The sequence below is a fragment of the Pseudomonas sp. TE3552 genome (assembly GCF_056278945.1).
This window is the reverse complement of sequence record NZ_JBWBQJ010000001.1, coordinates 6,090,430-6,145,850: the sequence shown is the minus strand read 5'-3', so window position 1 is coordinate 6,145,850 and position 55,421 is coordinate 6,090,430. Positions and strand designations below refer to the sequence as shown.

52 protein-coding genes and 1 pseudogene (2 of these 53 only partly in view) are annotated in these 55,421 nt (G+C 60.2%); 27 read left to right on the top strand and 26 right to left on the bottom strand.

All coding sequences use genetic code 11. From position 1 onward, the window contains the following. From ACZ9BB_RS27890 to ACZ9BB_RS27880, 3 genes are all read right to left on the bottom strand, one after another. Positions 1 to 814, bottom strand: partial view of a sugar phosphate isomerase/epimerase family protein gene (locus tag ACZ9BB_RS27890; RefSeq protein ID WP_476217954.1) — the 5' portion only. Its footprint begins 2 nt before the window's first position; only the first 814 of its 816 coding nucleotides appear in the window; the start codon lies at positions 812 to 814; its stop codon straddles the left edge of the window (only 1 of its three bases is visible, at position 1). 2 nt (positions 815 to 816) lie between these two features. Then, a complete protein-coding gene (locus tag ACZ9BB_RS27885) occupies positions 817 to 1,872 on the bottom strand; it encodes a Gfo/Idh/MocA family protein (RefSeq protein WP_476217952.1) in 1,056 nt (351 codons plus the stop codon). Positions 1,873 to 1,992: 120 nt separating this feature from the next. After that, the gene (locus ACZ9BB_RS27880) at positions 1,993 to 2,769 is read right to left on the bottom strand and encodes an IclR family transcriptional regulator (RefSeq protein ID WP_476217951.1); all 777 of its coding nucleotides are present in this window, start codon (positions 2,767 to 2,769) and stop codon (positions 1,993 to 1,995) included. A 171-nt stretch (positions 2,770 to 2,940) separates the two neighbouring features. Here ACZ9BB_RS27880 and ACZ9BB_RS27875 point away from each other — a divergent pair, with 171 nt between their 5' ends. From ACZ9BB_RS27875 to ACZ9BB_RS27865, 3 genes are all read left to right on the top strand, one after another. After that, positions 2,941 to 4,653 (top strand): FAD-dependent oxidoreductase, encoded by a 1,713-nt coding sequence (locus tag ACZ9BB_RS27875; RefSeq protein ID WP_476217949.1) that lies wholly within the window; start codon positions 2,941 to 2,943, stop codon positions 4,651 to 4,653. A 194-nt stretch (positions 4,654 to 4,847) separates the two neighbouring features. Beyond that, positions 4,848 to 5,741 carry a KPN_02809 family neutral zinc metallopeptidase gene (gene ypfJ, locus ACZ9BB_RS27870; RefSeq protein WP_476217947.1) on the top strand — a complete coding sequence of 298 codons (894 nt, stop codon included), beginning with the start codon at positions 4,848 to 4,850 and terminating at the stop codon, positions 5,739 to 5,741. Further along, the gene (locus tag ACZ9BB_RS27865) at positions 5,741 to 6,700 is read left to right on the top strand and encodes an alpha/beta hydrolase (protein ID WP_476217945.1); all 960 of its coding nucleotides are present in this window, start codon (positions 5,741 to 5,743) and stop codon (positions 6,698 to 6,700) included. The genes ypfJ and ACZ9BB_RS27865 overlap by 1 nt, the downstream gene beginning before the upstream one ends. A gap of 117 nt (positions 6,701 to 6,817) precedes the next feature. On the opposite strand, the gene ACZ9BB_RS27860 is transcribed toward ACZ9BB_RS27865, so the two are convergent. From ACZ9BB_RS27860 to ACZ9BB_RS27850, 3 genes are all read right to left on the bottom strand, one after another. Further along, positions 6,818 to 7,411 carry an HAD family hydrolase gene (locus ACZ9BB_RS27860; RefSeq protein WP_476217943.1) on the bottom strand — a complete coding sequence of 198 codons (594 nt, stop codon included), beginning with the start codon at positions 7,409 to 7,411 and terminating at the stop codon, positions 6,818 to 6,820. After that, the gene (gene tesB / locus ACZ9BB_RS27855; RefSeq protein ID WP_476217941.1) at positions 7,408 to 8,277 is read right to left on the bottom strand and encodes an acyl-CoA thioesterase II; all 870 of its coding nucleotides are present in this window, start codon (positions 8,275 to 8,277) and stop codon (positions 7,408 to 7,410) included. The genes ACZ9BB_RS27860 and tesB overlap by 4 nt, the downstream gene beginning before the upstream one ends. A gap of 106 nt (positions 8,278 to 8,383) precedes the next feature. Further along, positions 8,384 to 8,953, bottom strand: a complete 570-nt coding sequence (locus tag ACZ9BB_RS27850) for a GNAT family N-acetyltransferase (RefSeq protein ID WP_476217939.1) — start codon at positions 8,951 to 8,953, stop codon at positions 8,384 to 8,386. 89 nt (positions 8,954 to 9,042) lie between these two features. Here ACZ9BB_RS27850 and ACZ9BB_RS27845 point away from each other — a divergent pair, with 89 nt between their 5' ends. The 3 genes from ACZ9BB_RS27845 to ACZ9BB_RS27835 all read left to right on the top strand — a co-directional run bounded on the left by ACZ9BB_RS27845 (position 9,043) and on the right by ACZ9BB_RS27835 (position 12,647). After that, complete coding sequence (locus tag ACZ9BB_RS27845) at positions 9,043 to 9,963, top strand: histone deacetylase family protein (protein WP_476217937.1); 921 nt, start codon at positions 9,043 to 9,045, stop codon at positions 9,961 to 9,963. Between the two features lie 409 nt (positions 9,964 to 10,372). Beyond that, positions 10,373 to 11,320, top strand: a complete 948-nt coding sequence (locus ACZ9BB_RS27840) for an IS110 family transposase (protein WP_476212610.1) — start codon at positions 10,373 to 10,375, stop codon at positions 11,318 to 11,320. Positions 11,321 to 11,405: 85 nt separating this feature from the next. Beyond that, positions 11,406 to 12,647, top strand: coding sequence for a TIGR03862 family flavoprotein (locus ACZ9BB_RS27835; protein ID WP_476217936.1), 1,242 nt, complete (start codon positions 11,406 to 11,408; stop codon positions 12,645 to 12,647). 62 nt (positions 12,648 to 12,709) lie between these two features. On the opposite strand, the gene ACZ9BB_RS27830 is transcribed toward ACZ9BB_RS27835, so the two are convergent. Together ACZ9BB_RS27830 and yedA are read right to left on the bottom strand one after the other, a co-directional pair. Continuing rightward, entirely contained in the window at positions 12,710 to 14,047 is a 1,338-nt protein-coding gene (locus ACZ9BB_RS27830) for a DEAD/DEAH box helicase (protein ID WP_476217934.1), read from the bottom strand. 78 nt (positions 14,048 to 14,125) lie between these two features. Further along, positions 14,126 to 15,052 (bottom strand): drug/metabolite exporter YedA, encoded by a 927-nt coding sequence (gene yedA, locus ACZ9BB_RS27825; protein WP_476217932.1) that lies wholly within the window; start codon positions 15,050 to 15,052, stop codon positions 14,126 to 14,128. 164 nt (positions 15,053 to 15,216) lie between these two features. Between yedA and ACZ9BB_RS27820 the strand changes: the two genes are divergently transcribed. Beyond that, entirely contained in the window at positions 15,217 to 15,672 is a 456-nt protein-coding gene (locus tag ACZ9BB_RS27820) for an Lrp/AsnC family transcriptional regulator (RefSeq protein WP_476217930.1), read from the top strand. Positions 15,673 to 15,697: 25 nt separating this feature from the next. Here ACZ9BB_RS27820 and ACZ9BB_RS27815 read toward each other — a convergent pair whose 3' ends face one another. From ACZ9BB_RS27815 to ACZ9BB_RS27805, 3 genes are all read right to left on the bottom strand, one after another. Continuing rightward, entirely contained in the window at positions 15,698 to 16,309 is a 612-nt protein-coding gene (locus ACZ9BB_RS27815; protein WP_476217928.1) for a 3'-5' exonuclease, read from the bottom strand. A 22-nt stretch (positions 16,310 to 16,331) separates the two neighbouring features. Next, positions 16,332 to 16,811, bottom strand: coding sequence for a LabA-like NYN domain-containing protein (locus ACZ9BB_RS27810; RefSeq protein ID WP_007895393.1), 480 nt, complete (start codon positions 16,809 to 16,811; stop codon positions 16,332 to 16,334). Positions 16,812 to 17,025: 214 nt separating this feature from the next. Continuing rightward, a complete protein-coding gene (locus ACZ9BB_RS27805; protein WP_476217926.1) occupies positions 17,026 to 17,802 on the bottom strand; it encodes a DUF2076 domain-containing protein in 777 nt (258 codons plus the stop codon). 176 nt (positions 17,803 to 17,978) lie between these two features. On the opposite strand from ACZ9BB_RS27805, the gene ACZ9BB_RS27800 reads away from it, so the two are divergent. Both ACZ9BB_RS27800 and ACZ9BB_RS27795 read left to right on the top strand, forming a co-directional pair. Beyond that, positions 17,979 to 18,653, top strand: a complete 675-nt coding sequence (locus ACZ9BB_RS27800) for a YciC family protein (protein ID WP_476217924.1) — start codon at positions 17,979 to 17,981, stop codon at positions 18,651 to 18,653. 75 nt (positions 18,654 to 18,728) lie between these two features. Further along, positions 18,729 to 19,811 carry an endonuclease/exonuclease/phosphatase family protein gene (locus ACZ9BB_RS27795; RefSeq protein WP_476217922.1) on the top strand — a complete coding sequence of 361 codons (1,083 nt, stop codon included), beginning with the start codon at positions 18,729 to 18,731 and terminating at the stop codon, positions 19,809 to 19,811. Positions 19,812 to 19,999: 188 nt separating this feature from the next. Here the strand turns inward: ACZ9BB_RS27795 and hrpB are convergent, their stop codons facing one another. Next, positions 20,000 to 22,516, bottom strand: coding sequence for an ATP-dependent helicase HrpB (hrpB, locus tag ACZ9BB_RS27790; RefSeq protein WP_476217920.1), 2,517 nt, complete (start codon positions 22,514 to 22,516; stop codon positions 20,000 to 20,002). 97 nt (positions 22,517 to 22,613) lie between these two features. On the opposite strand from hrpB, the gene ACZ9BB_RS27785 reads away from it, so the two are divergent. Together ACZ9BB_RS27785 and ACZ9BB_RS27780 are read left to right on the top strand one after the other, a co-directional pair. Continuing rightward, positions 22,614 to 23,033 carry a polyribonucleotide nucleotidyltransferase gene (locus tag ACZ9BB_RS27785; RefSeq protein ID WP_476217918.1) on the top strand — a complete coding sequence of 140 codons (420 nt, stop codon included), beginning with the start codon at positions 22,614 to 22,616 and terminating at the stop codon, positions 23,031 to 23,033. A gap of 29 nt (positions 23,034 to 23,062) precedes the next feature. Next, on the top strand, positions 23,063 to 23,959 hold the full coding sequence (locus ACZ9BB_RS27780; protein ID WP_476217916.1) for a cation diffusion facilitator family transporter: 897 nt from the start codon (positions 23,063 to 23,065) through the stop codon (positions 23,957 to 23,959). Here ACZ9BB_RS27780 and ACZ9BB_RS27775 read toward each other — a convergent pair. Further along, positions 23,953 to 25,050: a DUF6515 family protein gene (locus tag ACZ9BB_RS27775; RefSeq protein ID WP_476217914.1), complete on the bottom strand. Its 1,098-nt coding sequence runs from the start codon at positions 25,048 to 25,050 to the stop codon at positions 23,953 to 23,955. The genes ACZ9BB_RS27780 and ACZ9BB_RS27775 overlap by 7 nt on opposite strands. A 434-nt stretch (positions 25,051 to 25,484) precedes the next feature. Between ACZ9BB_RS27775 and ACZ9BB_RS27770 the strand changes: the two are divergent. Continuing rightward, positions 25,485 to 25,965, top strand: a pseudogene (locus ACZ9BB_RS27770) (Lrp/AsnC family transcriptional regulator). 226 nt (positions 25,966 to 26,191) lie between these two features. Next, positions 26,192 to 26,401 (top strand): DUF2788 domain-containing protein, encoded by a 210-nt coding sequence (locus tag ACZ9BB_RS27765; protein ID WP_007937369.1) that lies wholly within the window; start codon positions 26,192 to 26,194, stop codon positions 26,399 to 26,401. Here ACZ9BB_RS27765 and ACZ9BB_RS27760 read toward each other — a convergent pair. From ACZ9BB_RS27760 to ACZ9BB_RS27745, 4 genes are all read right to left on the bottom strand, one after another. Beyond that, complete coding sequence (locus tag ACZ9BB_RS27760; RefSeq protein ID WP_476217912.1) at positions 26,396 to 27,031, bottom strand: pseudouridine synthase; 636 nt, start codon at positions 27,029 to 27,031, stop codon at positions 26,396 to 26,398. The two genes, ACZ9BB_RS27765 and ACZ9BB_RS27760, sit on opposite strands and share 6 nt — an antisense overlap. 69 nt (positions 27,032 to 27,100) lie before the next feature. Next, positions 27,101 to 28,600 carry an AMP nucleosidase gene (gene amn, locus ACZ9BB_RS27755; protein WP_476217910.1) on the bottom strand — a complete coding sequence of 500 codons (1,500 nt, stop codon included), beginning with the start codon at positions 28,598 to 28,600 and terminating at the stop codon, positions 27,101 to 27,103. Between the two features lie 109 nt (positions 28,601 to 28,709). Then, complete coding sequence (locus tag ACZ9BB_RS27750; RefSeq protein ID WP_476217908.1) at positions 28,710 to 30,359, bottom strand: acyl-CoA dehydrogenase family protein; 1,650 nt, start codon at positions 30,357 to 30,359, stop codon at positions 28,710 to 28,712. Between the two features lie 75 nt (positions 30,360 to 30,434). Further along, on the bottom strand, positions 30,435 to 32,813 hold the full coding sequence (locus ACZ9BB_RS27745; protein WP_476217906.1) for a hybrid sensor histidine kinase/response regulator: 2,379 nt from the start codon (positions 32,811 to 32,813) through the stop codon (positions 30,435 to 30,437). Between the two features lie 427 nt (positions 32,814 to 33,240). Between ACZ9BB_RS27745 and ACZ9BB_RS27740 the strand changes: the two genes are divergently transcribed. The 4 genes from ACZ9BB_RS27740 (at position 33,241) to ACZ9BB_RS27725 (ending at position 36,774) form a co-directional block, all read left to right on the top strand. After that, positions 33,241 to 34,038 carry a hydroxymethylpyrimidine/phosphomethylpyrimidine kinase gene (locus ACZ9BB_RS27740; protein ID WP_019581334.1) on the top strand — a complete coding sequence of 266 codons (798 nt, stop codon included), beginning with the start codon at positions 33,241 to 33,243 and terminating at the stop codon, positions 34,036 to 34,038. A 32-nt stretch (positions 34,039 to 34,070) separates the two neighbouring features. Then, positions 34,071 to 34,694, top strand: a complete 624-nt coding sequence (gene thiE, locus ACZ9BB_RS27735) for a thiamine phosphate synthase (RefSeq protein ID WP_476217903.1) — start codon at positions 34,071 to 34,073, stop codon at positions 34,692 to 34,694. Between the two features lie 17 nt (positions 34,695 to 34,711). Beyond that, the gene (hemL, locus tag ACZ9BB_RS27730) at positions 34,712 to 35,995 is read left to right on the top strand and encodes a glutamate-1-semialdehyde 2,1-aminomutase (RefSeq protein ID WP_476217901.1); all 1,284 of its coding nucleotides are present in this window, start codon (positions 34,712 to 34,714) and stop codon (positions 35,993 to 35,995) included. A 224-nt stretch (positions 35,996 to 36,219) separates the two neighbouring features. Then, positions 36,220 to 36,774, top strand: a complete 555-nt coding sequence (locus tag ACZ9BB_RS27725; RefSeq protein ID WP_205886558.1) for a tetratricopeptide repeat protein — start codon at positions 36,220 to 36,222, stop codon at positions 36,772 to 36,774. 181 nt (positions 36,775 to 36,955) lie between these two features. On the opposite strand, the gene ACZ9BB_RS27720 is transcribed toward ACZ9BB_RS27725, so the two are convergent. Further along, a complete protein-coding gene (locus tag ACZ9BB_RS27720) occupies positions 36,956 to 37,285 on the bottom strand; it encodes a DUF1820 family protein (RefSeq protein WP_007894425.1) in 330 nt (109 codons plus the stop codon). A gap of 134 nt (positions 37,286 to 37,419) precedes the next feature. Here ACZ9BB_RS27720 and miaB point away from each other — a divergent pair, with 134 nt between their 5' ends. From miaB to lnt, 5 genes are all read left to right on the top strand, one after another. Then, positions 37,420 to 38,745: a tRNA (N6-isopentenyl adenosine(37)-C2)-methylthiotransferase MiaB gene (miaB, locus tag ACZ9BB_RS27715; RefSeq protein ID WP_033035603.1), complete on the top strand. Its 1,326-nt coding sequence runs from the start codon at positions 37,420 to 37,422 to the stop codon at positions 38,743 to 38,745. A gap of 208 nt (positions 38,746 to 38,953) precedes the next feature. Beyond that, positions 38,954 to 39,958 (top strand): PhoH family protein, encoded by a 1,005-nt coding sequence (locus tag ACZ9BB_RS27710; protein ID WP_476217897.1) that lies wholly within the window; start codon positions 38,954 to 38,956, stop codon positions 39,956 to 39,958. Further along, positions 39,951 to 40,445 (top strand): rRNA maturation RNase YbeY, encoded by a 495-nt coding sequence (gene ybeY / locus ACZ9BB_RS27705; protein WP_476217895.1) that lies wholly within the window; start codon positions 39,951 to 39,953, stop codon positions 40,443 to 40,445. The genes ACZ9BB_RS27710 and ybeY overlap by 8 nt, the downstream gene beginning before the upstream one ends. Positions 40,446 to 40,450: 5 nt before the next feature. Next, a complete protein-coding gene (locus tag ACZ9BB_RS27700) occupies positions 40,451 to 41,290 on the top strand; it encodes an HlyC/CorC family transporter (protein ID WP_007909641.1) in 840 nt (279 codons plus the stop codon). Between the two features lie 14 nt (positions 41,291 to 41,304). After that, positions 41,305 to 42,828, top strand: coding sequence for an apolipoprotein N-acyltransferase (gene lnt / locus ACZ9BB_RS27695; RefSeq protein WP_476217893.1), 1,524 nt, complete (start codon positions 41,305 to 41,307; stop codon positions 42,826 to 42,828). A gap of 39 nt (positions 42,829 to 42,867) precedes the next feature. Here the strand turns inward: lnt and ACZ9BB_RS27690 are convergent, their stop codons facing one another. Next, positions 42,868 to 43,647 carry a YdcF family protein gene (locus tag ACZ9BB_RS27690; protein ID WP_476217891.1) on the bottom strand — a complete coding sequence of 260 codons (780 nt, stop codon included), beginning with the start codon at positions 43,645 to 43,647 and terminating at the stop codon, positions 42,868 to 42,870. 106 nt (positions 43,648 to 43,753) lie between these two features. Further along, positions 43,754 to 44,074 (bottom strand): hypothetical protein, encoded by a 321-nt coding sequence (locus ACZ9BB_RS27685; protein ID WP_476217889.1) that lies wholly within the window; start codon positions 44,072 to 44,074, stop codon positions 43,754 to 43,756. 280 nt (positions 44,075 to 44,354) lie between these two features. Between ACZ9BB_RS27685 and leuS the strand changes: the two genes are divergently transcribed. The 4 genes from leuS (at position 44,355) to arfA (ending at position 49,151) form a co-directional block, all read left to right on the top strand. Continuing rightward, the gene (gene leuS / locus ACZ9BB_RS27680) at positions 44,355 to 46,961 is read left to right on the top strand and encodes a leucine--tRNA ligase (RefSeq protein WP_476217888.1); all 2,607 of its coding nucleotides are present in this window, start codon (positions 44,355 to 44,357) and stop codon (positions 46,959 to 46,961) included. 88 nt (positions 46,962 to 47,049) lie between these two features. After that, entirely contained in the window at positions 47,050 to 47,655 is a 606-nt protein-coding gene (locus ACZ9BB_RS27675; protein ID WP_476217886.1) for an LPS-assembly lipoprotein LptE, read from the top strand. Positions 47,656 to 47,694: 39 nt separating this feature from the next. Continuing rightward, the gene (holA, locus tag ACZ9BB_RS27670) at positions 47,695 to 48,732 is read left to right on the top strand and encodes a DNA polymerase III subunit delta (RefSeq protein ID WP_019650891.1); all 1,038 of its coding nucleotides are present in this window, start codon (positions 47,695 to 47,697) and stop codon (positions 48,730 to 48,732) included. Positions 48,733 to 48,986: 254 nt separating this feature from the next. Then, positions 48,987 to 49,151 carry an alternative ribosome rescue factor ArfA gene (arfA, locus tag ACZ9BB_RS27665; RefSeq protein WP_046069682.1) on the top strand — a complete coding sequence of 55 codons (165 nt, stop codon included), beginning with the start codon at positions 48,987 to 48,989 and terminating at the stop codon, positions 49,149 to 49,151. Positions 49,152 to 49,342: 191 nt separating this feature from the next. On the opposite strand, the gene ACZ9BB_RS27660 is transcribed toward arfA, so the two are convergent. After that, positions 49,343 to 49,762: a hypothetical protein gene (locus ACZ9BB_RS27660; protein ID WP_476217882.1), complete on the bottom strand. Its 420-nt coding sequence runs from the start codon at positions 49,760 to 49,762 to the stop codon at positions 49,343 to 49,345. 567 nt (positions 49,763 to 50,329) lie between these two features. Here ACZ9BB_RS27660 and ACZ9BB_RS27655 point away from each other — a divergent pair. Further along, positions 50,330 to 51,652, top strand: a complete 1,323-nt coding sequence (locus ACZ9BB_RS27655) for a lytic murein transglycosylase (protein ID WP_476217880.1) — start codon at positions 50,330 to 50,332, stop codon at positions 51,650 to 51,652. A 117-nt stretch (positions 51,653 to 51,769) separates the two neighbouring features. On the opposite strand, the gene ACZ9BB_RS27650 is transcribed toward ACZ9BB_RS27655, so the two are convergent. The 5 genes from ACZ9BB_RS27650 to ACZ9BB_RS27630 all read right to left on the bottom strand — a co-directional run. Beyond that, the gene (locus ACZ9BB_RS27650) at positions 51,770 to 52,720 is read right to left on the bottom strand and encodes a S66 peptidase family protein (RefSeq protein ID WP_476217878.1); all 951 of its coding nucleotides are present in this window, start codon (positions 52,718 to 52,720) and stop codon (positions 51,770 to 51,772) included. Between the two features lie 177 nt (positions 52,721 to 52,897). Continuing rightward, positions 52,898 to 53,920, bottom strand: coding sequence for a lipoyl synthase (lipA, locus tag ACZ9BB_RS27645; protein ID WP_476217876.1), 1,023 nt, complete (start codon positions 53,918 to 53,920; stop codon positions 52,898 to 52,900). A 1-nt stretch (position 53,921) separates the two neighbouring features. After that, positions 53,922 to 54,569 carry a lipoyl(octanoyl) transferase LipB gene (gene lipB, locus ACZ9BB_RS27640; RefSeq protein WP_476217875.1) on the bottom strand — a complete coding sequence of 216 codons (648 nt, stop codon included), beginning with the start codon at positions 54,567 to 54,569 and terminating at the stop codon, positions 53,922 to 53,924. After that, positions 54,569 to 54,844, bottom strand: a complete 276-nt coding sequence (locus tag ACZ9BB_RS27635; protein ID WP_476217873.1) for a DUF493 domain-containing protein — start codon at positions 54,842 to 54,844, stop codon at positions 54,569 to 54,571. Before ACZ9BB_RS27635 ends, lipB begins: the two co-directional genes overlap by 1 nt. Positions 54,845 to 54,924: 80 nt before the next feature. Then, a protein-coding gene (locus ACZ9BB_RS27630; protein ID WP_018925757.1) for a D-alanyl-D-alanine carboxypeptidase family protein crosses the window boundary here: on the bottom strand, positions 54,925 to 55,421 show its final stretch. Its footprint extends 661 nt past the window's final position; 497 of the gene's 1,158 nt are visible here — the last part of the coding sequence; its start codon lies beyond the right edge, outside the window; its stop codon occupies positions 54,925 to 54,927.

Genomic DNA, 55,421 nt, shown 5'->3' with positions numbered 1-55,421 from the left:
AAAGGCGCGCCAACAATTCCCGGGTCTTATCCAACGCCATCTGCGCCCGCTGCAGCCCGCTCACGCCCTGCTCCAGCAACTTCACGGTGGGAATCTCCAGGCTTAACGGAATATCGGCCGGCAAACACTGCAACAACCCCGCCAGATCACAATCGCCTTCGCCCGGAAAACGCCGTTCGTTACGCGCCTGACGCAAAATCTCCGCCATGTCTGTTGGCCGTGGCCCCGCAACATCGCATAGCTGTGCATACCGTAACCGTGACGGGGCAACGTTGGCCAGATCTTCCAGCCGCGAACCCGATCGGTCGAAATGGAACGCGTCCACCAACACCGCACCGTTTTCACGGTCAGCGTTTTCGACGATACGCACCGCTTGTTCGAGATTGCGTGCATCGGTCCACGGCATGAACTCCAGGTGCGGATGCAGCCCGTAAGGTGCCGCCAGATCACACAGCCGGGCGAAGTTCTCAGTGAGTCGTTGTTCGTCAGAATCGTTACCGGCCACCAGCAACTCACTGGCACCAAACTCCGCTCCGACCGCCAGCATCTTCTCGAAGTCGGCGACGACGGTTTGCGGTTTAAGACGCAGGATTTCAACATCCAGCACACGAATGCCGGTATCGCGCAGCCGCGCCAGCGTCTCACGCCGTAAACCGACATCGGCTACCAGCGCAAAGTGATGTTCTTCGGCTGTCGCCGGTTCAAGGCGTAGTCCGACATGGCTGTATCCGGCCCGTGCTGCGACTTCGACCATCTCCGACGGAGACAACTCCAGCACAGTCAGGCTGGCCAGGGAAAAGATCCGCTCACTCATGCTCATTCCTCGATCAACATTGGGGTGCAGGCACGACCGGTTTCGGCGGCTTCGCGAATCGCCTCAACCAGCGCCAGGGTGCGCGCAGCATTGGCAGCGCTCACCAATGGTTCGACTTCCCGACGCGCCACGCGCACGAAATGCTGCAACTGCAAACGCAACGCTTCATCGGCGCTGAAGCTCTCCTGTTCCGCCAGCAACGGTTGATGCCATCCGCCATCGACGTCGGCGTAGTGCCAGCGCTTGAGCTGCGGAATGCTCAATGCACCGCCCGTCCCGGCCAGCAAGTAACAGGGCTGATCGGCCTGGCGCGGATAGACCGGGTTCTCCCCGGAATCCAGCTCCCAACTCCAGGGCGCCGCCACCGCATCGGAACCGGTCAGGCTGCCCAGTGCGCCGCTGTCGAATTGCAGCAGCACCGCCGCGCAATCTTCGTTGGCAAACCTGCGCACCGCATTGCTGGTGATCGCCTGCACCTGACGCACTTCGCCACACAGATGGCGCAGCAGATCGAGGTCATGAATCAGGTTGGTCAGCAACATTCCTGCACCAGGCTCGCGGCGCCACGGCGTTTCGAAATAGCTGTCGGGTTTGCGCAGCTGCCAGAGCGCCGTCACCGTCGTCAGTTGCCCCAAAGCGCCACCCTGCACCAGTTCATGGGCGCGGACGATCAACGGATTGTGCCGGCGATGATGCCCGACCAGCACGGGAACACCGGTGGCTTTCGATGCAGCCACCAGTTCGCGTGCTTCATCCAAATGCACACCGACCGGTTTTTCCAGCAGCACCGGCACGCCGGCGGCGAGGCAATCGAGCGCAGTGCTGACGTGGAGTGTGTTCGGGTTGGCGACGATGACCGCGTCTGGCTTCACCTGCTCCAGCATCTGACGGTGATCAGCGAAATACCCCACGCCCCATTCGCCCGCGAGGCCTGCCGCTTGTGGGCCGGGATCGGCCACCGCACACAACGTCGCTTGTGTCAGGTTTTGCAGATGCCGGTAATGCTGCTGGCCCATGTTGCCGGCACCGATCAGGGCGATGCGAAGGGGCGAAGTCATGGTCGGTCCTCTTGTGATTATTGTCGGGAGGATGAGTTCCGACAATTTAGAACCTGGTTCCAGATTCTTACACAGGCGAACCACAAAAGTGTGCGAACAGCGCACACGATCTTAGAAACATCAGCTGAATAGCTCAGAAGCCAGGCTTGCGGCAGACAGCTCTTCAGTAAACGTCAACAACAGTGGCGCCAACTCATGCAACCGTGCCCCCGGCATCCGCGCGCTGGGCCCGGCAATGCTCAGCACACCGATCACTCGACCATCGCCTGGGTGGCGCACCACTGCCGCAATCGCCGAGGTGCCCACGGCCGAGCTCTCTTCGACCCAGGCGTAGCCCTGCTCTCGCGCCAGACGCAGGCGTTCCAGTAACTCAATGTTGGAACGCGGCGCGTTTGGCCCCAGGTCTTTCGGCCGTTCGCTCCCCTGACGCTCCACCAGCGACAACGCTTCGGCATCGCTCATGCACGCCAGCCATGCGTGGCCCGAGGCGGTATAGAACAATGGCGCATCACGACCCATATCCGGGTCGTAACGCAGCCCTGAGCGGGCGCCTTGAGACTTGGCGATCCAGACCTGTCGCTCGCCTTCAATAACGCCAAGACGCACCAGTTCACCGGTTTCCTCGGCCAGGCGATCGAGCACCGGCTGCACGATATCCGCGCCGCTACTCGACAGGTAACGGAAACCCATAGCCACCAGTTTGGTCGACAGGTGATAGCGCAGGTTCTCCGGATTTTGTCGCACGTAACCCAATCGAATCAGCTCAGCGAGCAGCCGGTGAGTCGCGCTTTTGGGGATGTCCAGTTGCTCCGCCAGCGTCTGCATCGGCAAGCCGCGAGGGTCACTGGTGAGGCTTTCCAGCACGCTGAAAACACGTTCGATCTGACTGCCGGCCATGGGGGTTCCACTCGAAATTTTGCCGATTCTAGAAGACAAACCACGTAATACGAAATCTGGAACCCACTGTCCGATAACCGCCCTCTTTACACCTTGAGTGGTTGCCGAGGTCAATCAAGTCTTTATATTTTCCGGAATCAAATTCCAAAAATAATCCGGAGCTTTTAAACGATGCCTGCCGAATCTCACCCCCATGCGGACATCGAATGCGATGTGCTGATCGTCGGCTCCGGCGCAGCCGGATTGTCCGCAGCCGTCACCGCGGCCTGGCATGGCTTGAAAGTGATCGTGGTCGAGAAAGACCCGGTATTCGGTGGTGCCACGGCGTGGTCCGGCGGATGGGCCTGGGTGCCGTGCAATCCCCTGGCGCGTCGTGCCGGCATCGTCGAAGACGTTAAGCAACCGCGCACCTACCTGAAACACGAATTGGGTGAGCGTTACGATCCGGCGATGATCGACGCGTTCCTTGAGGCTGGCCCGCAAATGGTGGCGTTCTTCGAGCAGCACACTTCCCTGCAATTCGCCGACGGCAACGCCATCGCCGACATTCATGGCGACATACCAGGCGCCGGTACCGGCGGACGCTCGGTGATCGCTGCGCCTTATGACGGGCGAAAAGTCGGCAAGCTACTGAAGCGCCTTCGCAAAACCATGCGGGAAACTTCGTTCATGGGCATGCCGATCATGGCGGGGGCGGACCTGAGCGCGTTTCTCAATTTGACCCGCTCTTTGCCCGCAGCGTGGCACGTGACCCGACGCTTTACCCGGCACCTGCTCGACCTCGCCGTTCATGGTCGGGCGATGCAACTGGTCAACGGCGTGGCGCTGGTGGCTCGGCTGGCAAAGTCCGCCGAAGACCTGGGCGTATTGCTCTGGGAGTCGGCACCGGTGACCGGGTTGCTTCGCGAAGGCGATCAGGTGCGAGGCGCGGTAGTCAGCACCGCCAAAGGTAAAACCCGCATCCGTGCACGCAAGGCCGTGGTACTCGCGGCCGGTGGGTTTGCCAATGACATCGAGCGGCGCAAGGCGCTGTTCCCTCGCACACCGACCGGCAACGAACACCTGGCGCTGCCGCCTCTCGGCGTCGCCGGTGATGGTTTGCGATTGGGCGAAAGCGCCGGTGCGCGGGTCAACAGCGACATGGCATCGCCCGTGGCCTGGGCGCCGGTTTCGCAAGTGCCGCATAGTGACGGAAGCATCGGCCACTTCCCGCACATCATCGAACGCGGCAAACCGGGGATCATCGGCGTACTGAGCAACGGCCAGCGCTTCGTCAACGAAGCCGACGGCTACTACGACTACGTGACGGCCATGGTCGCCGCCGCACCGCAGGATGAAGAAGTCGCTTCCTGGCTGATCTGCACTCATGGTTTTCAACGGCGTTATGGGCTGGGCATCTCTCGTCCGTTTCCGGTGCCGCTGTCATCCTTTATCCGCAGTGGCTATCTGAAAACCGGCAACACTGTCGAGGAATTGGCACTGGCCTGCGGCATCGACCCAAACGGATTGCGCAGCACCGTGGATGAGTACAACCGGCATGCGCGCCACGGTGAAGATCCGTTGTTCGGTCGAGGCTCGACGCCCTACAACCGCAAACAGGGCGACGCGTTGCAGCAGCCCAACCCGTGCGTCGCGCCGATTGAACAAGGCCCGTTCTACGCGGTGAAGGTCCAGCCCGGCTGCTTCGGCACCTTTGCCGGGCTCAAGGTCAACGAACACGCACAAGTTCTCGATGAATCTGATCAGGCCATCGCCGGGTTGTATGCAGCGGGCGGCGACATGGCCAGCATCATGGGCGGGCACTATCCCGCCGGGGGCATCAATCTTGGCCCGGCGCTGACCTTCGGTTACATCGCTGCACGGCATATCGCCGATATGGAGTGAGTTTGATCAGTGATTCTCGAGACAAGCATTCGCCCACTCGGTAAAAACCTGTCGCCCTGAAGGAATTCGCTGGGCTATCTGTGTTCAATACAAGTCTGAAATATTCCGTGCGCAGTAAAAGACAGACGACCGGACTGGCGCCGCTCTCGCTCACCAGCAACACTCATCACCATGTCAAACAGAGGATTCCCCCCATGCTTTGGAAAAAAGGCCGACGCAGCGACAACGTGGTCGATGCCCGTGGCGATGATGTCGGCGGTGGGGGCGGCGGGATGCGCTTCGGTGGGGGCAAGGGCCTGAGCCTGACGGCGATCCTGTTGATCGTCGGGATCGGCTGGATCACCGGCCAGGACCCGTTGCAGATCCTCGGCCAATTGACCGGGCAGATGAGCGAACAGTCGGCCCCGGCCACCACACAAACCCGCAAGGCACCACCGGCCAATGATGAAGGCGCCGAATTCGTGCGCTCGATCCTCGGCGATACCGAAGATACCTGGGGCCAGATTTTCCAGCAGGCCGGTCGGCAATATAAAGACCCGACCCTGGTGCTGTTCAGCAATCAGGTGAACTCGGCGTGCGGCCTGGCGACGTCGGCGACCGGTCCGTTCTATTGCCCGGCAGACCAGAAGGTCTATCTGGACATGAGCTTCTTTCAGGAAATGTCGCAACGCTTTTCCGCGGCGGGCGACTTCGCCCAGGCCTACGTGATCGCTCACGAAGTCGGACACCACGTGCAGACCTTGCTCGGCGTTTCGGCGAAGATTCAGGCCGCTCGGCAGCAGGGCCGGCAAATGGAGGGCGACGGTGGATTGCTGGTACGTCAGGAACTGCAGGCCGATTGCCTGGCCGGGGTCTGGGCCAATAATGCGCAGCAGCGCCTGAACTGGCTGGAACCCGGTGACATCGAAGAAGCCTTGAACGCCGCCAACGCCATCGGCGACGATCGCTTGCAACAGCAAGGCCAGGGTCGTGTGGTGCCGGACTCCTTCACCCATGGCACTTCGGCCCAGCGGGTGCGCTGGTTCAAGGCCGGATTTGCACAGGGCCAGATCAGCCAGTGCGACACCTTTACCGCGAAGAATCTGTGATGCGTAAGTGGCTGCTGGCTCTGTTAATCACCTGCGCAAGCACTCAGGCGGCCGAGCAGGGGGCCAAGGAAATCAGTTCCGGGCGCCTGCTGTTGAGCGCCGGGGAAATCGCGGTGGGCATTGGCCCGACGCCGACGAAAATCGAACGCGTGCTGATCATCGTCCATGGTCGTTTGCGCAATGCTGATACCTACCGCCAGAGCGCCGAGCGCGCCGCCGAGCAGGCTGGACAAAACGCGACCACCTTGGTGCTCGCCCCGCAGTTCCTCAATGAAACCGACGTCGCGAGCCACCCGGTGCCTGACAGCGTATTGCGCTGGCAGGGCAATGACTGGATGGCGGGCGGCTTATCCACCGCTCCGTTTACCCTGAGTTCCTTTGCTGCGCTCGACGAAATCGTCACGCGCCTGGGCGATCGGCAACAGTTTCCGGACGTAAAACAAATCGTCATCGCCGGTCATTCCGGCGGCGCGCAGGTGGTTCAGCGTTATGCCTTGTTGAGTCACCCTCAGCCAGCCCTCGATACGGCGGGGGTGAAGGTGCGCTATGTGATCGCCAATCCTTCGTCATACGCCTACTTCAATGAGCAACGGCCGGTGGCATTCAGTCACGCAGGTTGCCCGAACTACAATCGCTGGAAGTATGGGCTGGCTGATTTGCCCGCTTATGCCGATGGACAAACCCCTGCTCAACTCGAAGAAAACTACGTCAAACGTGACATCGTTTATTTGCTCGGGCAGCAGGACGTCGACCCGAATCATCCGGCGCTGGATAAAGGCTGTGAGGCCAAGGCCCAGGGCGCTTCTCGATTAATTCGCGGGCGCAACTATTTCAATTATCTGCAACGGCGCCATCCTCAAGGATTGAGTCAGCAACTCATTGAAGTGCCCGGGGTCGGGCACAATGGGGACGGGATGTTTACCTCGCCTGAGGGGCAGAAGGCGTTGTTCGGGCAGTGAGTTTTTGTGGTGCCGGATCTGACGCTTTCGCGGGCAAGCCTCGCTCCTACAGGATCGCGGTGTGAGCAAAGAACGTCACGTCACGTGTAGGAGCGAGGCTTGCCCGCGAAGAGGCCCTCAAGCCGAAAGCATCTGCCGCAACGCCACGCAATCGGCAGCATGCCAATCGGTCAATTCCGGCCACGGATTATCCGGCAGATTTACCAGCACCGTCCGCGTCCCCGCTGCCCGACCACAATCCAGATCGAAGCGGTAATCACCGACCATCACCATTTCGCTCGCCGGCACCTTCCAGGCCTCGGCCAGTTTCAGTAAACCACCGGGGTGCGGTTTGGGCGGGGCTTCGTCGCGGCCCAGTACATCCTCCACCGCAAAGCAGTCAGCCAGGCCGATGGCCTCCAGCGTGACATGGGCCAACTCACGAGCATTACGCGTGAGAATGCCCAGGCGATAACCGCGCCCGGCCAAGTCACGCACCAGTTCCACCGCGCCCGGCGCCGGTTTCGAACCCAACGCCAGATCCCGCTCATGCTCCAGCAGCCACGCGTGCTTGGCCGCGGCTTCATCAGCCGGCAGCGCAGCCAGGTGGGTGAGGATGTCGTGTTCTGCAGGAATCGCCAACGCCACGCGGATGGCCGCGAAGTCATGCACCGCCACCGTCAGGGTGCCGTCCATGTCGAACACCCAGTGCCGCACCTCGGCCAGGCTCATGCCCAATCCTTGCGATGGCGAATCAGGCCTTCCTGAGTGACCGAGGCCACCAGTTGCCCGGCACGGTTGAACACGCTGCCCCGGGAGAATCCGCGTGAGTTGCCGGCCCACGGACTGTCCATGGCATACAGTAACCAGTCATCGGCGCGCAGGTCGGCGTGGAACCACAATGCGTGGTCGAGGCTGGCGACCTGCATGTCTTTCTGCCAGACCGATTTGCCGTGGGGCAACATCGAGGTGGTCAGCAGACCGAAGTCCGAAGCGTAGGCCAGCAGATATTTGTGCAGCGCTGGAGTATCGGCCAAGGCGCCGTCGGCGCGGAACCACACATACTTGACCGGATCGGCGGGCTGCGGGTTGTAGGGGTCTTTCTCGGTCACCGGTCGGACTTCGATCGGTTTCGGGCACAGCAGTTTTTCACGCATGTGCTCGGGGATCAGGTGCGCTTGGAGCTGGGTGAGTTCCAGCTCCGATGGCAGGTTTTCCGGGCCGACCACTTGCGGCATTTCGCTCTGGTGCTGGAAGCCTTCTTCGTCGTACTGGAACGAGGCGCTGCAGGTGAAGATCGGGTTGCCCTTCTGGATCGCCGTCACCCGGCGCGTGCTGAAACTGCCGCCATCGCGCACCCGATCGACCTGATACACCACCGGCAATTTGGCATCGCCCGGCCGCAGGAAATAACCGTGCATCGAATGCACATGGCGCGCCTCTTCGACTGTCTGACTGGCCGCCGACAGGGACTGGCCGAGGACCTGGCCGCCGAACAACTGACGAAAGCCCAGGTCCTGGCTGCGGCCACGGAACAGGTTTTCTTCAATCGGTTCCAGGGTCAGCAGGTCTACCAGATCTTCCAACACTTGGCTCATTCAGACTCTCCTCACACAAAGCAATGCCGCGCAGCCGTGGCTACGGCGGTCGATTCAGTTTATGGCCCGGCTCAACATGACGGCCATTGTAAACGTCCGTGCCTGCTTATCCATGCAAGGTTTGCAGCCATTGCTCACGGGTGATGCGGTACAACACATGCGGGCGCAGCGGATGATCGGCTGCAAGCCTGGGGTGTTCGAAATCATCGGCGGGGTCATGGTGCATGCCAATCGCTTGCATGACTTTTTGCGAGGGCATGTTGGTTTCGGTGGTGAACGCCACGACCTCTTGCAGCGCCAACCGGTCGAACCCGCAGCGCAGAGCGGTCCATGCCGCTTCGCTGGCATAACCCAGGCCCCAATGCTCGCGCGCCAGGCGCCAGCCGATTTCAGTGGCCGGCGTGAACGGCGCATCGAAGCCGACCACACCCAGCCCGGTAAAGCCGATGAACGCCCCGGTGTCCTTGCGCTCCAGTGCCCAGAAACCGAAACCATGTTCGGCAAAATGCCCGCGAACCCGCCCGATCAGCGCGGCACTTTCCAGTCGACTCAAGGGTGCCGGAAAATAACGCATCACCTGTGGATCGGCGCACATCGCCGCAAACGCCGGCAGATCTTCATCGCGCCACTGCCGCAACAACAGTCGCGCGCTTTCGAGTTCCAGTATCGGCTCCATCGTGCCTCTCCCCCGTTTCCATGCCGCAAGTCTACATCGCTGGTAGGATCGTTCACTCATTCCTACATGCCTTCCTGTATAAATCAGCCATGCCCCTGCCATTGATCTACCACGAAGACTACAGCCCCGAGTTCCCGGCGGATCACCGCTTCCCCATGGACAAGTTTCGCCTGCTGCGCGATCACTTGGTGGACAGTGGCCTGACTCGCGACATCGACCTGCTGCGCCCGGACCTCTGCCCGCCAGAGATCCTCGCTCTCGCCCATGACCCTGCGTATATCGAACGCTACATGGGCGGCGAATTGTCCCGCGAAGATCAGCGACGCCTCGGCTTGCCCTGGAGCGAAGCGCTGGCCCGGCGCACCGTGCGGGCGGTCGGCGGTTCACTGCTGGCGGCCGAACAGGCACTGGAGCATGGTTTGGCTTGTCACTTGGCCGGGGGCACCCACCACGCGCATTACGATCATCCCGCCGGGTTTTGCATCTTCAATGACCTGGCGGTGATCAGCCATTACCTGCTGGAAAGTGGCCGGGTGAATCGGGTGCTGATCTTCGACTGTGATGTGCATCAGGGCGACGGGACTGCACGGATTCTGCACAACACCCCAGAGGCCGTGACCGTTTCCCTGCACTGCGAAAAGAATTTTCCTGCACGCAAAGCCGAAAGTGACTGGGACATTCCATTGCCGATGGGCATGGGAGACGTCGATTACCTGAAGGTGGTCGACGATGCGCTCAACTATTTGCTGCCGCTCTACCAACCGGACCTGGTGCTGTACGACGCCGGTGTCGACGTACATAAGGACGACGCCCTGGGTTATCTGAAGCTGACAGACGAAGGCGTCGCCGCTCGCGATGAAAGCGTGATGCGCCATTGCCTGGGCCGGGATATTCCGGTGGTCGGCGTGATCGGCGGCGGTTACAGCAAAGACCGCAAGGCCCTGGCACGCCGTCATGGAATCCTCCATCACAGCGCCCAACGGGTGTGGCAGTCATCAGGTTGTCATTGAGGTGTGGGTCTTTACCCACAATGCCTGTGGAACCGCCTGTGGATAACCTGCGTGAAAGGGCCTGCAGGCCATGCGGGGTATAGGCTGCAGAGCGGTGGTTGTTTTTTAACCACCTTTGAAAACACCCATGATCCCTGCTCGCGATGAGGCCTTCACATCCGATATCAATGTCGACTGATCCATCGCTATCGCGAGCAGGCTCGCTTGTATGGTAGGACTTGAAGGGAGGAGAAGGGACAAGGCTCGATTCTGACTGTTGACGCAGTACAGACCGTGGGAGAGTTCGCCCCTCCTCCTTTCACCCAAGCGCCGATAAAGAATGCATCTGGCCTAGACCGACGATAGGAACAAGCCTGCGCCCCTGGGTGAGCCCTTCAAGTGCTTAAAACCATATCCCGGAGGAAATCCTATGGCAATGCCGGTTTCTGCTTCAAAGCCGATCGTGGGCGTGGATGTCGCCAAGAATGAGTTGGTGATTTATCACGCCGAACTGAGCCTGCTTGAAGAGATTCCCAACAACAAAACAGCCATCAAGAAGTGGTTGAAGGCCTTGCCGAGTACGGTGGCCATTGCCGTCGAAGCCACCAATATCTACCACTTGGAGTTCGCCGATCTGGCCTACGAGGCCGGATGCGTGATTTACATGGTGGGCGGCTATGAACTCAAGCATTACCGCGAAGGTGTGAAGGTCCGCGCCAAAACTGATGCACTGGATGCCAAGCTGCTTGCTCGGTATCTGAAAAATGAACATGAAGAGCTTCACCCATGGACCCCGCCATCCCCGCTATACCGCCAGCTTCTGGGTCTTTTCCGCCGCCGGGCGGCGTTGGTCCAGGCAAGGGTCGGCCTGGTGCAAAGCTGGGCCAATGAGCCGCTGCTCAAGACCGCTTTTGCCGAACAAGTGAAGTCCATGCAACAGCTTGAGATGCTGATCGAGAAGACGATCAACGATCAGCTCAAAGAAGCCGGTTTGCTGGGCCAGTTAAAACGCTGCCTGAAAGTGGAAGGCATTGGTTTTTTGACAGGAGCGCGTTTGATCACGGCGTTTCAGAGGGGTGACTTCAGAAACGCGGATGCTTTTATCGCCTTTCTGGGAATGGATTTGCGGGTATCAAAATCGGGGCAAAAAGATGGCCGCCGCAGTTTGACCAAGCGCGGTGACCCGGAAGCTCGGCGGCTGCTGCACAATGCGGCAATGTCGGCGAGTCGCACCGAGGCCTGGAAAGATTTTTATCAAGAACAAAGAGCTCGGGGTTTCAGCACGACTCAAGCATTGGTGATGCTGGCTCGAAAGCTCGCTCGGGTGGTATTCGCTCTGCTAAAGGGGCAGGACGAATACCAACCGAAAGTCAGTTGAGGGCTTCCCCTCAACCATAGAATCTCCCACAGAGGGCAGCACTGGTAGAATGCCCGCCCTATTCCGCAAAACCACAGCGCATTCCATGACTCAGCCCTCCACTTCCCTGCCCCCTCACGTCGCCATCATCGGCGGCGGCCCCGCCGGTTTGATGGCGGCTGAAGTGTTGAGCCAGGCCGGGATCAAGGTCGATCTGTACGACGGCATGCCTTCAGTGGGACGAAAATTCCTTCTCGCCGGGGTCGGCGGCATGAACATTACCCATTCCGAGGCCTACCCGGCGTTTCTCTCACGCTACGCCGAACGCGCACCACAGATTGCACCGCTGCTGCGAGCCTTCGGTGCCGACACCTTGTGCCAATGGATTCATGACCTGGGCATCGAAACCTTTGTCGGCAGCTCCGGCCGGGTGTTTCCTACCGACATGAAAGCCGCGCCCCTGTTGCGTGCCTGGCTCAAACGCCTGCGCGATGCCGGCGTAGTTATCCACACCCGCCATCGTTGGCTCGGTTGGGATGACAACGGTGACTTGCGCATCGACAGCCCCGAAGGCGAAAAAACCGTTAAACCCGACGCGACCCTGCTGGCCCTCGGCGGCGGCAGTTGGTCACGCCTCGGCTCGGACGGTGCCTGGATGCTTGCGCTGGAACAGCGCGGTGTAGGACTGGCGCCGTTGCAACCGAGCAATTGCGGCTTCGAGGTGCAGGCCTGGAGCGAATTGATGGTCAGCAAATTCGCAGGCAGTCCGCTGAAAAACATCGCGATTGGCCTCAATGACGACGTGCCGCGACTCGGGGAATGTGTGATCACTGCCACGGGGATTGAAGGCAGTTTGATCTATGCCCTATCGGCACCGATCCGCGAAACGATCAATCGACACGGCTCGGCGACCATTCACCTCGACCTGTTGCCAGGCAAGCCTGTGGATAAAATTCAGTCTGCGCTAAGCAAACCTCGCGGCTCACGCTCCATGGCCAAACACCTGCACAGTCAGCTTGGGCTTGATGGGGTGAAAGCGGCGTTGTTGCGAGAACTGACACCGGCCGACTGTTTTACCGATCCGGCGCTGCTGGCCAAAGCGATCAAGGCATTGCCGCTGATGCTGGTGAAAACCCGACCATTGGACGAGGCCATCAGCAGCGCGGGTGGCGTGATGTTCGAAGCGATGGATGAACGTTTGATGCTCAAGCAACTGCCCGGCGTGTTCTGCGCGGGAGAAATGCTCGATTGGGAAGCGCCGACCGGCGGCTACCTGCTGACCGCGTGTTTCGCCAGTGGGCGAGCGGCTGGGTTGGGGATGGTGGAGTGGTTGCGGCGCAAGGCTTGAAGACCGAGGCGCGTCCATCGCGAGCAGGCTCGCGATGGCGGCTTAACGGATGCAGCGTTTAATCAAGGCTTACGCTTACGCGGCCCGGTATTAAACACCGGCACTTTACGCACAGGCTTGATCGAAGGCTCCGGTGCCGACGCATCACCACTCTCGACCCATTTACCCAGGTTGCGTTTGCCGCCGCCACTGGAGGTCTTGGGCTTCTTCGGTTTTTTCGGCTTCTTGATCACCTGACCACTGGCATCGGTATCCGGCACGCGGTGCTCAGGCTCGAAATCTTGCTCCATCTGGCGAGTCAGCGTCTGACGGGTCAACGTCTCGATGGCCGACAGCAAATTCACCTCATCAGCACACACCAGCGAAATAGCCTGCCCGGTTGCGCCCGCACGGCCGGTACGACCGATACGGTGGATGTAGTCCTCGGCCACGATCGGCAAGTCGAAATTGACCACCAATGGCAAATCTTCGATATCCAGACCACGCGCTGCCACATCGGTGGCTACAAGGATCTGCACTTCGCTGGCCTTGAAACGATCCAGCGCCCGCTGACGGGTCGCCTGAGGTTTGTCGCCGTGGATGCCGTCGGCATTGATGCCCAGGCCCTGGAGTTTTTCCACCAACGCATCTACGCCGTTACGGGTCTTGGCGAACACCAGCACCTGCTTCCACTTGCCTTTGCGCATCAAATGAACGAACAGCTCCGACTTGCGCTTCTTGTCCACCGTCACCACCCATTGCTTGACGGTGTTGGCGGCGACGTTGCGTGGGCTGACTTCGATGCTCAGCGGGTCGTTGAGCATTTGCCCGGCCAGCAGGCGGATCGCATCGGAGAACGTGGCAGAGAACAACAACGTCTGACGTTTCTTCGGCAATACGCGGTAAATGTTCCCCAGCTCCTCGGAAAAGCCCAGATCGAGCATGCGATCGGCTTCGTCCAGCACCAGGGTTTGCAACTGGTTGAACTTGAGCGCGTTCTGGCGGAACAAGTCGAGCAAGCGGCCAGGGGTCGCCACCAACAGATCGACACCTTTGCGCAGCTTCATCATCTGCGGGTTGATGCTCACGCCGCCGTACACCGCATACGTGCTCAACGGCAGGTTCTCGGCGTACTGGCGCACGGCTTCGTGAACCTGTTCGGCCAGTTCGCGGGTCGGTACCAGAATCAGTGCGCGCACCGAGTTGGCGCTGACTTTCGGCCCTTCCATGGCCAGCAATTGCAGCAGCGGCAGGGCGAAACCGGCAGTTTTGCCAGTGCCGGTCTGGGCGGCGGCCATCAGGTCGCGACCGGCCAGCACCGCCGGAATGGCTTGCGCCTGGACCGGCGTAGGAGTCTGGTAGCCCAGCGTCTCGAGGGCGCGCAGCAAGGGTTCGATCAGGCCAAGGGTGGCGAAAGTCATGGGAGTACCGTAGGAAAATTCAGCGCGGGTTTTTCAAAACAAGTGTGCAAAACAAGATGCAATGGCGCGCAGTTTACCCTAATTCGCGCGGGATTCTGTCGGCACTACTACGCCAGGCCGATCGGCACCTCGGCGCCACTGCGGCAACCCGATCAACACCACGGCACTGATGATCACTGTCATGGCCAGCGCTTCCTCGATGCCGATGGTCTCGCCAACAAATACGATGCCCAGCAACACCGCCACCGCCGGATTGACGTAGGCATAGCTGGTGGCCGCGGCCGGACGCACGTGTTTCAACAGGTACATGTAGGCGTTGAAGGCGATGATCGAACCGAAGACGGTCAGGTACGCCAGCGCCGCCCAGCCTTCGATCGGCGGCAGTTGCTCCAGATGCTCGCCACTCACCGCACTGCCGATCAACAACACCACGCCGCCCACCAGCATTTCCACGGCACTGGCCATCGCGCCCTGCGGCAACGGCAAGTGTTTGCTCCACACCGAGCCGAAGGCCCAGGACGCTGCCGCGAACACCAGCAACGCCGCGCCCAACGGGCTCGACTGCAGGTTGGAACCGAGGTTGAGCATGGCGATGCCGATCAGCCCGAGCACAATCCCGGCCCATTCGAGACGGGTATTACGCGCGCCCCAGAAATATCCGCACAGCAAAGTAAACAGCGGCACCGTCGCCACCGCCAACGCGGCCACGCCAGAGGCCACACCGGTGTGTTCAGCCACGCTGACCGCGCCATTACCGCACGTCAGCAGCAAAATCCCGATGATCCCCGCCGCTTTCCACTGCGCCCAGGTCGGTGCCGGTGCTCCACGCCAGCGCAGGTACGCATACATCAGCGTCCCGGCGATCACGAAGCGGATACCGGCGAGCAGCAACGGCGGCCAGTACTGCACGCCGATGCGAATCACCAGGTAGGTCGATCCCCAAATCACGTACAACGCGAAAAAAGCAGCGATCAGCGGTAAGGAAAAACGGCGTAGGCCAGGCATGGGCAGCTCGAGAACAAGACAAAAGAGAGCAGCTATTCTAGAAAGGCCAACAGCGGAAAATAAGCTACAAAACCTGTTTATCGCGCCGGTACACTTTTCAAAACACGGAGTTCGGCGCTATAAACCGTGCTTTCGAAAGTCAGTCATTTTTCAGGTAGCCCACGATGGACAAATACGACCGCATGCTCCTCAGCGCCCTGTTGGAAAACGGTCGTGCGTCCTACGCAGATCTGGCGCGCAAGGTGAACCTGTCCGCTCCGGCGGTGGCCGAGCGCGTTGCCAAACTCGAAGCCTGCGGGGTGATCACTGGCTACCAGGCGAAAGTCGACATGGCCAAAATCGGCCTGCCAATCCAGTGCGTCATCGAACTGCGCCTGAACCAGCACGGCAATCAGAAAGCCTACGACGAACTGATCAAAATCCCACAACTCACCGAATGCCATCGCGTCACCGGCGACCCGTGCGTGATCATGCAAGCGGCCGTGGGCTCGATGCCGGAGCTGGAAGAGTTGATCAACCGGATTGCCACGTTCGGGTTCAGCAAGACGTCGATCGTGCTATCGAGTGCCATCGAGAAGCGCGTGCCGTTGGGGCAGTTGGAGGGGAATGGCAAATCGTGATGTGCCAAGGTCCCTGTGGTGAGCCTTAAAACCCGCGATACCGCTTCAAATGCTCATTAATCTTCGCCGCCGGCACTTTCTGCAAACTGACGAGAAGATCATGGGACAACTCCCGCAACCCATGCTTTTGCCGCAGCTCCTGCGCCAGATGCGCCGTCAGGTTGGCCGCCATTTCAGCATCGGCCATGGCCCGGTGAGCCTTGCCGGTATTGGGCAGGCTGGCGAAAGTGGTGAGGGTGCCGAGTTTGTGATTTGGCGCAGCAGGCATCAGGCGGCGGGCGAGTAACAGCGAGCAGGCAAAGTTCTGCAAACGTGTGCGTTTGATTCGCCCGAGTTCGTAGTCCCAGAACTTCTGGTCGAACGCAGCGTTGTGCGCCAGCAGCGGTGTGATGCCGACGAATTCATTGACCTCGTTCATCACCTGCTCGGCCGAGGGCGCGGTACGCAGCATAGCGTTGCTGATGCCGGTGAGTTGCTCAATAAAGGCCGGCACGGGCACGCCGGCGTTCATCAGGCTTTGGTAACGCTCGACAATGCGCCCCTGTTCAAGAATCACCACGGCAATTTCCGTGGCCCGGCAGCTGCTGCTCGGGGAGATCCCGGTGGTTTCAAAGTCGATGACTGCTATGCGTTCCAAACCTGTTTCAACTCCGTAAAAATCAATTCTTGAGCAGCAACGCGCCTTCGATCGGCACGTATCGGCTGGCGGCGCGGATCAGCGAGTTGGCGGTGAGGCCCGGCACGCCATAGGCCACCGCTTGCACGCCGTGCTTAGCGATGATGCGCTCCAGCAGCATGTCGAAATCACCGTCGCCGGAGGCCAGCACCACTTCGTCGACATGGTCGGCGGCGTCCATGATGTCGAGGGTAATGCCCACGTCCCAGTCGCCTTTGGCCGAACCGTCGCTGCGCTGGATGTAGGGCTTGAGCTTCACGATGAAGCCGAGGTTGCGCAGGATCTGCTGGAACTGCTGCTGCTTGCTGTCGCCACGATCGATCGCATAGGCGTAGGCCTCGACGATCTGCCCCTGTTTGCTGACGTCAGCCCACAACGCGGCGTAGTTGAAGTGGCAACCATAGGCCTGACGCACGGTGTAATAGAGGTTTTGGACATCGGCGAACACTGCGATTTTTTTCACCGTACATCCTCTTGACGCGCTGGCGCGTGGGCGGGATCAGGCACCAGGCCCGAAAAGTCGCCCAGTATGCCAGCCCGAAGGATTGTTCCGCGAATAATCGGCCGTGTGGCGAGGGAGCTTGCTCCCGCTGGGACGCGAAGCGGCCCCCTTGCTTTGAAACCCAAGGGGCCTGCTACGCAGTCCAGCGGGAGCAAGCTCCCTCGCCACAGCGGTGTCAGATGAAGGAGTCGTCATCATCGCCGCCGAAGAACGATGAACTGTCATCATCGTAATCCGCGTCGGTGAAACCGCCCTGATCGCTGGAGTTGTCAGCCACGCGCTGATCATTGCCCCAACCGCTGCTATCGCTCTGATCGTTGACCTTGGCCGGTTCTTCCTTGATGACTTCAACCACTTCCGGCTGCTGATTGTGATGGAACAGGCTGCTGATGCCTTGCGCCAGCATCACACCACCGGCCACGCCCGCTGCCGTTTTCAACGCGCCACCGAGGAAACCGCTGCCGGCAGGCTGTTGCGGTGCATAATTCTGCTGGGGCGGCGCTCCAAAATTCTGCTGAGCAGCCGGCGCACCGAAGTTTTGCTGCGGCGGTTGCGAGTTGAACGACGGCCGCCCCGGTTCACGCCAGCCACCATTCGACGGGGCTGCGCTTTGAGTCGGTGCAGGTTGCGGATCACGGGAAGCGCCACCGAAGATGCTCGACAAAAAGCCGCCGCTGGAGGCCGGCGCCGCTGTCTGCGCCTTGGCCGATTGCAGTTCGGCCTGCAATTGCTGCACTTGCTGGGTGAGTTGCTTGTTCTGTTCGTCGAGGCTCTTGATGGCAGCCTCTTGCACCAGAATCGCCTGGGTCATGAAATAGCCCGCTGCTGGCTGGCGAGTCAGGTGCTCCTTGATCCGCGCCTCGGCCTGGGCGTCGCGCGGGGCTGAGTCCGTTTCGGCCTGCTGCAGCCGGGAAAACAGTCCATCGATCAGGGTTTGTTCTTCGCTGTTCATGGCGACCTCGTAGATTGCCGGGAAATCATTGCCCTCACCCACTGTGGGTAAGGTGCTCACCAGTAATGGGGCTGATACAGGATGTTTCAATAACCTTTACCGAACGTTTACGTTTGTGTCCCGAAGGGTTTGATCGGTTAAAGTGAGGCACTGCTTTCAACCTGCGATACCGACTGATGAATTCGTTCGATGTACTGCGTGACTCTCTGTATTTCTTCAAGCGCAATCTGAGCCAGATTGTGCAGCTGTGCCTGCCGCTGGTGATTTTCGAGTCGCTGCTGCAACAAGTGGTCGACCACTCCACCGGGCCAGACAGTTTCGCTGGCATCAGTGTGATCGTCGGGTTGCTGGTGTATCCGCTGTACACCGCCGCGCTGATCCTGTTTCTCGATGCCCGCAGCCGTGGCGAATCACCGCGCATCCGCGATTTGCTGGCGACCTCCGCAACGTTGTGGCCGCGTTTCGCCGTGTTGACCGCCCTCAACACGCTGTTGATCCTGATCGGCCTGTCGCTGTATTTCCTGCCGGGCATCTGGCTGATGGTGACGCTGGCATTCGGTGAGTACCTGTTGGTGCTGCGCGGCCTGGCACCGCTGGCGGCGATGAAAGAAAGCCTGCGCCTGACCCGCGGGCATTTCCTGCGCATTCTGGTGTGTATTCTGTGCGTGATGGGCCCGCTGTGGGTACTCAAGGGGGCGACGCTGGCGGTTTACCCTGACCCGCAGAACCCGGTGATCTCGCTGCTGATCGACAGTGCCCACAGTTTCCTGCAACTGTTCACCAGCGTGGTGCTGTTCCGCTTGTTCATGCTGATCGCCGATGCCCCCGAGAAATCTGAAGAGCGCCTCTGAACGCTCTACCCTTGGGCCTGGGTGCAGCTCTCGGTTATGCTCGGGGTCAATTTTTGTAACGCTATAAGCCGAGCCATGACCCGTCTACTGCGCTACACCCTGCTGGGCCTGCTGATCGCCATCGGCTTGATTGCATTGCTGATCTACAGCCTGACCTGGCGCCCCGCCGCCAAGGAAGCGCTGCCGGTCAGTTGCAACGCCCAGGCGCCGATGCTGGTGCCCGGTCAGGCGCTGAAGGTGATGACCTGGAACGTCCAGTACCTGGCCGGCAAGCGCTACGTATTCTGGAACGACCTGACCGCAGGAGACGACGAGCGCCCGACGCCTGAAGACATGGCCTTCAGCCTCGACGAAGTGGCGCGGGTGATTCGCGACGAGCAACCGGACATCGTGCTGTTGCAGGAACTCGATGACGGCGCCAAGGCCAGCGACTACCAGAACCAGTTCAAATTGCTTCAGGATCGGGTCACCGACCTGTATCCATGCACCGCTCAGGCCTTCGACTGGAAAGCTGACTTCGTGCCTGAACCGCACATCTTCGGCAGCGTTGGCCGACAATTGGCAACCCTGAGCCGCTACCGGATCGAACACGCCGAACGCCTGCAACTGCCGGTCACGCCGGCCAACTTCATCAGCCGTCAGTTCAGGCCGAAAAACGCGTTGCTGGTCACTCACCTGTCATTGAGCAACGGCAGCCAGATGGCCGTGTTCAACACCCATCTGGACCGTGCCACCACCCCGCTCGATGAAACCTTGCAAAGCCAGGTGACGGCCGTGGCCAAGGTCCTCGACAAATTCGAAAGTCGCGGCACGCCGTGGTTGATCGGTGGTGACTTCAATCTGTTGCCGCTGGGCCAGTATCGACGCCTGCCCGCCGAGCAACGCACGCCCTACTCCGCCGACAGCGCGCTGCATGTGCTGTGGGACAAATACCCGATGATCCCCACCAACAACGAAGCCAGCGGTATCGACCGGGCGCAATGGCTGACCCATTTCCCGAATGACCCAGGCTTGAACGGGCCGGACCGGACCGTCGACTACCTGTTTTACAGCCCACGTCTCAAACGGGTCGAAGCGCGGGTGCGGCAGGACGATACGTTGCGCATTTCCGATCATTTGCCGGTGATTGCGCGGTTTCTGTTGCCGGCCGCGCCGTAAACTCATCTGACACAATGCCAAGCATTTGTGGCGAGGGGGCTTGCCCCCGTTCGGCTGCGAAGCAGTCGTAAAACTGGTTAATGCGGTGTGCCTGACGAAATGAGTTGGCAGGGTTTGGGGCTGCTACGCTGCCCAACGGGGGCAAGCCCCCTCGCCACAGGTCCCCTCGCAACTCTAGGCCGTCGATATTATCTACGAGGTTTGATCCGCGCCGTAGCCTCGGCCACCAGCGGATCATCCGGCCAGTAGTGCTTCGGATAGCGCCCCTTCAAATCCTTCTTCACCTCGGCATACGTACTGCGCCAGAAGTTCGCCAAATCCTGAGTCACCTGCACCGGTCGCCGCGCCGGGGACAGCAGATGCAGTTTGACCACTTGCCGGCCACCGGCAATGCGCGGGGTCTCGGCCAGGCCGAACAACTCCTGCAACCGCACCGCCAGAATCGGCGGCTGCTCGCTGTAATCCAGACGAATCGAGGAGCCCGACGGCACGCTCAAATGATGCGGTGCCAGCTCTTCGAGCCGTTGCGGCAACGGCCACGGCAACAGGTTATGGACGATGCTCGACAGGTCCAGATTGGCGAAGTGACTGAGCCGCGAGACTTTGCCCAGATACGGCATCAGCCAATGCTCGAGGCTTTTGAGCAATGCAGCATCGCTGACATCCGGCCATTCACTCTGCTCCTTACTGCCGAGATCCAGCTGCCGCAACAATGCAACCCGCGCCTGCCACTGACGCAGCTCTGGCGTCCAGGGCAACAGCTCCAGGCCTTTGCGCCGCACAAGGTTCACCAACGCCTGACTACGGGCAGTTTCATCGAGCCCGGTCAGCGGTTCGCGGCTAAGAATCAATTCACCGACCTTGCGCTGTCGCTCGGCCCGCAGCACGCCTTCGCGCTCATCCCAATCCAGTTGATCGACGCAGCGCACCTGTTCGGCCAGCACTGAGTCGAACAGCGCCGGATCAAAATCCGTCGCCAGATAAATCCGTTCTTCACGCTGGCCCTGACGACTGCCCAGATCGGCGATCACCAGCCAGGGTTGTTTCATCAGGCTGTCTGCCTCGGCGAACAAGGCCGCACGACCATTGGCCAAGCGATATTCAGCGCCACCGGCCCGCCGCTGCTGGGCGACCCGATCGGGATACGCCAACGCCAGCAACGCGCCGAGCCAGCGCGGATGCTCAGGGTCGCTGACCGGCTCCGATGCTTTGCCACGCAAATAACCGCGATACTGCCGCGCCAGTTGCCGGGCCCGTTGCACGCCACCCTGAGCGCCGCGTGCGGCCCGTTCTTCGCCGGACAACAGCACCAATCGGCTGTGCAGATCCGCCCCTGCGCCACGCAAGATATCGCGCTCACCGAGCAACGCCGCAACATCGCAGGCCATGTCGGCCAGCCCGAGCGCCTGGCCACGCAACAGCAAATGCGCGATGCGAGGGTGAGCCGGCAGTTCGGCCATGGCCTGACCGTGTCGGGTCAGCGCTTCGCCGTCCAATGCACCCAGGCGCTCCAGCAAATCTTGAGCCTGTGCATAAGCGGCCGCGGGCGGCACGTCGAGCCATACCAATTGCCCCGGTGTCACGCCCCAGCGGCCGAGCTGCAAAGCAAGCCCGGCAAGATCCGCCGAGAGAATTTCCGCACTGGCGTAGGCCGCCAGTTGCTCGTGCTGATCCTGCGACCATAAGCGATAACACACGCCGGGCTCCAGACGCCCTGCCCGGCCTGCGCGCTGCGTGGCACTCGCTTTGGAAATGCGCTGAGTATCCAGGCGAGTCATGCCGCTGCCGGGATCGAAACGTGGCACCCGCGCCAACCCGGCATCGATCACCACGCGCACACCGTCGATGGTCAGGCTGGTCTCGGCGATGTTGGTGGCCAGCACCACTTTGCGCTTGCCCGCGGGCGCCGGATCAATCGCTGCACGCTGCGCCGCCAGGTCCAATTCACCGTGCAACGGGCAGAGCAAAACCTGTGTGCTATCGCCCAGTGCATCGGCGAGTTGCTGATGCACCCGACGGATTTCCGCCTGCCCCGGCAGGAACACCAGCAGGCTGCCAGTCTCATCATTCAGCGCGTCGAGGATGGTCTGCACCACCTTTGCCTCGATAAATTCACCGGGCTGAAACGGCCGGCCCCAGCGCATCGCCACCGGGTACATGCGCCCTTCGCTGCGCAGGATCGGCGCATCATCCAGCAACCCGGCCAGGCGTTCGCCTTCCAGGGTTGCCGACATCAACAGAATTTTCAGCGGTTGGTCGTCGCGAAACAGCTCGCGGCCATTGAGGCTCAGGGCCAACGCCAGATCGGCGTCGAGACTGCGCTCGTGAAACTCATCGAAGATCAGCAAACCCACGCCTTCCAGCGCCGGGTCATCCTGCAAACGCCGGGTGAGAATGCCTTCGGTGACCACTTCGATACGGGTATTGGGGCCGACTTTGCTGTCGAGACGAATGCGATAGCCAACGGTTTCGCCGACCTTCTCGCCCAGTTCACTGGCCAACCGCTCCGCCGCCGCCCGCGCGGCCAACCGGCGCGGTTCGAGCATCAGGATGGTCTGCCCGGCCAACCACGGCTCATCGAGCAAGGCCAAGGGCACGCGGGTAGTTTTACCAGCGCCGGGCGGAGCTTCGAGCACGGCTTCGTGGCGTGTAGCGAGGGCTTCACGCAGGGCGGGTAAAACTTCATCAATCGGCAAAGAAATCATGCTGGCTCCCAAACAGAGCGGCGAGTATAACGGCGTTCAGCGCGGTCCTAATTCATATCGACGATGCTTCGTTCCTAGATAATCCAGGAGATTTCAAATGCGTACTCCCTTTCGCTTGATCGGCGGTGTATTGATCGCGTCCTTGCTGACCCAAATGACCGCCTGCGGCTCGATCTTCTACCCGGATCGTCGCGGTCAGATTGACGGCAAGATCGACCCGGCCATTGCCGCGCTGGATGCTGTGGGCCTGTTGTTCTATATCATCCCCGGCCTGATTGCCTTTGCGGTGGACTTCGCCACAGGTGCCATTTACTTCGAGCCCGGCCGGACAGCTCAGGTGGCCCCGGAAAAACTCAAGGAAGCCATCGGCGCCGACGGCAAGGTCGATAACCACAAGTTGCAGACTATTCTGGAAAGTGAACTGGGCCGCAGCTTCCCGCTGGACGATCCGCGCCTGATCCAGCACAAGGGCAGCGCCCAGCAACTGGCTATGTTTGGCCTGCAACCGGCTGCATAATTCGTGCATTTGAAGGAATCACAGCACTGATGACTACCCCTACCGAACACGCCCGCCTGCTACGGCTGGCGACGCGCGCCTCGGTGGCGGTCGCGTGCACGTTGATCGTCGCCAAAGCCATCGCCTGGTGGCTGAGCGGCTCGGTGAGCATGCTCGCCGGGTTGACCGACTCGGCACTCGATGGTGTCAGCTCGCTGCTCAATCTGCTGGCCGTGCATTACGCCTTGCGCCCGGCCGACGACGATCATCGTTACGGGCATGGCAAGGCCGAGTCATTGGCGGGCATGGCTCAGGCGCTGTTCATTGGCGGCAGTGCGGTGCTGATTGCCTTGCAGGCGATCGAACGGTTGAAACATCCGGAGCCGATAGGTGCTGCGTGGCTCAGCATTGGGGTGATTGTGTTCTCCCTCGCCCTGACCGTGGCCCTGCTGATGTTGCAGCATCGGGTGATCAAGGCCACCGGCTCCAACGCCGTGCGCGCCGATTCCTTGCATTACCGCTCGGACCTGCTGCTCAACGGCAGCATTTTGGTGGCGCTGGTGCTGGCCGGGTTTGGCTGGCATCAAGTCGATCCCTGGTTCGGATTGGGGATCGCCGCCTACATCCTCTGGAGCGCAGTTCATATCGCCCGGGAAAGTTTTGCGGTGTTGATGGATGAAGAACTGCCAACGGATGTCAGCCAGCATATGCTCGAACTGGCCTGCAGCGTACCGGGCGTTTTAGGCGCCCACGACCTGCGCACACGAATCTCCGGCAATCAGTGGTTCGTGCAGTTACATCTTGAACTGCCGGGGGAATTGACCCTGTCAGTCGCCCATGGCATCAGCGATCAAGCCGCCGATGCGATTCACGCCGCTTACCCGCGAGCCGAAGTGCTGGTGCACGCCGACCCGCAGGAAGTGGTGAAGGCCGCCCAGGTTCAGTAACTCACCTGATAACCGCGACTGCTCAGGCAGTTACCCTGGGCCTGTCGGTAGGCTTGCACCACCGACGGATCCGGTTGATAGGTGACGGCTCGCGGATCGAAACCACTCTGCTCCACAGCCCAGCGGTAGCACTCGTAACCGTCCCGACTGACCTCCTCTGGCGACTGGCCGTTGGCCGGATATGCCACCACGTCATAACCATTGCTGACCGGTTGCGGCTGTACGGGCGGTTCGACCACGATGTAATCCTGAGTGCTCTCCTGGTAGGCGTAGTACGCACCGGCCGCCAGGAACAACAGCGCGCCGCCGATCCACACTTCACGGGCGTAGTCGGGCAAGTAGCTGACACGAATCCCGCGAGGCGGCTGAACCACCACATAACGCGGGCCTTGCGGGCGATACCAGTAACCACCGGAATAGAAATAATCCTGGCCACGATACGGCACACGGAAGTGACGGTCCTCCGGGAAACGGTCGATCACGTACCCCGGACGATACTGCGGGCCGGGGCCCCAGCCATTGCCGTGCCCATCCGGGCGACCGGGCCAGCGACGGTCATCGTGACGCGGCTCCCGCCCCCCGGTCTGCCATGGCTGGTTGTAATTGTTACGCCACCGCTCGTCCTGATAGTAGCCACGCCGCGGTTCCTGGGTCTGGCGCACGGTATCGGGCCGACTCTGGATTGGCAGATTGTTACTCGGCTGTTGCGGCGCTCGCTCCTGAACGTTGGAGTCGTGCAGTGTACGGTTCTGCCACTGGCCGCCCCGATCGTTTGGATCGTGTAGTGGACGGTTCTGCCACTGGCCGCCTTGAACGCTGGAGTCGTGCGGCGCACGGTTCTGCCACTGGCCGCCCTGATTCTGGTCGTGGAGCTCGAACTTGCGGCTGTTGTCGCCACGAATGATTTCGTTGTTCTGCGGGCGTGGCTGATTGCTGCCGCCATGGCCCTGACCCTGGTCATTGCCCCGATGATCAGGCCCATGTTGCCCGCCATCGGGGCCGCGGTTCTGCGGCTCATCGGCAAGCGATTGCGCAGTGACACTCACACACAGCAAACCAACACCGGCCAAACGCCAGATGCGCGACTTCATGCTATTCCTCACTGCGGGTTAGGGCCTGTACGTAAGACTGAGAAAGTGCCGGCCGGTTCTGCAACAGGTTATCTGTCACGCAACTTATTTATTGAGGATGAAGACAAATTCCGGGCAAGAAAAAAGGGGGACCCGTCGGCCTCCCTTTGAGAACTTCGTCCGTGCTCGACGCTTATGACGTCGGCTCACCTCACGCCGTCTTCTGGACAGTGTGTAGCTCGGGGGCCGACACATCCCCGGTGGGGGTGGCGACCGCAGCTGGCCTGATTGGGCGAGCCGCACTGGACTGTTTGTCCGAGCAGTGATTCTGGTGATAAGAATAGGCCCGGAGCGCCGGCAGAGGATTGCGAAGATTGCTCAAATAAACATCACTTGCGCAATTTTTAACTCAGGATAGATAATCTGCCGCAATAGTTATGACAAAGGCCTGATTGATGAGCAAACTCGACCGATACGACTTGAGCATTTTGGCGGAATTACAGCGCGATGCGCGCATCTCCAATCAGGAGCTGGCCGAACGCATCGGCCTGTCGCCTTCGCCTTGCTCGCGCCGGGTCAAGCAACTGGAAGACGACGGCTACATCTCGCGCCAGGTCGCCCTGCTGGACCGCAAGATGCTCGGTCTGAGCCTGACAGCCTACGTGCTGATCGGCATGGACCGCCATACCCCCGAGCGGTTCGAGAACTTCGAAGCCGCCATTCGCACCTTGCCACAAGTGCTGGAATGCAGCCTGGTGACGGGGATGGATGCAGATTATCAGCTCAAAGTAGTGGTGCCTGACATGGATCACTTATCAGAAACTGCTGCTGGGGCACCTGACCCGGATTGAAGGGGTGACGAGTGTGCGGTCGAGTTTTGTGTTGAACCAGGTGCTGAACAGTACCGAGTTGCCGCTGACTCATTTGCGCAGCTGAGAATGCCTTTGTGGCGAGGGAGCTTGCTCCCGCTCGGCTGCGAAGCAGTCGTAAACCAGTGAACGCGGGGTGCCAGATTAAACCCGGTCGCTGATTTTTGGGCCGCTTCGCGCCCCAGCGGGAGCAAGCTCCCTCGCCACAATCCGACGCAGGTCAATACCCCGCCAATGCCCCTTGGCGTATACTCCCCCCGCCTTTTTAGCCCCACCCGCGCTGGAGATGTTCGATGGATCCTGCAGTTTTCGAAGAGTGGATGATGACTGGCCTGGTCAGCATCCTGATCATTTTCATGGGTTTCATCGTCTGGGATCTGGCAAAAAAATCCAAGGCCGGGCGCTTCGGCTCGTTCATTCTGTTCTTTGTACTGGGGCTGGGCGTGGCTGCATTCGTGATCAAAAGCGTGGTGATCGGCCTGATCGAATCCGGCACTCTATAAACGCGCCGGCACTTCCTTCCACTGGCCCTGATCGAGCCCTTCGATCGACCAGTCGCCGATTCTGACCCGTACCAGGCGCAACGTCGGCAAGCCGACCGCCGCGGTCATGCGCCGTACCTGGCGGTTGCGGCCTTCGCGAATCACCAGTTCCAGCCAACTGGTCGGCACGCTTTTGCGAAAGCGCACTGGCGGGTTGCGTGGCCACAGCTCAGGTTCTTCAAGCTGCCGCGCTTCGGCTGGCAAGGTCATGCCGTCGTTCAGCTCGACGCCATCGCGCAAACGCTGCAACTGCTCAGCGCTTGGCTCGCCTTCCACTTGCACCCAATAGGTCTTGGCCAATTTATGTTTCGGGTCTGCGATCCGCGCCTGAAGCTGGCCGTCATTGGTCAGCAGCAGCAAGCCTTCGCTGTCGCGGTCCAGCCGCCCTGCCGGGTAAATCCCCGGAATCTCGATGAAATCCTTGAGCGTCGCCCGCCCTTCACCGTCGCTGAATTGCGTCAGCACATCGAAAGGCTTGTTGAACAGAATCAGCTTCGGCTCGGCCGGCGGCGCTTTGGCGACACGGCGCGGGGCTGATTGCGGGTTGTTCGCGCCAGGGCGGCGAGAGACGGGACGTTGTGGACGAGACATGAGGAAAGGAACATCTAACGGTCAGGGCTGCTAATGCTAGTAGCCTGACCGTTAAATGACCATCGCAAATCAGCGGAACGGCGGCTCGTCGAAGCTGCGCAGTTTGCGCGAGTGCAGCGAGTTGAGCTCGGTGCGCAACAGATCCACCGCTTCGATACCGATCTTCAAGTGCTGGCTGACCGCGCGCTCATAGAAAGCGTTGGCCGACCCCGGCAATTTTATTTCGCTGTGCAGCGGTTTATCCGACACACAGAGCAACGTGCCATACGGCACCCGCAAACGATAACCTTGCGCGGCGATGGTGCCGCTTTCCATGTCCACCGCCACGGCGCGGGACAGGTTGATCAGCGGACGCTCCTGCGCCCAGCGCAGTTCCCAGTTACGGTCGTCATAGGTCAGCACGGTGCCGGTACGCAGGCGCTTCTTCAGCTCGTCGCCCTTTTCACCGGTAATGTTGGCCGCCGCTTGCTGCAACGCCATCTGCACTTCGGCCAAGGCCGGAATCGGAATGTTCGGCGGCACAACCCGGTCGAGAATCCCGTCGCGGCGCATGTAAGCGTGGGCCAGCACGTAGTCGCCGATGGTCTGCGACTGACGCAAGCCGCCGCAGTGGCCGATCATCAGCCAGCAATGCGGACGCAGCACCGCCAGGTGGTCGGTGATGTTCTTGGCGTTGGACGGGCCGACACCGATGTTCACCAGGGTTACGCCATGGCCGTCGCTGGCGATCAGGTGATAGGCCGGCATCTGGTAACGATGCCAGACCACGCCGGCGGCAATCGCCGACGCTTCGCCGTGGTCCATGCTCTTTTCGATGATCACATTGCCCGGCAACACCATGCGCACAAAACGCGGATCGTTGCGCAGTTGCTCCAGGCCGTGAACGATGAACTGGTCGACGTAGCGGTGGTAGTTGGTCAGCAGAATCCACGGCTGCACATGGCGCCAGTCGCTGCCGGTGTAATGCACCAGTCGACGCAGGGAGAAGTCCACTCGCGCGGCATCGAACAGGGCCAATGGCAGCGGGTCGGTGTTTTCCCAATCGTACAAGCCATCGGCAATACCATCGGTGGCGGCCGACAAATCCGTGCTCGGGAACACCCGCGCCAGCACCGCCGCCGTGACGCCGGAGCCGGCCAGTTCATCGCCCTGCTCGACCACGTATGGATAAGGAATGTTCTGCTGACTGACGCCGACTTCCACCGTCACGGTGAAGTCGTGCATCAACGGGACGAGTTGTTCCAGCAGGTATTTGCGGAAGGCTGCCGGATGAGTGACGGTAACACTGTAGGTCCCCGGCAATTGAACCTTGGCATAGGCGCGAGTGGTCTGTGGGACTTCGCCCTGGCAAAGGTAGGTCAGGCGCAACTCGGGATAACGAAACAGGGCACGCTGTTCAGCGTCCGGCTCGACACGATCCTTGAGATAACGCTTGAGCGCCTGATTCAGCGCAGTGGTTGCACGCTCGTGCAAGACAGCAAGCCGGTCCACGGCTTGCTCGGCGGTTTGAACGACAATAAACGCTTCGGTCACGATCAGCTTCCTGTGTTCTGACTTGCAGACCTTCATCTTGCCTGCATCATCGCTTCACGGGAACAGTGGCGTGTTGGCTGTACACCAAGATGTGATGCGCAGACAGCCCGCTCCCACAGGTTTTGTGGTGTTTATTCAATTGTGGTCAGAAACCTTGCGGTGTCGACCGAGTCACAATCGCGTCCACATCCAGCCCCCGCGGCAACGTTCCATACACTCGACCGGCCGAACCGAGGCGGCTGGCGATGAAGGCATCACTGACCGCCGCGTTACCCGCCTCCAGCAATAGCTTGGCCTGAAGCCCCAAGGCAATGTCTTCGGTGAGCTGGCGAGCACGGTACTGAGTGTCGTCGGTGTCCTTGAATGCCGCCTGCAATTGCTGGATATGCGCGGCCAGACGCTTGTCGCCATGACCATCGCCCAGTTCGCTGAACAGCACATCGAGTACACCCGGCTCTTTCGACAACGCGCGCAATACATCAAGGCATTGCACGTTGCCGGAACCTTCCCACGTCGAGTTGACCGGTGCCTCACGGTACAGTCGCGGCAGGATGCTTTCTTCGACATAACCGGCGCCGCCCATGCATTCGGCTGCTTCGTTGATCATCGCCGGCGCGCGCTTGCAGATCCAGTACTTGCCCACCGCCGTCACCAGTCGGGCGAATTTCGCTTCGTGGTCATCATCCAGATGATCCAGCGCCCGGCCCATGCGCAAACTCAAGGCCAACGCTGCTTCGCTTTCCAGTGCCAGGTCGGCCAGCACGTTTTGCATTAAGGGCTGTTCGCTGAGCAACTTGCCACCGACCTTGCGGTGGGCGCAGTGATGGCTGGCCTGGGTCAGGGCCTGGCGCATCAAGGCGCTTGAACCGACCATGCAATCGAAGCGGGTCATGGCGACCATTTCGATGATGGTCGGAACGCCCCGTCCCTCTTCGCCAACCATCCAGGCCAGGGCGCCACGGAACTCCACCTCGCTGGAGGCATTGGACCAGTTGCCGAGTTTGTTCTTCAGCCGCTGTATATAGAACTGATTGCGTGTGTCGTCCGGGCGATGACGCGGCAGCAGGAAACAGGTCAAACCCTTGTCAGTCTGGGCCAGGGTCAGGAAGGCGTCGCACATCGGCGCCGAACAGAACCATTTGTGCCCCACCAGTTCATAGGCCTGACCCGGCCCACTGGCACCCACCGGATACGCCTTGGTGGTGTTAGCCCGCACATCGGTGCCACCCTGTTTCTCGGTCATGGCCATGCCGATGGTGACACCAGCCTTGTGGGCCATGCCAACGTTACGCGGGTCGTATTCGGTGGCGAGGATTTTCGGCAGCCATTGTTTGGCCAGATCAGGTTGCAGGCGCATCGCCGGGACGCTGGCGAAGGTCATGGTCAACGGGCAACCGCTGCCGGCTTCAGCCTGACTGTGCAAATACGTCATGGAGGCGCGGGCAACGTGGGCGCCCGGTTGCGGGTCGGTCCAGGGCAAACCGGTCAGGCCATGCTCCACCGCCGTGCGCATTAACTCGTGGTAGGCGGGATGAAATTCCACCAGATCAATGCGATGGCCGTAACGGTCGTGGCTGACGAACACCGGTTTGTTCTGATTGGCCGCAAACCCCGCTTCCATCAGCGGTCCGCCAGCCAAGGCGCCGTACGCATCGATCCGCGACTCGGCCCAACCGGCATCGAAACGCCGCGACCACTCCTGCAAAGGCAGGTCGATGCGATAGAGGTTGGCGCCGTCCAGCGACGGCGGCTGATTGGTGACTTCGTGGGTTTCGGCGAACTGATGCAGGTTCATGACGGGGCTCCTTTGGTCAGCCAAGGGACTTTCAGTTAAGCACCGCCCCGAGGTTGAACAAAGTGGCATATCTGCCTAACTGTCGGCGCTTTCGCCTTGCCCCGGACAGAGCACCCGCCGATAGAGCGCCGCCTGCAAATCTTCGAATTTCACCGGTTTGCTCAGGTAGTCGACCAAGGTGTCGCTTGGGCAATAGGCCCGATACGCACTCTGGGCAATCATGAACATGGGTAATTCGGCACAACCCGGCAAGGCGCGGATCCGACCGCAGATCGAGGCGCCATCCAGTGGCGGCAACTGACAATCGAGCAGCACCGCGTCAATGGCTTCATGCTGCAAGTGTTCGAGCGCGGCAATCCCGCTGTCGGCGGTGCGCACCCGGAACCCAAGCTTGAGCAACATGCCGCGCATCACCAGTTGATTGATGCTGTTGTCATCGACCAGCAACACCGTGCAGTCCTGCGGCAAGCGCAGGCGGGCGGTTGGCCGGGAAATCGAAGGTGCGGGTTCTACCACAGGCAACTCGAACTCGACGTCCAACTGGAAACGGCTGCCGCGGGCCGGCTCCGAGCGATGGCTCAGACGCCCGCCGAGCAATTCGATCAGTTGCCGACAGATCGCCAGGCCAACGCCCAGGCCACCGTATTCACGGGTCATCGAGCCGTCGAGCTGGAAGAAGCGCTGGTACAGCGTTGCTTCGTCCAAATCGGTAAAGCCAATGCCGGTGTCAATCACCGCAAAGGACAGCGCCAGCTGACCGGGCCCCACGGGCTTGCCCGTCACCCGCAGCGCCAGCCCGCCGACCCGGGTGAATTTGATGGCGTTGTCCAGCAGGCACTCCAGGCATTGTGCCAACTTGTCGCTATCGCCATACAAGCGATCCGGCAGTCCGGGCGCTACCTCGACCTTGAAGTCCAGCGACTTGCTCGACGCATTGCCATCGAACTGCAGACGCAAGGCCTCGACCACACTGCGCAAACTGAATGTGTCCGGATAGACCTTGAGCTTGCCGGCCTGCAATTCGGTCAGGGTGAGGATGCCGTTGACCATGCGCATCATGTCCCGCGCCGAACCGGCGGCCGTTTGCTGATATTGCTCCAGCTCCGGGTTCATCTCGACGGTCTGCATCAGCTCCAGCGAACCGATCACACCGTTCATCGGCGTGCGCAGTTCGTGGGTCAAGGTGGCGAGGAATTCGTCCTTGAGCTTGTTGCTGTGAGCCAGTTGCTGGTTCAGCACTTCGAGTTTTTGCCCGGCATCGAACAACGTCTGTGCCTGTTGCTCGCGCATGGCGTTGATGCGATCGGCCAGGGCCAGGGACAGCAGCGCCACTTCGATCGCCGAACCGATCTGGCTGGCATACATAGTCAGGAACACGTTGGGCAAGTAACCCAGCACCATCATCGTGTTGACGACACCGCCGAGCAGAAACGCTGACCAGGCAATGATGAAATACCGCGCCACCCGCAGGCCGCGCCACCAGGCGAAAATACCGGCGGCGAAAATCACCACGGTAAAGACCAACGCCAGCAACGTCGCCAAACGCAGGGCCAAGGCGTAACTGGTCATCAATGACAACCCGACCACTAGCGCACTGAACGCAATCAACGCCAGCAGCAAACGGTCGAGCCAGCGACTATGGGTGGCCGTCTGCAAGAAGCTGCGGGCGAACTGGCTGCCGAACAATCCTGAACAGCCGATGAAGAACGGCGTCGCGGCATTGGCCCACCAGGGATTGTCCGGCCAGAAATACTCCACGGCTGCACCATTCACCGACAGCTGATACAAGCCGAACGAGGCGATATAGACAATGTAATAGAGGTAGCTGGTGTCGCGCACACTGAGGAAGATGAACAGGTTGTAGACCAGCATCCCCAACAACACGCCGTAAATCAGCCCCAGCACATAGAGCCGGACCGGCTGCTCTTCAAGGTAAGCGGTGTTCGACCATAAAGTGACGGGCGCCTGAATCGACCCTTCGCTTTGCAGACGCAGGTACACGGTTTGTGCTTGCCCGGGCGCAAAGCTAAGATCAAACAGATAGTTGTTCTGGCGGATCTGGCGAGTGGCGAACGGCAACGCATCGCCCGTCTGGCGGACCAATTGATAGTCACCGCCTGCATCGGGCAGATAGAGATCTAGGTGATCGAGGGGCGGATAGGCCAGTTCCAGCAACCAGGTCTGTTGCGCCGCCGGGGTGGTCGGACTGTACTGCAGATCGATTTTCAGCCAGAACGCCGAACGCGAATAACCAGCGTTCAGGGTAGCTTTATCGTGGGGTTTGAAGAGTCCGGCTGCGGCTTGCGCACGGACATCGGCGATGGTCGCTTGACCGCCCGCGTCTTCATAAACCTGCATCGTTCGGCCCAGGGGAAGGCTTTGGGTGAACTCGTCGAATTCGACGGCGCTCGCCAGGAGGGGCAAGCACAACAGCAACATCAGCAAATAGCGCATTTAAGCCCCAGCGTGGCCTGTCCGGTTCTGTCAGGAAGCCCCCCATTCCTTTTGAGTAGACGTAAAACCGGTATTACCTGTTATTGGTTTGGATCCACTCTAGCATAGCCGTTGGTGGCCATTGAACACCATTGAAATTTTTCCTGAAAAGGCTCTAGAACAAGCGTTCCAGCTCTATACATTGAGTTAGAGCTGTTGGCTTGGTCAGACCGTGACAATGTCCCGGCGGGTGATGAACCCTGTGGCGAGGGGGCTTGCCCCCGTTGGGGTGCGAAGCGCCCCCCTTTGCCGTCTGCCTGGAACATCGCATCGGCAGGTTTACGACTGCTTCGCACCCCAACGGGAGCAAGCTCCCTCGCCACAATGTATCGACCGGACTGGACGTCGCAACACCCGAAAAACATGTTTGGTGGTAAGCTCGCGCACCATGAATATCTACAGCTCTCGCCCCGTTGTCCTCTGTCTCTCCGGCCACGACCCAAGTGGTGGCGCCGGCTTGCAGGCAGATATCGAAGCCCTGCTCGCTCAGGGTTGCCATGCGGCTCCGGCCGTCACCGCCCTGACTGTGCAAGACACTGTCAACGTCACTGACTTCCGCGTCCTCGATCGCGAGTGGGTGCTGGCCCAGGCCAATGCCGTGCTCAACGACTCCGAAGTCGCCGCGGTCAAACTGGGCATGCTCGGTTCCCTGGAAATGGTCGACACCGTGGTCGAACTGCTTTCAGCGCACCCGCATTTGCCGGTGGTCTGCGACCCGGTGTTGCGCGCCGGCGGTGGCGGACGACTGGGCAAGGACGAAGTCGGCTATGCAATGCGCGAACGCCTGTTGCCACTGTCGATCATCGCCACCCCTAACCTTCCCGAAGCCCGCATTCTCGCCGAACTGCCCGAAGGCACCGCAGACGAGTGCGCTGAAAAACTCCTGCCATTCGTCAAACACCTGCTGATCACCGGCGGCCATGGCGACGAACACGAAATCCATAATCGCCTGTACAGCCGCGACGGTCGCCGCGAAACCTTTACCTGCCAGCGCCTGCCCGGCAGCTATCATGGTTCCGGTTGCACGCTGGCCAGCGCCCTCGCCGGTCGCCTGGCCCAGGGTGAACACCTCGCCAGTGCCGTACAGAGCGCGCTTGACTACACTTGGCGCACCTTGCGTGATGCGGAGCAGCTGGGCAAAGGTCAGTTCGTGCCGCGTCGCTTGCCGCTGGATTTCTGTTCGTAACTTTCGATGCGTAATGCGCAGAGGCTAGTCCGATGAAACTACGTGGCCTGTATGCCATTACCGACAGCCAGTTGCTGGCCGGTAAATTTCTACCGTATGTAAAAGCAGCGTTGGACGGCGGTGTCACCTTGCTGCAATACCGTGACAAAAGCAGTGACGAAGCCCGCCGTCTGCGCGAGGCCGAAGCCCTGCGCAACTTGTGTGAACTCTATAAAACCCAGCTGATCATCAACGACGACGCCGAACTGGCCGCGCGCCTGAATGTCGGCGTGCACCTGGGCCAGACCGATGGCCCGCTGATGCCGGTTCGGGCCCTGTTGGGGCGCCAGGCAATCATCGGTTCGACCTGCCACGCGCAACTCGAACTCGCAGAACAAGCCGCCAAGGAAGGCGCCAGTTACGTCGCCTTCGGCCGCTTCTTCAATTCCAATACCAAACCCGGCGCACCGGCCTGCAGCCTTGAACTGCTTGATCAGGCGCGCAGCAAACTGCACCTGCCGATCTGCGCGATCGGCGGCATCACGCTGGACAACGCTGCGCCGCTGGTGGCCCACGGGGTCGATCTGCTGGCGGTGGTGCATGGCCTGTTCGGCGCCGAGAGCACGGCTGAAGTGACGCGTCGCGCCCGCGCCTTTAACGAATTGTTCAAATCCTGATTTTTGAGAGCCCGATCATGTCTCGTTCCGAAACCCTGTTTGCCAATGCCCAGAAACACATTCCCGGAGGCGTGAACTCGCCGGTTCGCGCGTTCAGGAGCGTGGGCGGCACGCCGCTGTTCTTCAAACACGCTGAAGGTGCCTACGTCACCGACGAAGACGACAAGCGTTATGTGGATTACGTCGGTTCCTGGGGCCCGATGATTCTCGGCCATAGCCACCCGGACGTGCTGGACGCGGTGCGCAAACAACTTGAGCACGGCCTCTCCTACGGCGCCCCGACCGCGATGGAAACCGAGATGGCCGATCTGGTCTGCTCAATCGTGCCGTCGATGGAAATGGTGCGCATGGTCAGCTCCGGCACCGAAGCGACCATGAGCGCCATCCGTCTGGCCCGTGGCTTCACCGGTCGTGACAGCATCATCAAGTTCGAAGGCTGCTACCACGGCCACTCCGACAGCCTGCTGGTCAAGGCCGGTTCCGGCGCCCTGACCCAAGGCGTGCCGAGTTCGGCCGGCGTGCCAGCGGCGTTCGCCAAACACACCCTGACCCTGCCGTTCAACGACATCGACGCGGTAGAAGCCATGCTCGCCGAAGTCGGCCAGGACGTGGCCTGCATCATCGTCGAACCGGTGGCCGGCAACATGAACTGCGTACCGCCGGCACCAGGCTTCCTCGAAGGCCTGCGGACCCTGTGCGACAAGCACGGCGTGGTGCTGATTTTCGACGAAGTGATGACCGGTTTCCGTGTCGCCCTCGGCGGTGCCCAGGCCCACTATGGCGTAACGCCGGACCTGAGCACCTTCGGCAAGATCATCGGTGGCGGCATGCCGGTGGGCTGCTTCGGTGGCAAACGCAAGATCATGGAACATATCGCGCCACTGGGCCCGGTCTACCAGGCTGGCACCTTGTCGGGTAACCCGCTGGCGATGGCGGCTGGCCTGACCACGCTGCGCCTGATCAGTCGTCCAGGTTTCCACGCTGAACTGAGCGACTACACCAGCCGCTTGCTCGATGGCCTGCAACAACGCGCCGATGCGGCCGGTATTCCGTTCGTGACTACTCAGGCCGGCGGCATGTTCGGTCTGTACTTCAGCGGCGCCGATGACATCGTGACCTTCGATGACGTCATGGCCAGCGATGCGAAGCTGTTCGGGCGCTTCTTCCACCTGATGCTCGAAGGCGGCGTATACCTGGCGCCGAGCGCTTTCGAAGCCGGTTTCACCTCGATCGCCCACGGCGAAGCCGAGTTGAAACTGACCCTGGACGCTGCCGAGCGTGCATTCGCCGCGCTGAAATAAAGCTGCAACGCTGACGTTGGCGATTGCCAGCGTCAGCTTTCACCTACAATCCCGCCTTCTTTCCTACGCCACTGCTAATAATTCCTCGCAAAGTGGGTGATATAGTCCCCGCGCAGCAGAAAAACGAGTAAAGACTTTGTAAGGTTGGCCCTGCTTATTTCATAATGCGCGCTTATTGGATCCCTCGACGGGTCCGCGCGCCCCTCAGAGGTAAGTCGATTCCCATGAACCGCACCGGCCGCACCCTTGCATTGGGCTGCCTGTTGCTCCTTCAGCCCCTGCTCGCGCTCGCACAAGCAGGCGGCAACTCGTTGTTGATCCCGGCGATGGGTCGCTGCACCCTCAATACTCAGCCGCAAGACCTGACGCAAGCGCTCGCCGCCTGCCAGAAAGCGTCGGATGAAGGGGATGCGCAAGCGCAATACGAGTTGGGTGAGTTCTACTACGAGGGCAAAAACGCGCCGCGCGACCTCAATAAAGCCCTGAGCTACTTCGAAAAGGCCTCGCTGCAAGGCCATGCCCAGGCGCAATTCAAACTCGGCACCATGTTCTTCCACGGTGAAGGCGTACCGGCCAATAATATTCAGGCGTATATCGTGCTGAAAATGGCTGCAGTCAACGGAGCCGAAGAAGCGCTGGACACCGCCGACGAAGTCGCCGAGAAAATGCCCCGCGAAGATCTGGAAGTTGCCACCCAGGTGCTGGGGCAGATTTTCCGTAAATACCTGATGGAATTGCAGAGCGCCGATGGGCGTACGCCGTTTTCGCCACTGCCCTGAATTGAACACGCCCCCTTGTGGCGAGGGAGCTTGCTCCCGCTCGGCTGCGCAGCAGTCGTAAAACCCAAGAGTGCGGTGTGCCAGACTTATCGTGATTGCAGCCCTCAGGGCCGCTTCGCGCCCCAGCGGGAGCAAGCTCCCTCGCCACAAAAAACAATTCTCACCTTAAAAAACCGGCTGCTTACTTCTCAGGCATCGGCATCGGGAACGGCATGACATTGCCGACCGCGCCACGGGCTTCGCTGATTTTCGGCGTGCCGAGGCGTTCGACCTCGTCGATGCGCACAATCGAATGCATCGGCACAAAACTGCGCACAACGCCTTCGAACTGAGCCTTGAGTTTCTCTTCGCTTGGATCGACGACCACTTGTGTGCGCTCGCCAAAGACGAACTCTTCCACTTCCAGGAAGCCCCACAGATCACTTTGATAGATCTGCTTGGCGTACATTTCGTACACCTGGCCCTGATTGAGGAAAATCACCTTGTAAATTGGAGCTTCACGTTTGGTCATGGTGGGCGGGTAACACATCGGGGATAAAAATGAGGGCGCGAACTATAGCATAGCCGCCGGACGCGCAACGGTAGGAACCTTGGTGCATGTTCCCTATAATGCGCGGTTCTTTGAATCACGTGATGACTCTATCCATGGCCAAGAAGCTTTACATCGAAACCCACGGTTGCCAGATGAACGAGTACGACAGCTCGCGCATGGTCGATCTGCTGGGTGAACACCAGGCCCTGGAAGTCACCGCTCGCGCTGAAGACGCCGACGTGATCCTGCTCAACACCTGCTCGATCCGCGAACGCGCCCAGGACCGGGTGTATTCCCAACTGGGTCGCTGGCGCGAATTGAAACTGGCTAATCCGGAAATGGTCATCGCCGTCGGCGGCTGCGTGGCCAGCCAGGAAGGCGCGGCCATTCGTGATCGCGCTCCGTACGTCGACGTGGTATTCGGCCCGCAGACCCTGCATCGTCTGCCGGAAATGATCGACGCCGCGCGCGCTACCAAGCTGCCGCAAGTCGACGTTTCGTTCCCGGAAATCGAAAAATTCGACCACTTGCCAGAGCCGCGTATCGACGGGCCGAGCGCTTATGTATCGGTAATGGAAGGCTGCAGCAAGTACTGCACCTTCTGCGTGGTGCCTTATACCCGCGGTGAAGAAGTCAGCCGGCCGTTCGACGATGTGATTGCCGAGATCATCCACCTGGCCGAAAACGGCGTGCGCGAAGTGACCTTGCTGGGGCAGAACGTCAACGGCTATCGCGGCACCACTCACGATGGACGCCTGGCCGATCTCGCCGAGCTGATCCGCGTGGTGGCTGCTGTCGATGGCATCGACCGGATTCGCTACACCACTTCGCACCCGCTGGAGTTCTCCGACAGCCTGATCCAGGCCCACGCCGACGTGCCGGAGCTGGTGAAACACCTGCACTTGCCGGTGCAATCGGGATCGGACCGGATCCTGGCGGCGATGAAGCGTAATCACACCGCGTTGGAGTACAAGTCCAAACTGCGCAAGTTGCGGGCCGCCGTGCCGGGCATCTGCATCAGCTCGGACTTCATCGTCGGCTTCCCGGGCGAGACCGAAAAAGACTTCGAACAGACCATGAAGCTGATTGAAGACGTCGGTTTCGACTTTTCCTATTCGTTCGTCTATAGCCAGCGCCCGGGCACTCCGGCCGCCGACCTGGCCGACGAAACGCCGGAAGAGCTGAAAAAGGAACGCCTGAACGCCCTGCAACATCGCCTGAACCAGCAAGGTTTCGAGATCAGCCGACAAATGGTCGGCTCCATTCAGCGGATCCTGGTCACCGATTATTCGAAAAAGGACCCCGGCGAACTGCAAGGCCGGACCGAGAATAACCGTATCGTCAACTTCCGCTGCGACAATCCGACCCTGATCGGCCAGTTCGCCGATGTGCACATCGATGCCGCACAACCGCACTCGCTGCGGGGCTCGCTGTTGTAGGAGCGAGGCTTTTGTGGCGAGGGGGCTTGCCCCCGTTGGATCGCGAAGCGGTCCCGAGTATTTTGCGACTGCTTCGCAGCCGAACGGGGGCAAGCCCCCTCGCCACAGATTCGCCAAAACCTGCATCTTATTTAAGAGCTTTCGTACCCAGGCGACTGGCGTTATCCTTGATTTCATCATAATTGCCCCAGGGCGGCTAAATACGACCTTGAACGCACCCATAGAACCACATCGCTTCATCCTCGAGCCTTTTGAAGCTCGCCGCTTCGCCAATCTGTGCGGGCAATTCGACGAGCATCTGCGCTTGATCGAACAGCGTCTCGCTATCGAGATCCGCAACCGCGGAAACCAGTTCGAACTGATCGGCGAGCCCAAGCACACTTCTTCTGCGGAAAACCTCCTGCGCCGCCTGTACCGGGAAACCAAGGGTACCGAGCTGTCGCCGGACATTGTTCACCTGTTCCTGCAGGAATCGGCCGTCGAGGAATTGGACGACCACTCCCCCGCCGAACCGTCCGTCGCCTTGCGCACCAAGAAAGGCACGATTCGCCCTCGCGGCAGGAATCAGCTGCGCTATGTGAAGGAAATCCTCGGTAACGACATCAATTTCGGCATCGGCCCGGCCGGTACCGGCAAGACCTATCTGGCCGTTGCCTGTGCGGTAGATGCGCTGGAACGCGAGCAGATTCGCCGCATCCTGCTGGTTCGTCCGGCGGTTGAAGCGGGCGAAAAGCTCGGCTTCCTGCCGGGTGACCTGTCGCAAAAGATCGACCCGTACCTGCGCCCGCTCTACGACGCACTCTACGAAATGCTCGGCTTCGAATACGTCGCCAAGCTGATCGAGCGCCAGGTGATCGAAGTCGCGCCGCTGGCCTACATGCGCGGTCGCACGCTGAACAACAGCTTCATCATTCTGGACGAAAGCCAGAATACCACCGTCGAGCAGATGAAGATGTTCCTGACCCGGATCGGCTTTGGCTCCACCGCGGTCATCACTGGTGACATCACCCAGGTCGACCTGCCACGCGGCACCAAGTCCGGGCTGCATCATGTGATCGAAGTGCTCAAGGACGTTCCAGGTATCAGCTTCACCCACTTCCAGCCCAAGGACGTGGTGCGCCATCCGCTGGTGCAACGCATTGTCGAGGCGTACGAGCGCTTCGAAAATCGCGCTGCCGATGCCGCGCCAAAGGACACCCCACGCGATGCTTGAGCTTGATCTGCAACTGGCTACCGAAGCGCCTGCCCCAAGCGAAGCCAAGTTCCGCCAATGGTGCGAACTGGCCTTGCGCCAGCGTACTGCCGACTCCGAAATGACCATCCGCTTGGTCGACGAAGAAGAAGCCCGCGAACTGAACTTCACCTGGCGGCAGAAAGACTACGCTACCAATGTTTTGTCGTTCCCCGCCGATGTCCCCGATGAGTTTCTCGATATTCCCTTGCTCGGCGATCTGGTGATCTGCGTAGCGGTGGTCGAGCGCGAAGCGGCGGAACAAGGCAAGGAACTGGAGGCCCACTGGGCGCATCTGGTCATTCACGGCTGCTTGCATCTGCTTGGTTACGACCATATAGATGATGACGAAGCCGAAGAAATGGAAGCACTGGAACGAACGTTGCTTGCAGAACTGGGTCATCCGGACCCTTATGCGGACGACGAAACAGACACATCCCCTATCGTTACAACAAAGGATTCAGAGTAATCGCTATGAGCGAAGATCGATCGAGCAACGGGCAGAAGTCATGGCTGGGTAAACTGACCCAGGCTTTTGCCCACGAGCCGAAGAACCGCCAGGAGCTGCTGGAGCTGCTGCGCGACGCACATCAAAACAAGTTGTTGGACAGCGAAGCGCTGGCCATCGTCGAAGGCGCCATTCAGGTCGCGGACCTGCAAGTACGGGACATCATGGTCCCACGCTCGCAGATGATCAGCATCAAGGCGACCCAGACACCCCGCGAGTTCCTGCCGGCCGTGGTCGACTCGGCCCACTCCCGTTACCCGGTCATCGGCGAAAGCCACGATGACGTGATGGGCGTGTTGCTGGCCAAGGATCTGCTGCCGCTGATCCTCAAGGAGAACGGCGACAGTTTCAACATCAAGGACTTGCTGCGCCCGGCCACTTTCGTGCCCGAGTCCAAGCGCCTGAATGTGCTGCTGCGCGAGTTCCGCGCCAACCATAACCACATGGCCATCGTCATTGACGAATACGGCGGCGTGGCGGGTCTGGTGACCATCGAAGACGTACTCGAACAGATCGTCGGCGACATCGAAGACGAGCATGACGTCGAAGAAGACAGCTACATCAAGCCGCTGCCCAGCGGTGACTTCCTGATCAAGGCCCTGACGCCGATCGAGAACTTCAACGAGTTCTTCGACAGCGAATTCTCCGACGACGAATTCGACACCGTCGGCGGTCTGGTGATGAGCGCGTTCGGGCACTTGCCAAAACGCAACGAAATCACCGAAATCGGCGCCTATCGCTTCCGCATCCTGAACGCCGACAGCCGTCGGATTCATTTGCTGCGTCTGACACCTATAGCTCGGTAACTCTAAGGATTGAAATGCGCTGGATGACCCGCCCCGGCTGGCCCGGTAACCTGCTGGCCGTGGCGGCCGGTGCACTCACCACCCTGGCCCTGGCGCCATTCGATATCTGGCCGCTGGCATTACTGGCGGTCGGCTTCTTTTACGCCGGTTTGCGCGAACTGAGCCCCCGTCAGGCCCTGGGCCGTGGCTGGTGTTTCGGTTTCGGCCTGTTTGCCGGCGGAACCAGCTGGATCTACTACAGCATTCACAACTTCGGCGGCGCATCTGTACTGTTGGCCGGGTTCTTGATGCTGCTCTTCACCGCAGCGATTGCCTGGTTCTTCGCCCTGCCCGCCTGGATTTGGGCGCGCTGGTTGCGCCGTAACGAAGCGCCACTGGCCGATGCCTTGGCGTTTGCAGCGTTGTGGGTGGGTCAGGAAGCCTTTCGTGGCTGGTTTCTTACCGGTTTTCCGTGGCTCTATTCCGGCTACAGCCAGCTCGACGGCCCATTGGCCGGGCTCGCGCCAATCGGCGGGATGTGGCTGATTTCCTTCGCGCTGGCCCTGACCGCCGCTCTGATCTACAACGCACCGCGCCTGATTCGCACCGCTCGCAAAGGCTTTATTGCCGCTGGCGTGTTGCTGCTGGCCGGTCCGTGGGTGATCGGCATGGCGCTCAAGGAACACGCCTGGACCAGCCCTTCGGGTGCGCCGCTGAGCGTTGCAGCGATTCAAGGCAACATCGAACAAAGCATGAAGTGGGATCCGTCGCAGCTCAACGCACAACTGGCGCTGTACCGCGACATGAGTTTCAGCTCCAAACCCGTCGACCTGTTGATCTGGCCGGAAACAGCGGTCCCGGTGCTCAAGGAGTCCGCCGAGGGCTACCTGAACATGATGGGCAGCTTTGCTGCAGAGCGTAAATCCGCGCTGATTACCGGCGTGCCGATTCGCCAGGAAGTCCATCACCAGAAGCGCTTCTTCAACGGCATTACCGTTGTCGGTGAAGGCGATGGCACTTACCTGAAGCAGAAACTGGTGCCTTTCGGCGAATACGTTCCGTTGCAGGAAGTCTTGCGCGGCCTGATCGCGTTCTTCGACCTGCCGATGTCCGACTTTGCCCGTGGACCGGCCGATCAACCGCTGCTGCAAGCCAAGGGTTATCAGATTGCACCGTACATCTGTTATGAAGTGGTCTACCCGGAATTCGCCGCCGGCCTCGCCGCCCGCAGCGATTTGCTGCTGACCATCAGCAACGATACCTGGTTCGGCACCTCGATCGGCCCGCTGCAACATTTGCAAATGGCACAGATGCGCGCGCTTGAGGCGGGTCGCTGGATGATCCGCGCCACCAACAACGGCGTGACCGGCCTGATCAACCCGTTCGGCCAGATCACCGCCCGGATCCCGCAGTTCGAACGCGGCATTCTGTACGGTGAAGTGGTGCCAATGCATAACCTGACGCCGTACCTGCAATGGCGTTCATGGCCGTTGATCATCATTTGCGTGCTGTTGTTTGGCTGGGCGTTGATGGCCAATCGGATGGCGAAGACCGTTTAACCCGGCCGCGATCATTCCCGCGCACAGGCGCGGGAATGATCAATCGTCAACCGGCTCGCCTCGATAGAACATCCAATACCCGACCTGCCCCACGGCCTCATTCATCAACTGCCCCGATTGCCAGATTGATTTGAATTCCGGCATCCAGCCACCCAGTGGCCGGGCGTTGTCCACGCCTAAAAACCCCACCGGCGCCGGCACCACCTCAAATCCGGCCTGCTCAAAGCTCCAGACCGCCCGCGGCATATGCCACGCCTGAGTCACGACCACCACCCGTTTGATCCCCTGCGGCAACAATACCTGGGCGCTGAACTGCGCGTTTTCCCAGGTTGTGCGGCTGCGCCCTTCCTGCCAGCGCACCGTCACGCCAAAATCATCGAGCAACGAATCCGCCATCAGCTGCGCTTCAGTCGGCGGTGTGCCGTAATGCAGGCCGCCGCTGGTCAGAATCGGCAAGCCGGAAGCCTTGGCCAGACGCGCGGCATAACGCTCGCGCCCAAGACCTACGCCGGTGGGCTGGTCAACACCCCAGGCCAGGTCGCCACGCTCACGCCCGGAACCCAGCACCACGATCGCTTCAGCGCGCTGGCCAAGGGTGGCCCATTCCTCGCGTACGAGCGGCGGCTCGCGCTCCAGAGCCCGGGCACTCCACTCCACCATCACTGGCAGGCTCATCAACCAGAAGCCACCCACGCCCATAACGAAGCACGCTCCCGCCAACCTGGGCCTTGAGCGGCGCCACCACCAGGCGAGCACCAGTAACAGCAAAAGAACGCCGGGCGGCAATAGAAGTTGTTTAATGAAATAACGAAAAGGCATCGGGCATCTCCATAGATGCCCGAAGCCTAAGTGGGTTAACGCAATGCGACAACAAATGCGGAAGGACTTTGTTTCAAAAAACCATATGGAATGGTTCCAAGTGTCCTTACTTGAACTGCAGAGACCGGACCTTTACCGCGCCTCCGCCGGGTGCCTTATCCTTGAGCCAGATGATCTTGGCCGTACGTGGTGCTTCGAGTTGCTTCACTGCTCCTGACAAGCAACCGTGCGTTTCACGTTCACTGCGGTCCAGATAGGCCTTGACCAGTTCAAACTCTGCGGGGGTCAAACCACGCAGTTCCAGCTCCAGGGGACGCTCGTCGCGAAGCCGTCCCGCGGTTTTGGCCGCGTCCAAGGCCATTGCGAGACGGTCGATCAGTCTTTCGTACAGCTCCGGTTTTGTAGCTTTTTGCTGTGAATCAACCATCCATCACCTCATTGAAGATAAGACTCACTCCCCTTTTAGAGCTTAGCTTCGCTGAAAAAACCGGCTGAGCGCCGCGACCAACGGCCCTCGGGGCGGGAATTGGCCGCGCCCTTGCGTGTAATCAGGGTTTCCCTCGGTAGAGTGCCGTCATGTATGCTACGGCGCTTCCTGTAACTCCACTTCCAGCTCGCCTGGGCACCGAAACGCCGATTTGGCGTCATCACCGTCCAGCGTTGCATTGAAGAGGATTAGGCCACCCCTATTCAGTTCAAAAGTAGCCATGCACGAACAATATCAGCCCCGTGAAATCGAAGCCGCCGCCCAGTCGTTCTGGGACGAGCAAAAGTCCTTTGAAGTCAGTGAACAGCCAGGCAAGGAGACGTTCTACTGCCTGTCGATGTTCCCTTACCCCAGCGGCAAGCTACACATGGGGCACGTGCGCAACTACACCATCGGCGACGTGATCTCCCGCTATCAGCGCATGCAAGGCAAGAATGTCCTGCAACCCATGGGTTGGGACGCCTTCGGCATGCCGGCGGAAAACGCCGCGATGAAGAACAACGTAGCGCCCGCCAAGTGGACCTACGAAAACATCGCCTACATGAAAAGCCAGCTGCGCAGCCTGGGCCTGGCGGTGGACTGGTCGCGCGAAGTGACCACCTGCAAGCCTGATTACTACCGCTGGGAACAATGGCTGTTCACTCGCCTGTTCGAAAAAGGCGTGATTTACAAAAAAAGCGGCACCGTGAACTGGGACCCGGTCGACCAGACCGTTCTGGCCAACGAACAAGTGATCGACGGTCGCGGCTGGCGTTCCGGCGCGCTGATCGAAAAGCGCGAAATCCCGATGTACTACTTCAAGATCACCGCCTACGCGGATGAGCTGCTGGAGAGCCTCGACGAACTGACTGGCTGGCCTGAACAGGTCAAGACCATGCAGCGCAACTGGATCGGCAAATCCCGCGGCATGGAAGTGCAATTCCCGTACGACGTCGCTTCCATCGGTGAAACCGGCGCGCTGAAAGTCTTCACCACCCGTCCGGACACCCTGATGGGTGCAACCTACGTTGCCGTGGCCGCCGAACACCATCTGGCTACCCTGGCCGCGCAGAACAACCCTGAGCTGCAAGCGTTCATCGCTGAATGCAAGGGCGGCAGCGTCGCTGAAGCCGACGTCGCCACTCAAGAGAAAAAAGGCCTGCGGACTTCGCTGTTCGTCGAACACCCGCTGACCGGCGAGAAACTCCCGGTGTGGGTCGCCAACTATGTGCTGATGCACTACGGTGATGGCGCGGTAATGGCGGTTCCGGCGCACGACGAGCGTGATTTCGAGTTCGCCCACAAGTACAACCTGCCGATCAAGTCGGTGGTGCGCACAAGTGCAGGTGACACCAACCCTGCCCCATGGCAGGACGCTTACGGCGAGTACGGCACGCTGATCAACTCCGGTGAGTTCAACGGCCTCGACTTCGCCGGCGCTTTCGACGCCATGGAAGTCGCACTGATCAAGAAAAACCTCGGCGCCTCGCGCACCCAGTTCCGCCTGCGCGACTGGGGCATCAGCCGTCAACGCTACTGGGGCTGCCCGATCCCGATCATCCACTGCGATACTTGCGGTGATGTGCCGGTCCCGGAAGATCAACTGCCTGTTGTGCTGCCCGAAGACGTCGTACCGGACGGCGCTGGTTCGCCATTGGCGCGCATGCCAGAGTTCTACGAGTGCACCTGCCCGAAATGCGGCGCACCGGCCAAGCGTGAAACCGACACCATGGACACCTTCGTCGAGTCCTCGTGGTACTACGCCCGCTACGCCTCGCCGCACTTTGAAGGTGGCCTGGTGGAAAAATCGGCGGCCGACCACTGGTTGCCGGTGGATCAGTACATCGGCGGCATCGAACACGCGATTCTTCACCTGCTCTACGCGCGCTTCTTCCACAAGCTGATGCGCGATGAAGGCCTGGTGAGCTCCAACGAGCCGTTCAAGAACCTGCTGACCCAGGGCATGGTGATCGCCGAGACTTACTACCGTCGCGAAGCCAACGGTGCCTACACCTGGTTCAACCCGGCGGACGTCGAACTCGAACGCGACAGCAAGGCCAAGGTTATCAGTGCCAAGCTGATCGCAGACGGCCTGCCGGTGGAAATCGGCGGCACCGAGAAGATGGCCAAGTCGAAGAACAACGGCGTCGACCCACAATCGATGATTGACCAGTTCGGCGCAGACACCTGCCGCCTGTTCATGATGTTCGCCTCGCCACCGGACATGAGCGCGGAATGGTCCGACTCCGGAGTAGAAGGTTCGCACCGCTTCCTCAAGCGCGTCTGGCGTCTGGCTCAAGCGCACGTCACTCAGGGCCTGCCGGGCAAACTGGACGTCGCCAGCCTGAACGACGAGCAGAAAGCCATTCGCCGTTCGATCCACCAGGCCATCAAGCAGGCCAGCCACGACGTCGGCCAGAACCACAAATTCAACACCGCCATCGCCCAGGTGATGACGCTGATGAACGTGCTGGAAAAAGCCCCGCAAGGCACCGAGCAGGATCGCGCGCTGATTCACGAAGGTCTGGAAACCGTGACCCTGTTGCTGGCACCGATCACCCCGCACATCAGCCACGAGCTGTGGCATCGCCTGGGTCACGCCGACCCGGTCATCGATGCCGGTTGGCCGGTGCTGGACGAAAGCGCCCTGGTACAGGACAGCCTGCAACTGGTCATTCAAGTGAATGGCAAGCTGCGCGGCCACATCGAAATGCCGGCCAGCGCCAGCCGCGAAGAAGTCGAAGCCGCCGCACGGGCCAACGAAAACGTCCTGCGCTTCGTCGATGGCCTGACTATTCGCAAAGTGATCGTAGTGCCCGGGAAACTGGTCAATATCGTCGCCAGCTAAATTGGATCGGGCGCCAGGTCATGCCTGCGCCGAGTAAAACCTTTCGGGCCGTTTGACCGGCCCACATGGTTTCAAGGGGAGCAACAAGATGATCAAACGCAATTTGCTGGTGATGGGCCTCGCGGTCCTGCTGAGCGCCTGCGGTTTCCAGCTGCGCGGCACCGGCACCACCGAACTGGCGATCAAGGAGCTCGACCTGAGCGCCCGCAACGCCTACGGCGAAACCGTGACGCAAATGCGTCAGGTACTGGAAGGCAGCGGCGTCAGGGTTTACACCGGTGCACCTTACAAGCTGTATCTGGCTGACGAGCAGGAAACCCAGCGCATTCTCAGTTACGCAGGCGCTGGTCGTACGGGTGAATACGAGCTGACCATGGTGGTGAACTACGACATCCGCGGTCAAGGCAACTTGCCACTGCTCAGCGACAAGCTGCAAGTGCAGAAAGTCTTCATCCACGACGGCAACAACCTGGTGGGTTCCGACCAGGAAGCCAACGATGCCCGCAAGGACATGCGTCGTGAACTGGTGCAACGCATGATGCTGCGTCTGCAACAGCTCACGCCGACTCAGTTGGAACAGATGCAACAGACCGCCGATGCCAGGGCCAAGGCTGAAGCCGCCGCACTGGAAGCGGCGCAGAAGACTGAAGCGGAGACTCCGCGTCAGTCGCCTGTCGAACTGCCGCAGCAGTAAGACTTACGGGGCGCTCAGGCGCCCCGTTCGCCTCTTCTTATGAAACTCGCCCCCGCCCAACTCGGCAAACACCTGCAAGGCGCCCTCGCGCCGGTCTACATCATCAGTGGCGATGACCCACTGCTGTGCCAGGAAGCCGCCGACGCCATTCGCGCCGCTGCTCGCCAACAAGGTTTCGATGAACGCCAGGTCTTCGCTGCCGACGCCAGTTTCGACTGGGGTACGCTGCTGCAGGCTGGCGCCAGCATGTCGCTGTTCGCTGAAAAACGTCTTTTGGAACTGCGCCTGCCCTCCGGCAAACCCGGTGACAAAGGCGCCGCCGCGCTCATCGAATACTGCTCGCGCCCGGCCGAAGACACGCTGCTGCTGATCAGCCTGCCCAAGCTTGATGGCAGTGCGCAGAAGACCAAGTGGGGCAAGGCACTGGTCGAAGGTCCACAGACCCAGTTCGTGCAGATCTGGCCTGTGGACACCAACCAGTTGCCGAGCTGGATCCGTCAACGGCTGTCCCAGGCCGGGCTTTCCGCCAGCCAGGACGCCGTCGAACTGATCGCCGCCCGGGTCGAGGGCAACCTGCTGGCCGCCGCCCAGGAAATCGAAAAGCTCAAGCTGATGGCAGAGGGTGGGCAGATCACTGTCGAAACCGTGCAAGCGGCAGTAGCCGACAGCGCCCGTTTCGATGTCTTCGGCCTGACCGATGCGATTCTCAATGGCGAAGCTGCTCATGCCCTGCGCATGCTCGAAGGGTTGCGCGGCGAAGGCGTCGAACCGCCGGTGATTCTCTGGGCGCTGGCCCGAGAACTGCGTCTGCTGGCCAACCTGTCGCTGCAATACAGCCAAGGCGTGCCGCTCGACAAAGCTTTCAGCCAGGCCCGACCGCCAATCTGGGACAAACGCAAACCGTTGATGAGCAAAGCGCTGCAACGCTATTCGGCACAACGCTGGGCGCAGTTGCTGTTGGAAGCGCAACGCATCGACGCGCAGATCAAAGGCCAGGCGGCGGGTTCGCCGTGGATGAGTTTGAGTCGGTTGACGTTGTTGATGGCCGGGCAGCGGCTGAGCTTGCCCGCCGAGTAACCTGTTTTTTCAGCCTGCACCAACCTCTGTGGCGAGGGAGCTTGCTCCCGCTGGGTTGCGAAGCGACCCCAAAACCAGACACCGCGACTTTTCAGGTAATCCGGGGTTACAGGGTTTACGACTGCTGCGCAGCCGAGCGGGAGCAAGCTCCCTCGCTACAGGTATCGTTTCCTACACAATGTGGGGACTAGACAGAATCCCTACTTCGGCAGATTATTTCCCCCGCAAAACCCACTCACTTGCGAGAAACCCTCATGAGCAAAAAGCCATCCAAGCATGGCCCCAACAAGGCCAAATCCATCGTCGCCCAGCCACTGTTCCGCAGCCGTCAGGAACGAGCCGGCAAGGGCAAAGGCAGCTACCGCCGCGAAGCCTTCCAGTCTAATAGCTGGGAGGCTTCTTACTTTCTGGCCGCTTGAATCAGCAATCAATTCACTGCCTGATCTTGCGCCTGAAAAGCGAAGGTCACTTTTTCGTCCAGCGTTGCGGGCATTGTCACTTTGATAATGGGTATGCTTTCTCCAGTGACCTCCTTGAATCGAAGTTGATCCTTTTGCACTTCCGTCAATCCTGAAGAACTTCCGACAATGACATAAAAGAAGGCCTCAATTCAAGGCAGAACCGCGGCCGCCCCCTTTTCCCAAGTTTCCATCTTCACATCATTGGGTATATCAAAAGCTCTAGGCGTCACCAAGCGACCCGCCTGCATGCCTTTTACAAAGTTGGGGCCGGCAAGCGCATCAATCGAATCTCGGACATCAAAACTGCACACACCCGTCCTGTTGTGACTTGCAGAAGCATATTGTTGGTAGTTCCCTGCCCATTTTTCAGGGGTGTCGATACCCTGAGAAGCGCAGGCAACGGTTGAGGCGTACCCGGAAATACCGCCGCAACCCTTGTCGCTACGATGATCGGAATCCCCGTCCACGGGAAAGAAACACAAAACGGGGATCTTGAGTTTACCTGGAGGAGTTTTCAAAACAGGGTAAAAAATCAGACCCTTCTTATAGCCCATGGCAAGTCTTTTCATCTTGTAGTCCGAACGGACAAATGAAAATGAAGTGCCTCCCACCCTTACTGCCGTAGGGCTCGGATCCCAGACATCGAATCCGTCTGCAGTAGCCGTTCCACGTAGCAAAATTCCACTGCACAAGAATGCTGGCCTTCTATCCAGTCCATCGCATCGAGTGGTGGCAGTATCTCTGTAACGCGCAGCCAACTCGGCTGCCACTAACGGACCGCGAGTTGCCAACGGCGGTTCCGTCGTCGCCGAGGTAGTCATGTTGTTGTAAATTGAATCGTTGCTCGCATCGTGTGATGTCGAACAGCCCAAAATCAGAAAAAACAACAACGAAAGCACTACCCTTTTCATGTAAAAAGTCCCCATCGATGAACGATAAAGTTGCCTGTATCGATCATTTAACAGTTTGAAAAGAGCCCCGAATAGCTGCCAGATCTGACAGTTGAAGAGAGCATGAAACGGGACTAGGTTAGCCAGTTGGCTGGCAAGCTTTCAGTCCAAATGTTTGTCAAGCGACCGATTCTCTCAGCAGGCATGTTAAGGTCTGCACCTGATTCGTATCCTCTGGACCTGTGCATGCCCCTTTGTCTTTCCCGTCGTTGGCACCTGCGCCAATTGATTGCTGCCTCCAGCCTCGTTCTGCTTGTCGCCTGCGCGGAAAAACCCACCGCCGCCGACGCTCAACCGCTTCAGACCCCCACCGTTGCGACAGCCCCTGCGATCATTCCACCAGTGGTTCCGACCGGTGAGAATCTCGACATCCAGCCCACCCAGACCTTCGCCGAATGGCAGGCGGGCTTTCGCAAAGACGCCCTCGCCGCCGGGATCCGCGCCGACCTGTTCGACCGCGCGTTTGCCAATGTCAGCCTGGACACCAGCGTGATCCGTGCCGACCGCAGCCAACCTGAATTTACCCGCCCGGTGTGGGAATACCTCGATGGCGCACTGTCGCCGCTGCGAGTGCGAAAAGGTCAGGCGCTGGTCAGCCAGTACGCCGACATCCTGCAAAGCATCGAACAGCGCTACGGCGTCGATCGCCAGGCATTGGTTGCGGTGTGGGGCATGGAGAGTAATTTCGGTCAGTTCCAGGGCAACAAGTCGGTGATCAACTCCCTGGCGACCCTGGCTTATGAAGGTCGACGTCCGGGCTTCGCTCACGCGCAGCTGATCGCCGCCCTGCAGATCCTGCAACAGGGTGATATCGAACCTGAGAAAATGCTCGGTTCCTGGGCCGGCGCCATGGGCCAGACCCAGTTTATTCCGACCACTTACAACACCCACGCCGTGGACTTCGACGGTGATGGCCGCCGCGATATCTGGAACAGCTCCGCTGATGCATTGGCCTCGACCGCGCACTATCTGCAAAGCTCCGGCTGGCAGAAAGGCCAGCCATGGGGCTTCGAAGCGCAACTGCCGAGCAACTTCAATTACGCCCTCGCCGATGGTGCGATTCGCAAAAGCGTTGCCGAGTGGCAGCAACTAGGGGTCACCCTGCCCAATGGCGGCCAGGTTCCGGCAGGTTCCGAACACCTGTCGGCCGCCCTGTTGCTGCCGGCTGGCTATCGCGGCCCGGCATTCCTGGTCCTCGATAACTTCCGCGCGATCCTCAAGTACAACAACTCCTCGTCCTACGCCTTGGCCGTAAGCCTGTTGTCCGAGCGTTTCAATGGCGGTGGCCTGATCAACGGTCTATGGCCAAAAGATGACTTGCCGCTGAGCCGTACCGAGCGAATCGAGCTGCAAACCCTGCTGAGCGCCCGGAATTACGACGCAGGCACCGCCGACGGCATCATCGGTGCCAATACCCGCAAAGCGATCCGCAGCGCGCAGCAGTCGTTTGGCTTGCCGGCGGATGGGTATCCGACGCACAAGTTGCTCGAAGGTCTGCGTAACCGCTAAAAAGCATCGCGGGCAAGCCCGCTCCCACAAGTTCAAAGGTGAATGTGACATTTGCGTACACCTTGATCCTGTGGGAGCGGGCTTGCCCGCGAAGACTGACTGTCAGGCAGTAACGATCTAACGCTTGACCACCACATCCTGCTCCAACACCAATTCCTTGCTCCCCGCATCCAATCGGACCAGCGCCCCCATGGGCAGCGTCAGGTTAGGATCGCAATGCCCGCTGCGCCATCCGGCCAGCACGGGTATGTGCAACGGCGCGAAGGTCTGCTTGAGCAACCTCTCCAGCGCAATCGCATCAACCCCTGCCACATCCCCCACCAGAACCCCGCGCAGCTTGTGCAGCGTGCCGGCCAGACGCAAATGGGTCAGCAGCCGGTCGATACGATAAAGCGGCTCGTTAATGTCTTCGATGAACAGGATGGCACCCTCGGCATCGATCTCGTAAGGCGTGCCCATGGTCGCGGCGATCATCGACAGATTGCCCCCCAACAAACGCCCATGGGCGATGCCTGGTTCGATTGTTGTCAATGGGTAGGCCACCGGGTGCGTCAACACGCTATCTGCCCTTACCTGCCCGCGCAGCATGTTGAAGAATGAGGATTCGGTGGGTTTCTGCTTGTCGCCCAGCAGGTCGGCATTGAGCATCGGGCCGTGAAACGTCACGAAACCTGCATAACGGCTGATGGCCAAGTGCAGCGCTGTAATGTCGCTGTATCCGATGAACGGCTTGGCGTTGTTTCGCAGTAATTCGAAATCGATGCGATCAAGCAAACGCGGCGTACCATAACCGCCACGCAGACAGATGATGGCGTCGACCTCGCTATCGGCAAATGCCGCGTGCAGGTCATTGAGCCGCACCTCGTCGCTGCCGGCCAGATAGTCATTTTTCTCGTAAACGCCGGAAAACACTCGCAGCGAATAGCCGCGAGCGCGCATCCAGGCGATGGCTTTATCGGTGTCCAGTGCTGCGGGGCCGGCGGGCGCGATCACGCCGATAAGTCCTGCAGCCGGCAAGGCCGGAACGGGGATGTGAGGACAAAGGGTGTGAGTCGGTCGAGCAGTCATCCATGATTCTCCCTGTGTGAACGCTTCAGCACACAGTAGTCAGGAACGGGAATAAACAGAAGAGGGTCAGTTGCCCACTGTTTGCAGGAAAAGACCGGCATGGCTGTGGGCACGGCTAAAAAAACGCCCGCGAGGTCTGAAAAACCTGGCGGGCGTGTTCTTTTTCTCAACGCGGGATCAGGACGACATCAACTCGGCCTTGACCAGCTTCGCCTGCTCGTCGGCGTGGTACGAGGAACGCACCAGCGGGCCGGAGGCGACGTTCTTGAAGCCCATCTTGTAACCTTCCTCGGCAAACCAGGCGAAGGTGTCCGGGTGCACGAAGCGCTGGACCGGCAAGTGGCTGCGGGACGGTTGCAGGTACTGGCCCAGGGTCAGCATGTCGATGTCGTGTTCGCGCATGCGCTTCATGACTTCGATGACTTCTTCGTCGGTTTCGCCCAGACCCAGCATCAAACCGGACTTGGTCGGAATGTGCGGCATCATCTGCTTGAAGCGTTGCAGCAAGGTCAGCGACCACTGGTAATCCGACCCCGGACGCGCAGCCTTGTACAGGCGCGGCACGGTTTCCAGGTTGTGGTTGAACACATCCGGCGGCTCGGCGGCGGTGATTTCCAGCGCGACGTCCATACGGCCACGGTAGTCCGGGACCAGGGTTTCGAGCTGTACGTTCGGCGACAGTTTGCGGATTTCGCGGATGCAGTCGGCAAAGTGCTGGGCACCGCCGTCACGCAGGTCGTCGCGGTCGACCGAGGTGATCACCACGTACTTCAGCTTGAGGTCGGCGATGGCAATGGCCAGGCTTTCCGGCTCATTGACGTCCAGTGGCTTCGGACGACCGTGGCCGACGTCGCAGAACGGGCAACGACGGGTGCAGATGTCACCCATGATCATGAAGGTCGCGGTGCCGCCGGAGAAGCACTCGCCCAGGTTCGGGCAGGATGCTTCTTCGCAAACGCTGTGCAGCTTGTGTTTGCGCAGCAGGCTCTTGATGCGGTCGACCTCCGGGGAAACCGGGATGCGCACGCGGATCCAGTCGGGTTTCTTCGGCAGTTCGGTGGTCGGGATGATCTTCACCGGGATGCGTGCAACCTTCTCGGCGCCGCGCAGCTTGACGCCGGCTTCAACCTTGGCACGCGGGGCCGGACGCTCGGTGACATCGAGCGTCGGGATCATGGTTTGCACTGCATCAGTAGTCATATCAGTCGATTCCGCCCGTTAGGGTCGTCTGCTCAGCATAGTCGAGGTGTTTGACGAGCTGCGCGCGCAGCCGGGCACTTACCTCGGCAAATTCAATCGGTCCTGCGTGATCGCGCAGCTGGGTCATCGCCAGCCCGGCGTAGCCGCAGGGATTAATCCGTCGAAACGGTTCCAGGTTCATATCCACGTTCAGGGCCAGGCCATGAAAGGAGCAACCGTGGCGGATCCGCAGACCCAGAGAAGCGATTTTCGCGCCATCGACATACACACCCGGCGCATCCGGCTTGGCGGACGCGGTCACGCCGTAGCTGGCCAGCAACTCGATCAGGCATTGCTCCATGCGGCTGACCAGGTCACGCACGCCGAACCCCAGCTTGCGCACATCCAGCAACAGGTAGGCCACCAACTGGCCCGGACCGTGGTAAGTCACCTGGCCACCGCGGTCGACCTGCACCACCGGAATATCCCCGGGAAGCAACAGGTGTTCAGCCTTGCCGGCCTGGCCCTGGGTGAACACGGGCGGGTGTTCCACCAGCCAGATCTCGTCGGCGGCATCGCTGCCGCGCTCATTGGTGAAGCGTTGCATGGCATGCCAGACCGGCTCGTAAGCCATCTGACCAAGCTCGCGAAAGCCCAGCGAGCCGGACATCACAGCACCATGTGCACGAAACCGGTAGCCCGCAACTCGCTGTTGATGTCGTACAGCTGTTCCTGGCCGGTGGCGATGATGTGCAACTGGATGGTCGTGTACTTGCCGTTGGTACTCAGCCGTTCGGCAAAGGTGTTGTGGTCAACGGTCGCGTGTTTCTCAAGGATCGCGATGATCCTGTCCTTGAAACCCACGCCTGTATCGCCGATTACCTTGATCGGGTAATCCGCGCAGGGAAATTCGATTTTTGGCGCCTTTACTTCGGAGTCTGTCATGGCGTAACGGCCTCGTAAGCCGTGGCAACAGACATGGCCCCGTTCCGGATTGGAACGGGGCCATGTGAGTCCACACTAATTCAGTTGAACAAGCCGTAGAAGAATAGACGGATGCTATCCCACATGCGGCGGAAGATACCACCCTCGTCGACCGCGTCCAGAGCGATCAGGTCGGCGCTGTGCACCACCTTGTCGTCCAGTTTCACTTCGACTTTACCGATCACGTCGCCCTTGGCGATTGGTGCGACCAGTTGCGGGTTCATGGTCATGCTGGCAGCGAGCTTTTTCAGCTGGCCTTTTGGCAGGGTCATGGTCAGGTCTTCAGCCAGGCCGGCCTTGACTTGATTGGTGGTGCCTTTCCAGACCGGAGCCTGAGCCAGCTCGGCGCCTTTCTGATAGAAGGTCTGGGTTTCGAAGAAGCGGAAACCGTAAGTCAGCAACTTCTGGGTTTCAGCAGCACGAGCTACTTCGCTGTTGGTACCGAACACCACGGCGATCAGGCGCATGCCATCACGCACGGCCGAAGACACCATGCAGTAGCCAGCTTCATCGGTGTGACCGGTTTTCAGACCGTCGA

What these genes read in the sequence shown, in the direction of transcription:
- ACZ9BB_RS27885 (WP_476217952.1), bottom strand. Translation starts at nt 1,872, where the DNA reads ATGACTTCGCCCCTTCGCATCGCCCTGATCGGTGCCGGCAACATGGGC.
- ACZ9BB_RS27880 (WP_476217951.1), bottom strand. Translation starts at nt 2,769, where the DNA reads ATGGCCGGCAGTCAGATCGAACGTGTTTTCAGCGTGCTGGAAAGCCTC.
- ACZ9BB_RS27875 (WP_476217949.1), top strand. Translation starts at nt 2,941, where the DNA reads ATGCCTGCCGAATCTCACCCCCATGCGGACATCGAATGCGATGTGCTG.
- ypfJ (WP_476217947.1), top strand. Translation starts at nt 4,848, where the DNA reads ATGCTTTGGAAAAAAGGCCGACGCAGCGACAACGTGGTCGATGCCCGT.
- ACZ9BB_RS27865 (WP_476217945.1), top strand. Translation starts at nt 5,741, where the DNA reads ATGCGTAAGTGGCTGCTGGCTCTGTTAATCACCTGCGCAAGCACTCAG.
- ACZ9BB_RS27860 (WP_476217943.1), bottom strand. Translation starts at nt 7,411, where the DNA reads ATGAGCCTGGCCGAGGTGCGGCACTGGGTGTTCGACATGGACGGCACC.
- tesB (WP_476217941.1), bottom strand. Translation starts at nt 8,277, where the DNA reads ATGAGCCAAGTGTTGGAAGATCTGGTAGACCTGCTGACCCTGGAACCG.
- ACZ9BB_RS27850 (WP_476217939.1), bottom strand. Translation starts at nt 8,953, where the DNA reads ATGGAGCCGATACTGGAACTCGAAAGCGCGCGACTGTTGTTGCGGCAG.
- ACZ9BB_RS27845 (WP_476217937.1), top strand. Translation starts at nt 9,043, where the DNA reads ATGCCCCTGCCATTGATCTACCACGAAGACTACAGCCCCGAGTTCCCG.
- ACZ9BB_RS27840 (WP_476212610.1), top strand. Translation starts at nt 10,373, where the DNA reads ATGGCAATGCCGGTTTCTGCTTCAAAGCCGATCGTGGGCGTGGATGTC.
- ACZ9BB_RS27835 (WP_476217936.1), top strand. Translation starts at nt 11,406, where the DNA reads ATGACTCAGCCCTCCACTTCCCTGCCCCCTCACGTCGCCATCATCGGC.
- ACZ9BB_RS27830 (WP_476217934.1), bottom strand. Translation starts at nt 14,047, where the DNA reads ATGACTTTCGCCACCCTTGGCCTGATCGAACCCTTGCTGCGCGCCCTC.
- yedA (WP_476217932.1), bottom strand. Translation starts at nt 15,052, where the DNA reads ATGCCTGGCCTACGCCGTTTTTCCTTACCGCTGATCGCTGCTTTTTTC.
- ACZ9BB_RS27820 (WP_476217930.1), top strand. Translation starts at nt 15,217, where the DNA reads ATGGACAAATACGACCGCATGCTCCTCAGCGCCCTGTTGGAAAACGGT.
- ACZ9BB_RS27805 (WP_476217926.1), bottom strand. Translation starts at nt 17,802, where the DNA reads ATGAACAGCGAAGAACAAACCCTGATCGATGGACTGTTTTCCCGGCTG.
- ACZ9BB_RS27800 (WP_476217924.1), top strand. Translation starts at nt 17,979, where the DNA reads ATGAATTCGTTCGATGTACTGCGTGACTCTCTGTATTTCTTCAAGCGC.
- ACZ9BB_RS27795 (WP_476217922.1), top strand. Translation starts at nt 18,729, where the DNA reads ATGACCCGTCTACTGCGCTACACCCTGCTGGGCCTGCTGATCGCCATC.
- hrpB (WP_476217920.1), bottom strand. Translation starts at nt 22,516, where the DNA reads ATGATTTCTTTGCCGATTGATGAAGTTTTACCCGCCCTGCGTGAAGCC.
- ACZ9BB_RS27785 (WP_476217918.1), top strand. Translation starts at nt 22,614, where the DNA reads ATGCGTACTCCCTTTCGCTTGATCGGCGGTGTATTGATCGCGTCCTTG.
- ACZ9BB_RS27780 (WP_476217916.1), top strand. Translation starts at nt 23,063, where the DNA reads ATGACTACCCCTACCGAACACGCCCGCCTGCTACGGCTGGCGACGCGC.
- ACZ9BB_RS27775 (WP_476217914.1), bottom strand. Translation starts at nt 25,050, where the DNA reads ATGAAGTCGCGCATCTGGCGTTTGGCCGGTGTTGGTTTGCTGTGTGTG.
- ACZ9BB_RS27765 (WP_007937369.1), top strand. Translation starts at nt 26,192, where the DNA reads ATGGATCCTGCAGTTTTCGAAGAGTGGATGATGACTGGCCTGGTCAGC.
- ACZ9BB_RS27760 (WP_476217912.1), bottom strand. Translation starts at nt 27,031, where the DNA reads ATGTCTCGTCCACAACGTCCCGTCTCTCGCCGCCCTGGCGCGAACAAC.
- amn (WP_476217910.1), bottom strand. Translation starts at nt 28,600, where the DNA reads ATGAAGGTCTGCAAGTCAGAACACAGGAAGCTGATCGTGACCGAAGCG.
- ACZ9BB_RS27750 (WP_476217908.1), bottom strand. Translation starts at nt 30,359, where the DNA reads ATGAACCTGCATCAGTTCGCCGAAACCCACGAAGTCACCAATCAGCCG.
- ACZ9BB_RS27745 (WP_476217906.1), bottom strand. Translation starts at nt 32,813, where the DNA reads ATGCGCTATTTGCTGATGTTGCTGTTGTGCTTGCCCCTCCTGGCGAGC.
- ACZ9BB_RS27740 (WP_019581334.1), top strand. Translation starts at nt 33,241, where the DNA reads ATGAATATCTACAGCTCTCGCCCCGTTGTCCTCTGTCTCTCCGGCCAC.
- thiE (WP_476217903.1), top strand. Translation starts at nt 34,071, where the DNA reads ATGAAACTACGTGGCCTGTATGCCATTACCGACAGCCAGTTGCTGGCC.
- hemL (WP_476217901.1), top strand. Translation starts at nt 34,712, where the DNA reads ATGTCTCGTTCCGAAACCCTGTTTGCCAATGCCCAGAAACACATTCCC.
- ACZ9BB_RS27725 (WP_205886558.1), top strand. Translation starts at nt 36,220, where the DNA reads ATGAACCGCACCGGCCGCACCCTTGCATTGGGCTGCCTGTTGCTCCTT.
- ACZ9BB_RS27720 (WP_007894425.1), bottom strand. Translation starts at nt 37,285, where the DNA reads ATGACCAAACGTGAAGCTCCAATTTACAAGGTGATTTTCCTCAATCAG.
- miaB (WP_033035603.1), top strand. Translation starts at nt 37,420, where the DNA reads ATGGCCAAGAAGCTTTACATCGAAACCCACGGTTGCCAGATGAACGAG.
- ybeY (WP_476217895.1), top strand. Translation starts at nt 39,951, where the DNA reads ATGCTTGAGCTTGATCTGCAACTGGCTACCGAAGCGCCTGCCCCAAGC.
- ACZ9BB_RS27700 (WP_007909641.1), top strand. Translation starts at nt 40,451, where the DNA reads ATGAGCGAAGATCGATCGAGCAACGGGCAGAAGTCATGGCTGGGTAAA.
- lnt (WP_476217893.1), top strand. Translation starts at nt 41,305, where the DNA reads ATGCGCTGGATGACCCGCCCCGGCTGGCCCGGTAACCTGCTGGCCGTG.
- ACZ9BB_RS27690 (WP_476217891.1), bottom strand. Translation starts at nt 43,647, where the DNA reads ATGCCTTTTCGTTATTTCATTAAACAACTTCTATTGCCGCCCGGCGTT.
- ACZ9BB_RS27685 (WP_476217889.1), bottom strand. Translation starts at nt 44,074, where the DNA reads ATGGTTGATTCACAGCAAAAAGCTACAAAACCGGAGCTGTACGAAAGA.
- leuS (WP_476217888.1), top strand. Translation starts at nt 44,355, where the DNA reads ATGCACGAACAATATCAGCCCCGTGAAATCGAAGCCGCCGCCCAGTCG.
- ACZ9BB_RS27675 (WP_476217886.1), top strand. Translation starts at nt 47,050, where the DNA reads ATGATCAAACGCAATTTGCTGGTGATGGGCCTCGCGGTCCTGCTGAGC.
- holA (WP_019650891.1), top strand. Translation starts at nt 47,695, where the DNA reads ATGAAACTCGCCCCCGCCCAACTCGGCAAACACCTGCAAGGCGCCCTC.
- arfA (WP_046069682.1), top strand. Translation starts at nt 48,987, where the DNA reads ATGAGCAAAAAGCCATCCAAGCATGGCCCCAACAAGGCCAAATCCATC.
- ACZ9BB_RS27660 (WP_476217882.1), bottom strand. Translation starts at nt 49,762, where the DNA reads ATGAAAAGACTTGCCATGGGCTATAAGAAGGGTCTGATTTTTTACCCT.
- ACZ9BB_RS27655 (WP_476217880.1), top strand. Translation starts at nt 50,330, where the DNA reads ATGCCCCTTTGTCTTTCCCGTCGTTGGCACCTGCGCCAATTGATTGCT.
- ACZ9BB_RS27650 (WP_476217878.1), bottom strand. Translation starts at nt 52,720, where the DNA reads ATGACTGCTCGACCGACTCACACCCTTTGTCCTCACATCCCCGTTCCG.
- lipA (WP_476217876.1), bottom strand. Translation starts at nt 53,920, where the DNA reads ATGACTACTGATGCAGTGCAAACCATGATCCCGACGCTCGATGTCACC.
- lipB (WP_476217875.1), bottom strand. Translation starts at nt 54,569, where the DNA reads ATGTCCGGCTCGCTGGGCTTTCGCGAGCTTGGTCAGATGGCTTACGAG.
- ACZ9BB_RS27635 (WP_476217873.1), bottom strand. Translation starts at nt 54,844, where the DNA reads ATGACAGACTCCGAAGTAAAGGCGCCAAAAATCGAATTTCCCTGCGCG.